Here is a 57,671-nt window from a genome sequence, read left to right as displayed (position 1 = left end):
AGGTCGAACTCACTAACGAGCCGCAATGGCAGCGCATGTATGCCGATCTGGAGCGCGAACTTTGTACGCGCGTGCTGTTCGGCTCGGTGCGTATCACCGAGGAAGCGCTGGCGCAGTACTTCGACGTGAGCCGCACCGTGGCGCGCGGCGTCATGGCGCGCATGCATAGCGTGGGCGCGCTGTCGCAGGACCGCAATGGACACTGGATTGCCGAACAGGTGACCGAGGCGCGTATTGGGCATCTCTTCGAAATGCGCCGTTTGCTCGAACCGACCGCGCTGGTGCATGCCGCGCCGCTTGTTTCGCGCGAATTTCTCGAAGGCGTGCGCGAGCGGCTCATCGGCGCGATCGAGGCCACGCATCGCGGCGGCGCCGAAATGGACATGGCGGAAACAGACCTGCATATCGACCTGCTCGCGCATTGCCCGAACAAGGAGATCGTGTTTGCGCTGCAGCGTACGCATGTGCTGTTCGTGCCGACGCGCTATTTGAGCGACCCGTATCTGCAGATTCCCGATCAGCTCATCAGCGATGCCTTCACGGAGCATCTGCGCATCATCGACGACATTCTCGCCGGCAAGCCCGAACGCGCGGCGCAGACCTTACAGGAGCACATCGGCGAAGCGGATACACGGTGGATGCTGCGCTTCGAGATCATCCGGCGCTTGAGGCAGCCCGATCTTCCGCCGTATCTTTCGTCGCTCGGCAGCGTCTGATTCCTGTTCACGCGCGGCCGGCTTCTTCGATCGCCTGCATCAAAAGACGCACGCCGGGAGACAGAGGCGCGTCGCGCCGCGTGACCAGTTCGTAAGGCTCGCTACGCGACGACAATGCAAGCGGCAAGGTGCAGACGATGCCATGCGCCGTGCAAAAGCGCGCGACATCCACGGACACCAGCGCCACTAGCGACGGGTTTTTCTGTAGCAGAGAAAGCGTCGCGAACGCCGACGTGGTTTCGAGCAGATGCGCGGGAAAACGCAGGCCTGCATCGTGAAACTCGCGTTCGAGCAAGAGGCGCATGGGCATGTTCGCGCGATACACGACCCACCGGTGCTTCGCCAGATCCTTCAAGGCCACGCGCTTTCTCTTCGCCAAGGGATGCTCCGTATTGGCGATGACCGCGAGCGTCTCGTCCTGCACGATCGCGCTGTCGTAGAGATACGGCGTCTGACTCACGCTCGTGCGGCACACGGCGAGATCGAGCCGGCCGGATCGATCAGATTCAGCAACGTCGCGCTCGTATCTTCCACGATTTCCACCGACATCTCCGGCTGACGCGTGGCGACTTCGGTGATCGCATCGGTCACGAGCGGCACCGCGCCCATGATGACGCCGACCGCCACGCGCCCGCCGTATCCACGCATGATGCCGACGATCTCTTCACGCAGATGCGCCAAGTCCGTATGAATGAGCCGCGCATAGCGGATCACACAATGGCCGATCGCGTTGGGTTCGAGCCCGCGATTGGTCCGCACGAATAGCGGCGCGCCGAAGGTGGTTTCGATTTCATGGAGCGCCTTGCTCGCGCCCGGTTGCGTGAGCGCGAGTTGCCTTGCCGCGCCGAGCAGCGAGCCGCGTTCTTCGAGCGCGATGAGAAGCCGCAACTGTTTGACATGCAGGCGGGAGATAATCGAGTCGATGCTGGGCGTCATGGCCGCAAGGGTTGAGTAAAAGTTATAGCGGTATCAATTGTCGTCAGTATCGCCGCGAAGTTCTCCGACGTATACTCGACCACCACCGCGGCGCGCTTCGCTCCATATAACCTTTCCTCAGTCACCATGTCCCTCATCAACTACATCACGCAGATTCAGTTCGACTTCGGCGCGTTGCGCCTGCTTGCGGGAGAGTGCGAACGCTTCGGCATCAAACGCCCGCTGATCGTGACCGATGCAGGCATTCGCGCAGCCGGTCTGCTCGATAAAGTCGTCGATGCGCTGGGCGCGCAAACGCCCGCGCCGGTATTCGACGCGACGCCGCCCAATCCGAACGAAGCGGCCGTGCGCGCGGCGGTGGCGATGTATCGCGAGAACGACTGCGACGGCGTGATCGCGGCAGGCGGCGGTTCGTCCATCGATCTGGCGAAGGGCGTGGCCGTCTGCGCAACCCACGAAGGTCCGCTGCAAAGTTTCGCGGTGATCGAAGGCGGCCTTGCGCGCATCACGGCGGCGACCGCGCCGGTCATCGCCATTCCGACGACGGCGGGCACCGGCAGCGAAGTGGGTCGCGGCGCGATCCTGATTCTCGACGATGGCCGCAAGGTCGGCGTGATCTCGCCTTATGTCGTGCCAAAAGTCGCCATCTGTGACCCCGAACTCACGCTGGGCCTACCGCCGCTAATGACCGCCGCCACCGGCATGGACGCCGTGGCACACTGTCTCGAAACCTTCATGGCGCCGGTGTTCAACGCACCCGCCGACGGTATCGCGCTCGACGGCTTGTGGCGCGCGTGGCGGCATATCGAACGCGCGACGCGCAATCCCGTTGACCGCGTGGCGCGCTGGAACATGATGAGCGCGTCGATGCAGGGCGCGCTTGCGTTCCAGAAGGGTCTCGGCTGTGTGCACAGCCTGTCGCACTCGCTCGGCGGCATCAACCCGAAGCTGCATCACGGCACGCTAAACGCCATTTTCTTGCCGGCGGTCATCGCGTTCAACAGCAGCGCGCCAACCATGCAGGAAGAGAGCAAGCTTTCGCGCATCGCGCAGGCAATGGGCCTCGCATCCGGCGATGAGGTCGGCGAGGCCATCCGCGCGATGACCGCGACGCTCGGACTGCCGCGCGGTTTGTCCGATCTCGGCGTGACGCGCGAATTGTTCCCGCGCATCATCGCGGGCGCGCTAAAGGACCACAGTCATAAGACGAATCCGCGCGAGGCATCGACGGAAGACTACACGGCTATTCTCGAGGCATCCCTGTAATTCGGGCCGGAAGGCAAGACAAGCGACGGCGGCCTATTTGCGGCATTGCAACACGACCCTTACGGGAAAACCCTAGGTTCTGTTACAATGATTGGCAAATTTTGGGGAACTTGTCATGGGCCGCCGCTTCGTTGTCGTAGAAAAGATCGCTTTTACCCTTCTCACCATGTCCGCCGTGCTGGACGCGAGCTATATCACCTGGGAATGCCACCCTAATTTCCGTGAGAACGTTACGGAAATCGTCAAGATGAGTTCAGACCTCTCGTTGGCGAACCCCGGCGGCGACGCCACGCCGCTCGTTCCCATGGCGTTCAATTAAGTTTCACGTCGCCGCGCTCGCCTTCTTCGAGCGCGGCAGTCGCATACCCGCTATACGGCCCGCCGTCGCACGGCGCGCGCACCTTGTCTTATGCTGGCGGCTCCTCAAGCCGTTTCCGCCGCCACGCATGTCCGCCGCCATCCAAACCAACGCCAGTTTCGGCGATCAAATCACGAGCTTTGCCCGCAGCATCGGGCAAATCGTCCTGCAGCGCAATGCCGCGACGGGCGTCTGCATCTTCGTCGCGCTGCTGTGCGCAAATCCCCGGCTCGCGTGCGGTCTGCTTATCGGCGCGTTGACGGGCAACGTCATTACCGTCATCACGCAAGACGCGGATTCACCCGCCATGCGCGACGATCTCTACGGTTTCAACGGCGCATTGGCCGCGCTCGCGGCGTTCACGTTTATCGGCGATGCATCGCAGGCGGCGGCTGTGGCCATTGTCGCGGCGATGGCCGCGACGCTCATCGCCCCCGCGCTCGCCGGCAAACTCATGCGCTTTGGCTTGCCGATCTTCTCCAGCCCGGCGATCATCGTGACCTGGTGCTGGCTGCCGTTTCTGGCCGGGCGCGGCGATACAGGCGCGATTCCGCCCGTCGCGACGGGCTTCGTTTCCATGCTGGAGGCGGCTTTCGCGGGCCTCGCGCCGATTGTCTTCGCGACCGGCGCGCTGGCCGGTGCGCTCATCGCAATCGGGCTGTTTGCCGCCGGGCCGTCGCGTGCGGCGTGGGCGCTCGCGGGCAGCGTACTCGGCGCGTTTCTGCACGCACTCGGCGGCGCAAGCGATGCCGTCGCGCTCTCCGGTGCATGCGGTTTCAATGCGGCGCTCGCGGCGCTGGCCGCCGCGCCGCTCGGCGGCCGCTATGCGCTGCTGGCGATCGTCGCATCGGTGTTGTTCGAGCGCGTGATCGATTGCCTGGGCGTCGCCGCGTTGACCGCGCCTTTCGTGCTGGCGTCGTGGACGGTGCTTTGCATGGCGCGCCGTCTCGAGGCGCATACGGACAAGTCGCATCGCATGCAGGCAGCGCCCGCTCTCGTCGATAAAGGAGACTCACATGTCGTTCACCCACACGCCTGAGCGCCGCATCGCGGAAAGCGGACCGCGTTCGGCGGCCGAAGCGGCGACGCGCGCCGATCTGGCGGCGGCGTATCGGCTCGTCGCGCTCAACGGCTGGGACGATGTCGTCTATACGCACATCTCGGCAAGCGTTCCCGGCGAGCCCGGCCGCTTCCTGATCAATCCGTTTGGGCTTTCCTTCGACGAAGTCACGGCGTCGAATCTCGTCAAGATCGATATCGATGGCAACGTGATCGGCGCGAGCGCGCATCCCGTGAACGCGACCGGCTTCGCGCTGCATGGCGCGGTGCACGCCGCCCGTGCCGATGCCGTTTGCGTGATGCATCTTCACGTGCGCGAAGCGATCGCCGTGTCCGCGCAACCGCACGGTTTGCTGCCCGGCTCGCAACATGCCATGCGCTTTCACGGGCACCTGGCGTACCACGATTACGAAGGCCTCGCGTTTTCGCCGGCGGAAGGCGAGCGGCTGGTTGCGAGTCTCGGCGCGCATCGCGCTATGCTCTTGCGCAATCACGGGCCGCTTACGCTTGGGCGCACCATCGCCGAGGCTTACGTGCTGATGGATATGCTCGTGAAGGCGTGCGATATTCAGCTGCGCGCGCTGGCGGGCGTGGGCAAGATGATCGTGCCGAATCCGGATGTCGTCGCGCGCACGGCCGCACAATTGCACGATGACGATGCGATCGAAGGCGCACTCGAATGGCCTGCGCTGCTGCGCAAGCTCGAGCGCATCGACCCGTCGTATCGGGAATGAAGGTTCAACTCAAAGGAGATCGACGGCATGCCGACATTCAATATTCAACTGTTCGAAGGCCGCACGGCGGAGGAGAAGCGCAAGTTCGTCGAGGCGATCACGCGTACGACTTGCGAGACGCTCGGCTGCGAGCCGGGCTCCGTGGATATCATTCTGACGGATGTGAAGCGCGAGAACTGGGCGACGGCGGGGAAGCTCTGGTCGGAGCAGTAGTTGTGGGTTTATGTGGCTGACGTTTCGGCTGTCTGCCGCTTTTGGATGGATCGCCGGATCTCAATTCTTTCACCGGATCCGAGCGCGATGCGCGCATCATACGACGGGCGACGCCTCTTCAGCGGCAAGCGCGGCCTTCACCGCAGGGCGTGCGCCGATCCGGTCCACAAAGCGTGCGAGCGACTTCCAGCGCTCGATGTCTATTGAGAAGTGCGGCAGCCACGACAGTATCGTGTATAGGTAGGCGTCCGCCACACCGAAGTCGCCGACCTGTGCGGCGGCCTTCGAGACAGATCGCGCATCCGCCACGGCCACCAGCAAACGCCAATGCATCAAGTTCATCATGATCGGATGGGCTTAAGGGGAAATCGCGGGCGAGCGCTTCGGGGCGCCATGCGTCGATAACATCGACCGCTTTTGAACAAGGTCTGACGCCGATGAATGCAACCTAAGTACCTTCAGCCGAACTCTCGTTGCGTAAGTGACTAATCGACGAAGGACCGCCAAGCGGCCCTTCATCCAAAGCAACTCAAGCCGTCTGCTTGGCTGCCAGCCGGAACTTATGCAACAACGGTTCCGTATACCCGCTAGGCTGCGTACGACCCTCGAACACCAGCGCGCACGCCGCCTTGAACGCATACGAACTGTCGAATGCCGGCGCCATCGGACGATAATGCGGGTCTGCTTCGTTCTGCTGGTCCACCACGGCGGCCATGCGTTCCAGCGTTTGTCTCACCTGCTCTTCCGTGACGATGCCATGCCGCAGCCAATTCGCAATGTGCTGGCTCGAAATGCGCAGGGTGGCGCGGTCTTCCATCAGGCCGACATCGTGAATGTCCGGCACCTTCGAACAGCCCACGCCCTGATCGACCCAGCGCACCACATAACCGAGAATGCCCTGTGCGTTGTTCTCGATCTCGCTCTTGATGTCGTCTTCCGACCAGCTCGGCTTGTCGACCACCGGAATGGTCAGCAGGCCATCCAGCAGTTCGTTCTTCACGCCGTCGTAGTCGATGCTCTCCATGTCCTGCTGAACGTGCTGCACATCGACCTGATGGTAATGCAGCGCATGCAGCGTGGCCGCCGTGGGCGAAGGCACCCACGCCGTGTTCGCGCCCGCCTTCGGGTGCGCGATTTTCTGCTGCAGCATGGCGTGCATGAGATCGGGCATCGCCCACATGCCCTTGCCGATCTGCGCGCGGCCGCGCAAGCCGGTGTTCAACCCGACGAGCACGTTGTTGCGCTCGTATGCGCCAATCCATGCGGACGACTTCATGTCGCCCTTGCGCATCATCGGGCCGGCTTCCATCGACGAATGCATTTCGTCGCCGGTGCGATCCAGAAAGCCCGTGTTGATGAACGCGACGCGCGCGCCCGCCGCCGCGATACATGCCTTGAGGTTCACGCTGGTGCGGCGTTCCTCGTCCATGATCCCCATCTTGATGGTATGACGCGGCAAGCCGAGCAGGTCCTCGACGCGCGTGAAAAGCTCGTCCGAAAACGCCACTTCGGCGGGACCGTGCATCTTCGGCTTGACGATATAGATGGAGCCAGTGCGCGAGTTGATCTTGTTCTTGAGGTCGTGCAGCGCGCCGAGCGTGGTCATCACCGCGTCGAGAATGCCTTCGGGAATCTCGTTACCGTCGCGATCGAGCACGGCGGGGTTGGTCATCAGGTGCCCGACGTTGCGGATGAAGAGGAGCGAGCGGCCATGCAGCTTGAGCGTCGAGCCGTCGGGCGCGGTGTATTCGCGGTCGGGGTTCAGGCTGCGCGTGAAGCTCTTGCCGTTCTTCGTCACCTGCTCGGCGAGATTGCCCTGCATGAGACCGAGCCAGTTGCGATAGAGCGCGGTCTTGTCGGCGGCATCGACGGCGGCCACCGAATCTTCGCAATCGATGATCGTGCTCACCGCCGCTTCCATCAGCAGGTCCTTGACATGCGCGCCATCCGTCTTGCCGATGGGATGATCGGCGTCGATCTGAATCTCGACATGCAGGTCGTTATGCTTGAGGAGGATGGCGTGGGGCGCGCTGGCATCGCCCTGAAAGCCCGCGAACTGTTCCGGGTTCGCGAGGCGGCTCTTGTCGTCCTTCAGCGTGACGACGAGCTTGCCCTGTTCGATGCTGTACTTCGTGGCGTCGGCATGGGAGCCGTGCGCGAGGGGCGCATTGTCGTCGAGAAAGGCGCGTGCATAGGCGATTACTTTCGCGCCGCGCTTAGGATTGAACTCGGCCGTGCGCTCGGCGCCGTCGCTTTCGTCGATGGCATCGGTGCCATACAGCGCGTCATACAGACTGCCCCAGCGTGCGTTCGCGGCGTTGAGCGCATAGCGCAGATTCGACAGCGGCACGACGAGTTGCGGACCGGCCTGTTCGGCGATTTCGCGATCGACATTGGCGGTCGTTGCGCGCACGCTGGCAGGCGCGGGCACGATATAGCCAATCTCTTCCAGAAACTTGCGATACGCGCGCAGGTCGCGCACCGGGCCAGGATTGCCGCGATGCCAGTTGTCGAGTTCGGTCTGCAGGCGGTCGCGCTCGGCGAGCAACGCGCGGTTCTTCGGTGCGAGATCGTGCACCAGGGCGTCGAAGCCTTTCCAGAAGGAAGCAGTATCGACGTCCGTGCCGGGAATGGCTTCTTCTTCGACGAACTTGGCGAGACTCGTGGCGACCTTGAGGCCGTGTTGTTGGGTCATGTCGGTCATGGGCACTCCGGCTGAACGATGCTTCAGGGGTTTTTGGGCGGGCTGGGCAATATGGTAGCGCGGATTGACGGCGGGTCGCTGTTCGAAACGGCAAGCGTGGGCGCTGTGGGCTTCATACGGAACGCCTTCCGGTGCGTACGCAACGGCGCCGGAAGACGATTGGCCCGCGCATCAGTGCAGCGTTGGAAGATTGCCGCCGCAGCACTGCTTGTACTTGCGGCCGCTGCCGCACGGGCACGGGTCGTTGCGTCCGACTTTCGGCTCCAGCCGCTTCAATGGCATGGGAGAGAGACCGGCTGCCCGCGCCTTTCGCTGCGGCTCGAAGAACCGGTAGATCGTGCTCAGGTTCTCGCACATCTGGCCGATCAGTCCATCGCGCGTTTCGTTTTCGATGGAAAGCGACTGCAAGGTGCGGTTGTCGTCGTGTTCGTGATGCAAGGCCAGCACGGGAGCCAGCAAACGCGCGCGCGTGTCGTCCCTGAGCAGGCTGCTCCAGCTTTCGGCACGCATGCCGACGCCACGGATGAAGCCATGCGCCCAGTCGTTCGCGTTCGCCACGCCGCTCTCGTCTTCTTCGAGCACAGGCTCGTAATGATGCGAACTATCGAGCGTACGCGCCAGTTCGCCCACGACGACATTCCAGTGGCGTATCAGCAATCCGGTGATTTCGGTTGCCTGCCGTTCGCTATCGAACTCGAAATCGGTGTTCCAGATTTCAGGAAACCATTCGCTGGACTTGATGAGGTCCGGGCAACACGCCAGGGCAGCGAAGAAGCCATCGACCATTTCGACGTTCATCGCGTTCGGACCAACGGATGCGAGGAAGTCGTCGAGTTGGTTGAGTTCGTCGTCGGAAAGATTGTCGGGGCGGATCGAGGGCACGTTTGAAGATTGGACGTTTAGAGTTTTCGGGCAGGAGTCACTTCATCGATTGTACGGCCTGCTTGTTCTCCTCCGATCGAAGGCCAAGGAAAAGGCCCGGTCTCGAAAGACCGGGCCATCACCGTGCATCGACTCACACAGCCGCTTCCAGCAAGTCCTCGATCATCACCGGCAGCTTTCTCACCCGCACGCCGGTTGCGTGATAGACCGCGCCCGTGATCGCCGCCGCGATCCCGGCAAGCCCGATCTCCGCGATCCCGCGTGCGCCAAGTTCGTTGAAGATGGTGTCCGGATGATCGAGGAAGGTGACGTCGAGCTTCGGCGTATCCGCGTTGGTGGCGACGACATAATCCGCGAAATTGCTGTTGATCGGCGCGCCGCTGCGCTCGTCGTAGATCGTATGCTCGAAGAGCGCCATGCCGACGCCCATCACCACCGCGCCTTCCACCTGATTGCGTCCCGCGCGCGGATTGAGAATCTTGCCGCCGTCGATCACCGTCACCACGCGGCTCACGCGCAAGCGCGCCGTCGCCGCGTCCCAGGTCACTTCGGCGAAATGCGCGCCGTACGAGTGAATCGACCACTTCTTCTTGAGTGGATCGTCGAAGCCGCCTTTTGCGCTGCCGCTCCCCGATGCCGCATGCATGTTCGACAACTCGAGGATCCGCGTATAAGGCACGCCGCTTTCCGCCGATTCGTTCTTGCGATGCACGCGTGCGCCACTCAACGCGAGATCGTCCGGCTTCGCGCCCGCGAACGGCGATCCTTCCGCCTGCGATGCACGTGTGAGCACGATCTTCACCGCCGCGCGCACGGCATCCGACACCGCCGGAATCACGGATGCCGTCGCCGCCGAGCCGCCGGAAATGGGGCCGATGGGCAAGGCCGTATCGCCGAGACCGACTTCGATCTTGCGTAGCGCAATGCCCGTGTGCTCGGCCACCAGCTGCGCGAGGATCGTGTACGTGCCGGTGCCGATATCCTGCGTGCCGCACGCAACCCGCGCCGTGCCGTCCGCGCGCAGATCGACCGCCGCTTCCGCCGAGAAGCGCAAGCCAGGCCAACTGCATGCGCCGACGCCCCAACCGAGCGTCAAGCCATCGCGCTTCATGGACCCGACCTCGGGCGTGCGTTTCGCCCAGCCGAATTTCTCCGCGCCAGTCTTGAGACATTCGACGAGATGCCGTGACGAGAACGGCAAGCCGCTGCTTTCATCGACGGTGGGTTCGTTACGCAGCCGCAATTCCACCGGATCGATCTTCAAGGCGACCGCGAGTTCATCCATCGCCGATTCGAGTGCGTAGAGACCGGGCACCGCGCCTGGACCGCGCATCGACGTGGGCGAACCGACGTTGCGCTTCGCGACGCCGCCCGTCACGCGCAAATTGGCCGTGCTGTACATCTGCGGCGTGGCTTCGCCGCAGTCTTCGGCGTATTCGTCGGCGAGCGCGGCGTGGTTCAGAAAATCATGCCGCAGCGACACGAGCTTGCCGTCTTGCGTGGCCGCGAGCCGCACGCGCTGTTGCGTCGTCGGCCGATGTCCCACGTTCTGGAACATCATCTTGCGGCTCAGCACGAGCTTGACCGGATGCCCGGTCTGCTTCGTCGCGACCGCCGCGAGCAGGGAATGCGGCCACATCCACAGCTTGCCGCCGAAACCCGAGCCGAGGTAGCGCGAGATCACGCGCACATTCTCTTTCGGCACGCCGAGCATCTGCACGAGCGTGCCGCGATGGTTCGACACCGCCTGGCTCGTCTCGTAGAACGTGTAGCTGTCGCCGTTCCAATGCGCGATGGTCGAATGCAGTTCGATCGGATTGTGCGTCTCGACGGGCGTCACGTAGGTCTCGTCGATTTTCACGGGCGCTTCGTCGAAAGCACTCGCGGCATCGCCGCGCTCGCTCGCGACCTTCGGCTCTTCGGCGGCGGTCAGGGCCGTGCTGACGTCGTGCGGCGTGACGTCGTAGCTCACCTTGATCGCGGCCGCCGCCGCGCTCGCTGTTTCGAAGGTTTCGGCAATCACGCACGCGACGTATTGGCCGTAATAGCGGATCACGTCGTCTTCGAAGGGCGGACGTTGTTCATCGGTATAACCTTCTTCGAACGAATTGCCGGGAATGCGATACAACTTGCCGATATTGCCGCGATGCAGAATCAGCTTCACGCCGGGCATGGCCTGCGCGGCCGCGAATTCGAGCGATGTGATCCTGCCGCTCGCGATGGTGCTGCCAACCGGCACGGCAACCAGCATGCCGGGCAGATCGACGTCTGAGGTGTAAGTCGCGCGGCCGCAAACCTTCAGCGGTCCGTCTATACGCGACTGGGGTCGTCCAATGAAGGACGACGTGGTGTCGGGTGCGGTGGACATGGGCGGGTTCCTCGGTCGGTGTCAGGATGCCTGGGTGGCAAGTTTCAACGCCTGCACGATGCAGCGCTTCGCCAGTTCCACCTTGAAGCCGTTTTCGCTTTGCGGCTTCGCATCGGCGAGGGCGGCATCGGCGGCGCGGCGAAAACTCGCTTCGTCGGGCGTGGCGTCTTGCAAAACCTGTTCGGCTTCGCGCGAGCGCCACGGTTTCGTCGCCACGCCGCCGAGTCCCACGCGCACATGCGCGATGCGCCCGTCCTTCACACCGACGACAATCGCCGCCGACGCCAGCGCGAATTCATACGACGCCCGGTCGCGCAACTTCAGGTACACCGAACGCGCGCCTGCCACCGGCGCGGGCAGGCTGACGTGCGTGACGAGATCGCCGGCTTCGAGTACGTTCTCGCGCTCGGGCGTGTCGCCGGGCAGGACGTAGAACGCGTCGATGGGAATCGCGCGCTGGCCCTTCGCGCCTTCGACGTGGATGGTCGCTTCGAGCGCGGCGAGCGCCACGTTCATGTCCGACGGATTGCTCGCAATGCACGTGTCGCTCGTGCCGAGAATCGCCTGCGTGCGATTGAAGCCATGAATCGCGGAACAGCCGCTGCCAGGCTCGCGCTTGTTGCAGGGCGAAGTCGTATCGCGGAAATAGACGCAGCGCGTGCGTTGCAGCAGATTGCCGGCCGTCGTCGCCATGTTGCGCAACTGGACGGACGCGCCCGCGAGCACCGCCTGCGACAACACCGGATAGCGCTCCTTGATGAGCGGATGGTGCGCGAGGTCCGAATTGCGCGCGGTCGCGCCGATGCGCATGCCGCCGTCATCGGTGGCATCGATATGATCGAGCGGCAGACGGCTGATATCGATAATCCGCAAGGGCTTTTCGACATTGAGCTTCATCAGGTCGAGCAGCGTCGTGCCGCCCGCGAGAAAGCGCACTTCGGCGCCTTGCTGCGCGGTATGCGCCGACGCGCCCGCCGCAATCGCGTCGCGCAAGTCGCGCGCGCGGGAAAGCGTGAACATTTCCATGGCGCTCTCCTTAAGCCTTGTTGCCGCGCACGGACTGGATCGCCATGACGATGTTCTGATACGCGCCGCAGCGGCACAGGTTGCCGCTCATCGCTTCGCGCACGTCGTCGTCGCTCGTGCCGACGGGTTCGTCGAGCAGCGCCACCGCCGACATGAGTTGACCGGCCGTACAGTAGCCGCACTGATAGCCGTCGCATTCCACGAATGCGGCCTGCAGCGGATGCATGTCCTCGACTTCGCCGATGCCTTCGATGGTCGTCACGGCGTCGCCGTCGTGCGCGGCGGCAAGACACAGGCACGCGTTCACGCGGCGGCCGTTCACATGCACCGTGCATGCGCCGCACTGACCGTGATCGCAGCCCTTCTTCGTGCCGGTGAGATGCAGATGTTCGCGCAACGCATCAAGCAGCGTCGTGCGCGGATCGAGCGAAAGCGCGTGGCTCTGGCCGTTGACGGTGAGATTGAAGCTGACGCTAGCGTCGCCGGTTCTTGCTGGCGGCGGCGCGAGCACGTCGGCGGTGGCTTGCGCGGCCTGCATTTGCATTTGCGGCTGCGAGACGACGTCGGCGCCAGGGACGCGCGTCGCGGCGCGCTTGGCCCTGTCTCGTTCGTTCGTGGATTGGGGGACTGGATGTTGCATCGAGCGTTCTCCTGGGTATGACAGCAGTGCCTGGAAGTGCAACGGGATGCGGCGAGAGTGTGTCGATGCGCGCTCGTGAAAGCGGCGCAAGATGGCGACGCGGCGAGGGTCTGCGCGATGCGGCAGGACGTTCGAACAGCGCGTACGCGAGCGGCGAAGCAGGAACGATGACGCCAGGACGACACTCAGCCAGTATAGGCAGCGGTCCGGTCATTACAGAAGGAGCACGTGAAGGCCGGCCGCGCTTGAGTTTCGAAAGCGTTGGCCGCACGAAGCGTGCCCGAAGGCACACGCGTGCTATTCGGTTGAACGATTCTGCGAGAGGCCCGGCGCTGGCTGGCGTCGGCGACAGCAAAACGCGGTGAACTGGCTCGAATGGAATTGCCCGATTCGATGCGCGCCAGCCTTCAATGAGGCATGAAGATACGCGCGATCACGGAGAGGCCAAATGCGCCGGCCGTGCAAAACACAACCAGCAGTACGACGATCACGAGCAGGCGCACGATCAATTGCATTGCGTCGGTCCAAAAAAATTGGCCGCTTACGCGGCCAGAAGGAGGGGTGGATCGGTCAGATTAGAGCTTAGGGGCGCATTCTTAAGCCTGACTTAAGCGGCTTTACTGGCCTCGCGCGGCCTTGAGCGGCTTGAGGCGTGCGCCGGTCTGGCTGCGATCCGCATGCGTGGACGTCTCCGGCAAGTGCGTCCGCGTGGCGTGCCATGAAGATACCCGAAATGAGCGGGCGCTGATCGGGTTCGTGGCCGCGCTTGGCACTGAGCACCGGCACTTAGCGCAGCGCGTCGCTGTAGCGGTCGCGCAGCGGCAGGATGGTCGCAAGCGCGACCGCGCTGCCGAACATCACGTAATAGCAGATGGAGAGCGCGTCGCCGGTGGTCATCGTCAGCCATTGCACGATGGCGGGTGCAAAGCCGCCGAAGATCATTACCGCGACGTTGTAGCTCACCGAAATGCCCGTCGAACGCACGCTCGATGGCAGCAACTCCGAGATGAACGCCGGATAGCAGCCCTGGTAGATGCCGAGATACATCATGAGCACCGCCTGGCAGGCGATCAGCATCGGCAGGCTCGGATGCGCGGTCAGCACCGCGAAGATCGGATACGCCGTGACGAGCGACAGCACGAGCGCGCCCGTCATCAGCTTCTTGCGGCCCACGCGGTCGGACAGCTTGCCGGAAATTGGGCAGCAGACGAGATACACCAGCGCGCCGATGCTCGAACTGATGAGACCGTCGGTGAGCGCGAGATGCAGTACGCGCGTTGCATGCGTCGGCAGATACAGCAGAAAGATGTATGTGCCGATGGTGCCGAAAACCGTCAGCCCAAAGCCCGCGAGCACGGGCATCCAGTGCTTGGTGGCGGTATCGCGGATAGGCCGCGCCGAGAGCTCGTTCTTTTGCGCTTTTTCGACGAACACTGGCGATTCATCGAGCTTCGAGCGCAAATAGAGCCCCACGGGCACGATCATCAGTCCGAGCACGAACGGCACGCGCCAGCCCCAGCTAGTGAGATGTTCCGGCGAAAGCGTGCGTGTAAGCACCGCGCCGAAGAGCGAGCCGCACAGACTCGCAGCCGCTTGCGCGACCATCTGGAAACTGCCGAAATAACCGCGCCGGTTCGAGGGCGCGTATTCGACGAGAAACGCCGTCGCGCAGCCGACTTCGCCGCCGGCGGAAAAGCCTTGTATCAGGCGGCCGAGCAGCATGAGCAGGGGCGCGGCCACGCCGATTGCCGCATAAGTCGGCGCGAAGGCGATGATCGCGATACCGACCGCCATCAACGAAATGGTCAGCGTGAGCGCGGACTTGCGCCCGACGCGATCGGCGACGGCGCCAAGCACGATGCCGCCGAGCGGCCGCGTAAGAAAACCCACGCCGAACGTCGCCCAAGTGGCAAGCAGCGAGATGGTCGGATTGGTTGCCGGAAAATACAGCTTCGCGATGATGACGGCGAAAAAGCCGTAGACCATGAAGTCGAACCATTCGAGCGCATTGCCAATGGTCGAGACGACGATGGCGCGCCGGCCCGACATATTGGACGTGGCGCTTTGTTCGGCCGCATGTGAAGCGGGAAAGGCGGTACTCATCAAGTGTGCTCCGATGGTGGGTCTTCGGGTGCGCACGGGAGAACGCCTGCGCGCCTCTGCAACAACAGAACATTACGCCTTGACGGACTAAGAAAATAAATAATTTACGACGGGTTTTCGTAAGCTTTGAGAAAGGAAAGGGCGCGCCGAATTCTTTTTGCTTGATGTGTTTGCGGTCCGGCAACCATCGACGATCTCTTTTCTTACGCACTTCTACCAAATGTTTCACACCTGCTCAAAGATGAGGCGTTTCCGGCTTGCTTAGCAACCCTCAGGACTTTAAATTCAAAGCATGCGATTTTGTCGCGCGATCACTTGAACCGCGCGCGCCTTTTTGTCGGAAACGACGATACGGTTTTGTTCGGGTCATGGTGGCCTGGATTTTTGTCTGGAGCAAAGCATGCAACAACGCAGTTCTTGTTTCGTTCGACTCGTTTCCACATCCATCGCGATGAGCGCGCTTCTTCTTGGCGCGCCTTTCGCTCATGCCAACGACAAGGCTCAGTCAGGCGCGGCTGCGGCAGTGAACGCCAGCCCGGCTATTGGCGATGCGGCTGTCGTCGAGGCAACGGCCAAGATCACACATGTCTTCGCCGATACCAACAGCGTGGAGATTCAGGGCGCGCGAGGTGACAAAGAGGTCATCGCTGTCGATCCGTCGATTGCGGATGTGAAGAAGCTGAAAGTGGGCGATGAATTGCACATTCAGTACCGTGGCGCGGTGTTGATGTCCGCGGACAAGGTCGATCCGAAAGGCGTGCGTTCGCGGGTGAGCGCGAGCCAGACATCGCCGGCATCGGAGGGCGTGGTGGTGTCGACGTCGGGCGTGCAGGTGGTGGCCGTGGTGCAGAAGATCGATCCGCAGACGCGTGAAGTCACGCTTGCGGGTCCGAAGCGGGTGGTGACCATGAAGGTATCGCCGGATGTTTCGCTCGACAAGCTCAAGGTTGGCGACAGCGTGCTTGCCACGTACATGGCCGCAACCGCGGTGGACGTGACGCGCAACGGAGAGATTGTGAAGTAACCAGCGTCGTCGCAGATCCAGGGTGACTCGAGTTTCAGTCACCCTCCTTTTATTTGCGTGCGGGTTTGAAATTTAGAAACTCAGTATCTCTTATTATCGTGACGAAACCGCGCGATACAATCTCTTCCATGAAACACGCACCACGGCCCGCCCGATGAAAGCAAGCTTCAAACTAGTTCTCTTCGTTGTTTCGCTGATATCGTTTGCCGGGGCGTGCCAGGCGCAGCAGGCACAACAAGCACCGCAGACCGCTCAAGCGCCGCACGCGCTTACCCGCGAGCAGCAGGCGCAACTCGACAAGCAAGATCAGGATATCGCGCAAGTGGCGTCGACTATCGTGAAGATGGTCGATGAAAACAAGGCGGGCGATATCTGGGATCTTTCCTCGCCGCTGGCCCGGAAAGTCATTACGCGCGACGACTTCGTGAAGAAGGTTACGAATGATCGCGCCGCGCTCGGTGCGGCCGGCATGCGTATGCCGATGGGTGTCAGGCACCTTCGTTTCGATGGCACGGGCAACATGCCTGCGGGCTCGTACATCACCGTCACGTTCGATACGCAATTCAGTCAGGCGCAGAAGTCGTCACGCGAGATCGTCACTTTCATTCTCGATCCGGACAACAGTTGGCGCTTCGCGGGGTATTCGGTACGTTGACCGGGCGGCTGGCTCACATATTCGTGTAGGAGGCGCACCAGCCTTTGCCTGCCACGAGTTTGTCGCCGAAAAGTGTGCAGCCGCCCCATGCATCGGTGGATTTGCCTTGAAAGAGCGAGCAGTTGCCGCACGACTGCTCGGCTGCGAAGTTGGGGTACTTCGTCCTATCCACTTTCGCGGCGTCTTCTTTGTAGCCGACTGCCGCGGCCGCGGGATCGGTCTCGTTTAGATGCGCGGCTGCGGCATCGGCGCGAATGAGCCAGAGAGAGGCGCTTGCTCCGGCGCTCATCACGACGAATTTTCGGCGGGTCAGTTTCATTTTGTTTGAGTGGACGCGGCACACGTAAGAATTTTCAGCACGATACGCCCAATGCGTTGCAGGCAGCTTTCAACGCGACTGCAATTCGAACGACCGGTCGGATCACGGGCTCATTTTCTTTGCATTGTCTCTTAACGCGAGCGCAACGCCAGGTATTTCACTCGACGCTAAACCTTTGCGCGTTCGTGCCGTAAATCAGGCCAGAAGGGTTCGCAAACGTATCAATGCGCGGTTGCAAACGCCGCGATTTTTTGCAAGGAGAACGACTGTGAGTGAAGCTGAATGGATGATGGCCGGTTTTTACGTTGCCGCACTCGTTTGCGGAAGCTTGTTCATGAGCACGCTGGCGCGGCGCGGTTTGAAACGGCTTGAGGCGCGGGGGCATTGAGGGAACGAAGCCACGACGAGAGGCGACGCGCCCGACGTAACCAAGCGTCCGGCGCCGCCTCAATCAATCCAATCAATGAAACAACTTCCCCGCCTGCGTCAACGTGTTCGTCACCCCCCACGCGAGCGGAATCAGCACATACAGCCAAAACACCAGCATCAAGCCCTTGTTCGCGGGCGCACCTGCTTGTCGATCATCCATCGTCTCTCTCCTCTTAGCCAGCAGTTCTCATGTGATGGCTTTCATCCACCCGCTTCACGAGCAGGTTGCAGATAAAGCCGATCACGAGCAGCACTGCCATGATGTGCAGCGTCATCGTGTAGGCATCTGCTTTCGCGACACCATGCGCCACTTCGTACGCGCGGATGTAGTTGACAAGCACCGGTCCCGCAATGCCCGCCGCCGCCCACGCGGTCAAGAGCCGTCCGTGAATGCCGCCGACGAAGGCCGTGCCGAACATGTCCGCGAGATACGCCGGAATGGTCGCGAATCCGCCGCCGTACATCGACAGGATCACGCCGTAAGCCGCGACGAAAAGCGCGATGTTCCCTGACTGCGCGAACTGCGGCACGAGAAAGTACAGCACGGCGCCGAGCGCGAAGAACACGAAGTACGTGTTCTTGCGCCCGAGCCAGTCCGACGCCGACGCCCACACGAAACGCCCGCCCATGTTGAAGAGCGACAGCAAGCCAACGAAGCCCGCCGCAGCGCCCGCCGTGATCGATGTCTTGAAGCTTTCCTGAATCATCACCGAAGCCTGCCCGAGCACGCCGATGCCCGCCGTCACGTTCAGGAACAGCACGAGCCACAGCAGATAAAACTGCGGCGTCTTGAGCGCTTGATCGATATGCACGTGGCTCTTCGTGATCATCTTGTTCGACGTCGCGGGCGGGATCCAGCCTGCCGGTTTCCAGTCGGCGGGCGGGACGCGAATGGCGAGCGCGCCGATGGTCATCGAGATGAAATACAGCACGCCGAGCACGACGAAGGTCTCGGTCACGCCGACGCTCGTCGCGCTCTTGAAGTGGTTCATCAAGGCGACCGAGCCGGGCGCCGCGATCATCGCGCCGCCGCCGAAGCCCATGATCGCCATGCCCGTTGCCATGCCGCGCCGGTCCGGAAACCAGCGGATCAACGTCGATACCGGCGATACATAACCCAGCCCCAGCCCGATTCCGCCGATCACGCCATAGCCGAGATACAGCAGCCAGATCTGATGCAGCGACACGCCGAGCGCAGACACGAGAAAACCGCCGCCGAAGCAGCAAGCGGCCGTGAACATGGTGCGGCGCGGACCGACCTTTTCGAGCCACTTGCCCGCGAATGCCGCCGACAGTCCCAGGAACACGATGGCCAGTGAAAAGATCCAGCCGAGTGTCGTGAGCGACCAGTCATCGGGCGCGGTCTGCGAAATGCCGATCACACGCGTGAGCGGCGCGTTGAACACCGAGAACGCGTAAGCCTGGCCAATACACAAGTGGACCGCGAGCGCGGCGGGCGGCACCATCCAGCGTGAGAAGCCGGGCCGCGCGATGGTCGCTTCCTTCGAAAAAAAACCATGTGGGCCGTGCGGCGCAGGCCTTGGATTGATCGTACTGTTCATTGTGGTCTCCTTTGCGCGTATCGATAAGCCATGTACGCGCTTCTGCTTTTACTTGAATTCACCCCACGCAAAATGTGCTCCAAGGCTTATGGAAACATTCAGTAAGGATGGACGTGACGTTAGACAAGAGCGATGCGCTTGGCAATATGAATCCGCGTGCCACAAGCGTTTGTCCTGACTCGGGTTGTGCCGCATCGCTACAGGGCACGAAAAGTGTTCCGAAAATGGACAACGCGCTACGCGACCCGCCACGCGCTTCATCAAGCGCCATAAGCGTCGTTAGTCGTATACCCCGAATGGCACGGAACTCGCAGAAGTAAGCCGCCGGCGACAGCTATCGACATTGCGCCGGCCAACCATGTCGACATGCGAGGAGCACACAGATGAACCATGCGGAGATGCAGTTCCTGAGTACCGATTACCCGTACAAGAAGCAGTATGGAAACTTCATCGGCGGCAAGTGGACGCCGCCCGCGGGGGGAGAGTATTTCGACAATATTTCGCCGATCACGGGTGAGGCCTTCACCTCGATTCCCCGATCGCGCGAAGCCGATATCGAAGCAGCTCTCGACGCTGCCCATGCCGCCAAGACCGCATGGGGCAAGACTTCGGCGACCGAGCGCGCGAACCTGCTCCTGAAGATCGCGGATCGCATGGAAGCGAATCTGCAGCGTATCGCGGTGGCGGAAAGCATCGATAACGGCAAGCCGTTGCGTGAGACCATGGCGGCCGACATCCCGCTCGCCATCGATCACTTCCGCTATTTCGCGAGCGCCGTGCGCGCGCAGGAAGGCTCGATCTCGCAGATCGACGACGACACAGTCGCCTATCACTTCCACGAGCCGCTAGGCGTGGTCGGGCAGATCATTCCGTGGAACTTCCCCATTCTGATGGCCGTGTGGAAGCTCGCGCCCGCGCTCGCAGCGGGCAATTGCGTCGTGCTCAAGCCCGCCGAGCAGACGCCGGCATCTATCCTCGTTCTGCTCGAACTGATCGAAGACCTGCTGCCGCCGGGCATCGTCAACGTGGTGAACGGCTTCGGGCTGGAAGCGGGCAAGCCGCTCGCATCGAACAAGCGCATCTCGAAGATTGCGTTCACGGGCGAGACGACCACGGGCCGGCTCATCATGCAATACGCGAGTCAGAATCTGATTCCGGTGACGCTGGAACTGGGCGGCAAGAGCCCGAACATTTTCTTCGCCGATGTCCTCAACGCCGACGACAGTTTCTTCGACAAGGCGCTCGAAGGCTTCGCCATGTTCGCGCTGAATCAGGGCGAAGTGTGTACGTGCCCGTCGCGCGTGTTGATCGAGGAATCGATCTACGACCGCTTCATCGAACGTGCCCTCAAGCGCGTGGAAGCGATCACGCAAGGCCATCCGCTCGACAGCAAGACGATGATCGGCGCGCAGGCATCGCAGGAACAGCTCGAAAAGATTCTCTCGTATATCGATCTGGGCAAGCAGGAAGGCGCCGAATGCCTGACTGGCGGCGAGCGTAACGCGCTGGGCGGCGAGCTCGAAAAAGGCTACTACATCAAGCCGACCGTGTTCCGTGGTCACAACAAGATGCGCATCTTCCAGGAGGAAATCTTCGGGCCGGTGGTCTCGGTGACGACTTTCAAGAACGAAGAGGAAGCGCTCGAAATCGCCAACGACACGCTGTACGGTCTCGGCGCGGGCGTGTGGACGCGCGATGGCACGCGTGCGTATCGCTTTGGCCGTGGCATACAGGCGGGACGCGTGTGGACCAACTGCTATCACGCGTATCCGGCGCACGCGGCGTTCGGCGGCTACAAGCAATCGGGTATCGGACGCGAGAATCACAAGATGATGCTCGATCACTATCAGCAGACGAAGAACCTGCTCGTCAGCTATAGCGACAAGCCGCTCGGCTTCTTCTGATCCATCGGCTGTAAAACGGGGCCGCCGCTCACGCGGCGGTTCCGCTTCGAACGAATAACGGGGACATCATGAGCGAACAGGTAATAGAGCGCGTGATCGCGACGCCCGCGGCCATCGAACTGATCGGCAAGCTCAAGGCGGAACACGGCGAGATTCTGTTTCATCAGTCCGGCGGATGCTGCGACGGCAGCGCACCGATGTGCTTTCCCACCAACGAGTTCATGGTCGGCGGCTCGGACGTAAAGCTCGGCGAGATTGGCGGCGTGCCGTTCTACATGAGCGAATCGCAGTTCGAGTACTGGCAGCACACCCAGTTGATCATCGATTGCGTGCCGGGCAACGGCGGCATGTTTTCGCTGGAACGGCCTTCGGGTCTGCGCTTTCTCACGCGCTCCCGGCTTTACGACGATGCGGAAAACGCGTGGCTCGAACAGCATCCCGTGGAGCACGCGGGCTGAGCGTTACTCGTTGCTCCAGCGCGCCGGACGTTTTTCGATAAACGCCTGCGTGCCTTCGAGCGCGTCGCCGTCCATCATGTTGCAGGCCATCGTCTCGGATGCAAGCGCGTACGCGTCTTCGATACCCGTCTCGATCTGCCGGTAAAACAGCCGCTTTCCCGCCGCAACCGCCGCGCGTGGCTTCTTCGCGATGCTCTTTGCAAGCGCGCCTACCGCTTCATCGAGCGCATCCGGTGAGGCAACCCGATTCACGAGCCCGCGTTCCAGAGCCGTGTGCGCGTCGATGAAATCGCCCGTCACGAGCATTTCGAACGCTTCCTTGCGCGACACGTTGCGCGACAACGCCACGCTCGGCGTCGCGCAGAATAGCCCCAGATTCACGCCCGATACCGCGAAGCGCGCCTCGCTCGATGCCACCGCGAGATCGCACATTGCAACGAGCTGACAACCCGCCGCCGTTGCAATGCCGTGCACGCGCGCGATTACCGGCTGCGGCATTTGCTGAATGGTCAGCATCATGCGCGAGCAGCGCTCGAAAAGCGCTCGGTAGTAATCGAGCGACGGCGCCGCGCGCATCTCCTTCAAGTCGTGCCCGGCGCAGAACGCACGGCCCGCGCCGCCAAGCACGACCACGCGCGCCTGCGATTGCGCGATGTCCTGCAACTCGCGTTCGAGTGCATCGAGCATGGCTTCGGAAAGCGCGTTGAACGCTTCGGGCCGGTTCAGCGTGAGCCTGACCGCGCCTTCGACGCCGTAGGCATCGGGTTCGGACGTCACGAGCGCTTCGTTCATCGCGTTGTCTCCATCAAACGTCGATTGCCGCAACCGAGCCCGCGCGCTTGCGCAACTCGAACTTCTGTATCTTGCCGGTCGATGTCTTCGGCAACTCGCAGAATTCGATGGCGCGCGGCACCTTGAAGCCCGCCAGATGCTTCCTGCAATGCGCGATCAGTTCTTCCGCGCCGACCTCGGCGCCCGCCTTCAATTCGACGAACGCGCAAGGCGTTTCACCCCAGCGCGCATCGGGCTTCGCAACGACGGCGGCCGCCAGCACCGCCGGATGCCGGTACAACACGTCTTCCACTTCGATGCTCGATATGTTCTCGCCGCCGGAGATGATGATGTCCTTGCTGCGGTCCTTGATACGCACGTAGCCATCCGGATAAGCGACCGCCAGATCGCCCGTATGGAACCAGCCGCCGCGAAACGCTTCCTCGGTGGCGGGCACGTTCTTCAGATAACCCTTCATCGCGATGTTGCCGCGAAACATGATCTCGCCGATGGTCTCGCCATCCGCGGGAACGGGCTCCATGGTGAGGGAGTCGCGCACGCTCACCGCATCCTGCAAGTGGTAGCGCACGCCTTGCCGTGCATTGAGCCGCGCACGCTCGCCGATGTCGAGTTCGCTCCACTCAGCCTGCCGCGCGCAGACGGTCGCGGGACCGTAGACTTCGGTGAGCCCGTAGACATGCGTGAGTTCGAAGCCCAGGCGCTCCATGCCTTCGATCATCGCGGCGGGCGGCGCGGCCCCCGCGACCATGGCGTGGACCTTGTGCGCGATGCCCGTCTTCAGTTCGTCGGGCGCATTCACGAGCAGGTTCTGCACGATCGGCGCGCCGCAATAATGCGTGACGCCTTCGCGGCGAATGAGATCGAAGACCGTCTTTGCATCGATACGGCGCAGACACACGTTCACGCCCGCGCGCGCCGCGACCGTCCACGGAAAACACCAGCCGTTGCAATGGAACATGGGCAGCGTCCACAAGTACACCGCGTGCTTCGGCATGTCCCATTCGAGGATATTGCTGAGCGCGTTGGTGTAGGCGCCGCGATGGTGATAGACCACGCCCTTCGGATTGCCCGTCGTGCCCGAGGTGTAATTCAGGCAGATGGCGTTCCATTCGTCCGATGGCGGCGACCATTCGCAGGCGGGGTCGCCGCTTGCCAGCAGGCTGTCGTAATCGATCTCGCCGATGCTTTCTCCCGCGCCGGTGTACTGCGGATCGTTCACGTCGATGACGAGCACGGGTTGCGGCACGCTTTTCAGCGCCTCGCGCATCACGCCGGAAAACTCGCGATCGACGATCACTGCTTTTGCCTCGCCATGCGTGAGCATGAAGGCAAGCGTCGCTGCATCGAGCCGCGTGTTCAGCGTGTTGAGCACGGCGCCCGTCATTGGCACGCCAAAGTGCGCTTCGACCATTTCGGGCGTGTTCGGCAGCATGGCGGCGACCGTATCGCCCAAGCCGATGCCACGCGAACTCAGCGCCGATGCAAGCCGCCGCGTGCGCGCGTAAGTCTCGCTCCAGTTGCGGCGCACGTCGCCATGCACGACGGCCGGCCGCGTCGGATACACCGTCGCGGCGCGCTCGATGAACATCAGCGGCGTGAGCACCGCGTAGTTGGCGGCGGTCTTGGGAAGCCCTTCGTCGTAGTGGCCGGCTGTCATGGTCGTCTCCTCCGTGGCGGCGTGCTGTTTTATTCTGCTCGAGGCTCCCAATATTACATGTGCCTTAATTGTCGTCGAGCTTGATCTCGAAGCCGCGCTTCACGCCTTCGCGCGCGAATAGCGTGTCGTACCAGCGCTTGACGTTCGGATAGTCGTCGAGGGAAACCTGATGACGCTCGTGCCGCCACGCCCAGCCAAGAATGGCGAAATCCGCCACCGACAACGCGCCCGCGACGAATTCTACTTGCGCGAGCCGCCTGTCGAGCACGCCGTAGAGCCGGCGCGTTTCGTCCGAATAGCGTTTGAGGCCATAGCGCCGGTCGGCTTCCGCTTCCACGGCGCGAAAATGATGCACTTGTCCCGGCATGGGTCCGAAGCCGCCCATTTGCCACATGAGCCATTCGAGCACCGGTACGCGATCGCGCAGACTCGCGGGCAAGAACCGGCCCGTCTTCTCGCCGAGGTAAAGCAGAATCGCGCCGGATTCGAACACGCTGATCGGCTGTCCGTCCGGGCCGTCGGGATCGATAATCGCCGGAATCCGGTTGTTCGGGCTGATGCGCAAAAAAGCCGGCGCGTGTTGCTCGCCCTTCGAGATGTTCACCGTTTTCACGGAGTAGGGCAGTTGCATTTCTTCCAGCGCGACGCTGATCTTGCGTCCGTTGGGCGTATTCCAGGTATGCAGTTCGATAGTCATGTCGATGCTTCAATGCCGGGTGGAAGTTCAGGTCAGCGGCGCCGAGACATGGCGCCGGAAGCCGTCGCGCGAAGCCTGTTGTCCATACCAGCGTTCGAGCTCCGGCAGCGTCGGACGCGCAAGTTCCGCGATTCCGAACCAGCGCCGCGCATACGCCGCGATGACGATATCCGCGAGTGTGAAGGTACTGCCTTCGAAATACTCGCGCCCTTCGAGATGCGCGTCGACCATGCGCCAGAGTTTCTCGACTTCGCGCGCGGCGGTATCGAGTTGGGCGGGGTCGCGCTCGGCTGCGGGCGTGCGCACATAGCCCCAGAAAACGGGCCGCTCGGCGGGTTGCAGCGTGGAAAGCGCCCAGTCCAGCCAGCGGTCCACGCTCGCTCGCACCTTCGGGTCCGCCGGATAGAGCGCCTGATTCTGCCCGTACTGCATCGCGAGATAGCGAATGATGGAATTCGATTCCCACAACACGAAGTCGTCGTCGACCAGCGTGGGGACGCGGCCGGTCGGATTCATCGCGAGATAGTCGGGTTCGTTGTTGCGCCCGAATTGCAGCCCCGCGTCGATGCGCTCGTAAGCGAGCCCGAGTTCGTCGCAGCACCAGAGCACTTTGTGTACGTTGACCGAGTTGGCCCGGCCCCATATTGTCAGCATGAGATGTCGTCTCCGTTGTCACAGCGTTCTTTTTTGCAAGCATAACGGTTAAGCGACGCGCCCGCGCTGTGCGGGCGCAAGCCGCGTGACGACGGTTTGTAGGTTACCCATGCGCGCGGGCCGCTGGCTGCGTCGCTTAGAATCGATGTCTTGTCGCCGTCGAACTCTTCACGGAGCCTTTTTTGAAGCCGAATTCGCTGTCGCCGGGGCTCATGCTCATCCACGGCAACCGCTCCGAGCGGCTGCGCGATCTGCTCGTCGAGTGGATGAAGCGCTATCCGCTCGCCCCGCTGGAAAACGAGATTATCCTCGTGCAAAGCAACGGTATCGCGCAGTGGCTCAAGCTGGCGCTCGCCGCGCATGTCGATGCCGCGAGCGGCGAGGGCGGTTGCGGTATCGCCGCCGCGCTCGATATCAGCCTGCCTTCGCGCTTCATTTGGCAAGCGTATCGCGCGGTGCTGGGCGCGGACGCGGTCGCGGAAGTCTCGCCGTTCGACAAGGCGCGCGTCGTCTGGCGGCTCATGCGCGTGGTGCCCGCGCTCGTCGGGCGCGAGGAATTCGAACCGCTGCGGCGCTTCATCCGTCATGACGACGATCGCCGCAAGCGCTTTCAACTGGCCGAGCGCATTGCCGATCTGTTCGATCAGTATCAGATGTATCGCGCGGACTGGCTCGCGAAGTGGGCCTCGGGCGAGGATGTCGTGATCGACGCGCGCGGGCAGGCGCATGCGCTACCCGCCGAACAGCGCTGGCAGGCGGCGCTCTGGCGCGCGCTGCTAGGCGATGTCGAACAAAGCCCGCAGGACAATCCCAACGAAATCTCGTCGCTCGGCGGCCGCGCGGCGGTCCACGAGGCCTTCATGCAGCGCGCATCGAGCTGGCCGGAAGGCAAGCGGCCGGCGGGCCTGCCGCGCCGCATCGTGGTGTTCGGCATATCGAGTCTGCCGCGTCAGTCCTTGGAAGCGCTGGCGGCGTTGTCGCGCTGGTCGCAGGTGCTCATGTGCGTGCCGAATCCGTGCGCGCATTACTGGGCCGACATCGTGCCCGACAAGGAGTTGCTGCGCGCCTCGCACGCGCGGCAGACGCGTCGCGAAGGCGCGCCCGCCGAATTGCAGCCGGAACAGTTGCATCTGCATGCGCATCCGCTGCTTGCGTCGTGGGGCAAGCAGGGACGCGACTTCATCGGCTTGCTGGACGAATTCGACAGCGCCGAGGCGCGCGAGAGCTATAGCCCGCAATTCGCGAGTATCGGGCAGCGTATCGATCTCTTCGAAGAGCGCGAAGCCGACACCATGCTGCAGCAGTTGCAGGACGATATCCGCGACCTTCGGCCGGTGCGGGAAAGCCGCGACCACTGGCCCGAAGTAGACCCGGAGTTCGATACGTCGATACGCTTTCATATCGCGCATAGCCCGCAGCGCGAGGTCGAGATCCTGCACGATCAGTTGCTCGCCGCGTTCAATGCGGACCCGCAATTGAGGCCGCGCGACATCATCGTGATGGTGCCGGATATCGAAACCTACGCGCCGCATATTCAGGCGGTGTTCGGTCTCTTCGAGCGCAGCGATCCGCGCTACATTCCATTCAGCGTGGCCGATCGCGGACAGCGCGCCGCCGATCCGCTGCTCGGCGCGCTCGAGGCGTTGCTCGGCCTGCCGCAATCGCGCTTCGCGGTGAGCGATCTGCTCGATCTGCTCGACGTGCCCGCGTTGCGCCGCCGGTTCGGCATGGAGGAAAGCGATTTGCCGCGTCTGCGTTCGTGGATTCGCGGCGCCAACGTGCGCTGGGGTCTGCATGCCGAACAGCGCGCGAGTCTCGGCTTGCCGCGCGATCAGGCAAGCGCCGCGCCGCATACGTGGGCGTTCGGGTTGCGCCGCATGCTGCTCGGCTACGCCGTCGGTAGCGATGCGCAAGCGTGGAACGACATCGAACCGTTCGGCGAAGTCGGCGGCCTTGATGCCGCGTTGCTCGGGCCGCTCGTGCGCCTTCTGGATGCGCTCGATCACACCTGGCGCAGTCTGCGCGAGCCGGCCACCGTGCCTGTCTGGTGCGAACGCCTGCGCGCGCTGCGCGTCGCGTTCTTCGAGAGCGACGACGCCGAAGACGCCTACACGTTCGCGCGTCTCGACAACGTGCTGCAGGACTGGCTCGACACCTGCAACGAAGCGGGCCTCGACGATGAATTGCCGCTTTCCGTCGTCGGCGACTACTGGCTTTCGCAACTCGACCAGGGCGCGCTGTCGCAGCGCTTCTTCGCGGGTGCGGTGACCTTCGCGACCCTCATGCCGATGCGCGCCATTCCGTTCCGTCACGTCTGCCTGCTCGGCATGAACGACGGCGACTATCCGCGCGCGCGCGTGCCGATGGACTTCGACCTGATGCGCGGCTACTACCGGCCGGGCGACCGCTCGCGTCGCGAGGACGACCGTTATCTGCTGCTCGAAGCGGTGTTGTCGGCGCGCGACCATCTGTATGTTTCGTGGGTCGGGCGCAGCATCAACGACAACAGCGAGCGGCCGCCCTCGGTGCTGATCGGGCAACTGCGCGATCATCTGGCGCAAGGCTGGCGTCTCTTCGACGAAGACGCATCGCTCGTGAATGCGCTGACCGTGGAGCATCGCCTGCAACCGTTCAGCGCGGATTACTTCAACGCGGACGACGAGGCATCGCCGCTCTTTACCTATGCGGCCGAATGGCGGGCGTCGAGCCGACCGGGGCACGCCCAATCCGATGACACGCCGCTTGCAACGCTCGCGCCGCTCGTGCGCGAAGAGCCGCTCACGCTGCGCGAACTCGCCGACTTTCTGAAGAATCCGGTGCGCCAGTTCTTCCGGCAACGTCTGCGCGTGTCGTTCGAAGTGGAGCAGATGGCGAGCGAGGACGACGAGCCTTTCGAGCTCGATGCGCTCGCCATCTGGAAGCTTCAGGACGAACTGATCCGCGCGCAGGCATCGATATTGAACGAAACGGGCGCGTTGCAAGAAGGCGCGCTGGAAGAAGCCCGCGAAACCCGCATGGCGATGATCCGCCGCCGTGGCGACCTGGCGACGGGCGGCTTCGGCGACATCGCGAGCGGCAAGCTGCTCGAACCGATGGACAAGCTCTTCGAAGCGTGGCGCAAGGAGGTCGAGCGCTGGCCGGTGGCTATGGAGCGCGATCGCGAAGTGCGCTTCACGATCGAAGGCGCGACGCAGACGCTCGCGCTCGCGGATTGGCTCGGCAACTGGCGCGCCGACGCCGATGGCCGCGAGGCACGCCTCATCATGGAAACGCGCGAACTCGTTTCGGGCAAGGCGTATAGGTATGCAAGGCTCACGGGCGCATGGGTGGAACACCTCGCGGCGAATCTCGACGGACACGAGGTAACGACCGTGATCGTCAGCAAGAAGGGCGTCGTCGAATTCGCGCCGCTCGAAGCGAGCGTGGCGCGGCGGCATATGACCACGCTTCTGCAGGTCTGGGAGCGCGGCATGACGCGGCCGCTGCCGTTCGCGCTGGAATCCGCGCTCGAGTGGCTTTTCAAACATCGCATCGAGCCCGCCGAAGCGCACGGCGCCGCGCGCCGCAAGTACGAAGGCGACGACTACAACAAGGGCGAAGTGCAGAAAAATGCCTCGCTGCTGCGTGCGTATCCCCACTTCGCCGCGCTCGCGGCAAGCGGCGAATTCGTGGAACTGGCGGAGCATCTGCTCGACCCGCTCGTCTCCACCGTGGTCAAGAAAGAGAAGGCTGCCAAGGCATGAACGCATTCGATTCGCAGACCGTCCAGCCGCTCGATCCACTGCGTTTTCCGCTTGCGGGGCGCAGTCTGATCGAGGCGAGCGCGGGCACGGGCAAGACTTTCACCATCGCCATGCTGTATGTGCGGCTCGTGCTCGGCCACGATCCCGGCAACGACGCGGCGCGCCCGCTCACGCCGCCCGAGATCCTCGTCGTCACCTTCACCGATGCCGCGACCAAGGAACTGCGCGACCGTATCCGCGCGCGGCTGACCGAAGCGGCGCGCTACTTCCAGCAAGACGCAAACGAGATCGAAGCGCTCGACTTTGGCGACGAAGACCTGCTGCACGCATTGCGCGAAGAATACGAGCCCGAAGCGTGGCCTGCCTGCGCGCGGCGGCTCCAACTCGCGGCCGAATGGATGGACGAGGCGGCGGTGTCGACCATTCACGCGTGGTGCAACCGCATGCTGCGCGAGCATGCGTTCGATAGCGACAGCCTCTTCGACCAGACGCTCGAAACCGATCAAAGCGATCTGCTGGCGCAAGTCGTACGCGATTACTGGCGCACGTTTTTAGCGCCGCTCGACGAACGCCGCGCGGAAACGGTGGCCACGTGGGTATCCGGTCCGCGCGAGTTGCAAAAGACGCTGCGCAATCTCATTGACCTAGCCGAGCGTTTGCCCGATGCGCAAGCTCCCGCCGATGTGCTCGATGCACGCGCCTTGCGTCTCGCGCAGATCAAGGAGCCGTGGAAGACGTGGCCCGAGATCATGGGCGAGTTGATCGATCAGGCGCGGCTTGCCAAGCGGTTCAAGCCGCGCAGTTACGGCAAAAGCGATTGCGACCGCTGGCTCAGGACGCTCGTCGAATGGGCGCACGACCCGCACGCGCTCATGCCCGATCTGACGAGCACCGCGTGGTCACGGCTGACGCCCACCGCGCTCGCGGAGCATTGCGAAGGCGAGCCGCCGTCGCATGAAGCCTTCGAAGCCATGCTGACCTTGCAGGCCGATCTCATCGCACTCGAAGCGAGCCGCACCGAGATTCTCACGCACGCGGCGCGTTGGGTCGCGGAACGCTTTGCGGGCGAACAGGCACGGCGCGCGCAAATGGGCTTCGACGATCTGCTCGCGCGGCTCGATGCCGCGTTGCATGGCGCGAACGGCGCGCGTCTAGCCGAAGTCATTCGTCATCAGTTTCCGGTCGCGCTGATCGACGAGTTCCAGGATACCGATCCCGTCCAGTACCGTATCTTCGATGCCGTCTATCACGCGCAAGACGCGGGACAGGCGCTCATCATGATCGGCGACCCGAAGCAGGCCATCTACGCTTTCCGCGGCGCGGACATCTACACGTACCTCGCCGCGCGCCGTGCGCCGGGCACGCAACTCTTCACGCTCGCGAAGAACTTCCGCTCGACGGCCGCCATGGTCGATGCCGCCAACCATTGCTTCGACATGGCCGAAGCGCGCGCGGATGGCGAAGGCGCGTTCCTGTTTCGCAGCGGCGACGACAACCCGGTGCCGTTCATCAACGTGAGCGCGCAAGGCCGCGACGATGCGTTCGTCATCGATGGCGAAACGCCACGCGCGCTCACCGTCTGGTGCCTGCCGCCCAGCGACGACGGCAAGCCGACGAGCAAGACCGCCTACATTCAGCGGATGGCGCCGGGCTGCGCAAGCGAAATCGTGCGTTTGCTCAACCTTGGGCAGCGCGGCGAAGCGGGCTTCGAGGGATCGCGTGGCCGCCGTTCGCTCTCTCCCGCCGATCTCGCCGTGCTCGTCAACAACCGCACCGAAGCCGAAGCCATCCGGCGGGAGTTGCGCGCGCGCGGCGTGCGTTCGGTGTATCTGTCGGACAAGGACTCGGTATTCGCGAGTGACCAGGCGGGCGAACTCGTGCATTGGCTTGCCGCCTGCGCGGAACCGGAAGACGGACGGCTCGTGCGCGCCGCGCTTTCCACGCCGACGCTCGGACTCGACTTCGGCGAACTCGACGCGCTCTTCAGCAACGAAACGCAATGGGAAGCGTGCGTGCTGCAATTTCGCGGCTATCGCGAAAGCTGGCGGCGTCAGGGCGTCTTGCCGATGCTGCGGCGCCTTCTCAACGACTTCGACGTGCCCGCGCGTCTTTTCGAACTGCAAGCCGGCAACGGCGAGCGCGTGCTGACCGACCTGCTGCATCTGGCCGAACTGCTGCAACAGGCAAGCGTGCTGATCGAAGGCGAGCACGGGTTGATCCGGCATCTGGTGGAAGAACACGAGGCGGCGCTCGAAGGCAGCGGCGGCGATGCGCGCCAGATGCGTCTGGAAAGCGACGGCGATCTCGTCAAGGTGGTGACCATCCACAAATCGAAGGGGCTGGAGTATCCGCTCGTGTTTCTGCCTTTTGCGTGCGCGCATCGTGCGGTGACGCCGAAGGATCTACCCTTGAAATGGCACGATGAAACCGGCGAGCTCAACGTTACGCTCGACGGCGACGAAGACATCCTCGTCAAGGCCGACGACGAACGCCTCGGGGAAGACCTGCGCAAGTTATACGTGGCGCTGACGCGCGCGCGCTATGCGACGTGGATCGGCATGGCGCCGCTCGAAGCGCTCGAACGCAGCGCCATCGGTTATTTGACGGGCGGGCGGGAGCCTGTCGTCCCGGCCGAATTATTCGACCGGCTGAGCGATGTGTTCGGGGCATCGGCGAATATCGCGGTTTTGCCCGCGCCCGAGGCTCGCGCCGAGCGCCTTGCCGCGCGTGCCGAAACCGCGCTCGCCAGCGACGCCCGCAAGTCGGTGCGCGTGGTGCGCGAAGCCTGGTGGATTGCGAGCTATTCGAGTCTCAAGACGTCGAGCGGCACGCATGCCGCGCCGGATACGCCGGTCGAAGACGTCTTCATCGAAACGCGCGATGCGCAAAGCGAAGCGTCGCAGGAAGAAGACGCCGATGCACCGCGCGCGGTGTCATCGTCCGGACGCACGCTGCATGACTTTCCGCGTGGCTCCGAGCAAGGCAGCTTCTTGCACGACTTGCTGGAATGGGCCGCGCAACAAGGCTTCCAACACACCGCCGACGACCCCGCCGCGTTACGCGAACTCGTCGCGCGGCGCTGCGCCGTGCGTGGCTGGGAGCGCTGGATCGCGCCGCTCACCGCGTGGATCTTGAAGATCGTATCGACGCGTTTCGTCGTGAAGGCCGCGCACGGCATGCGGGCGACTGCCATTGCGCTGGCGGACCTCGACACGTCGCTCGCCGAAATGGAGTTCTGGTTCGAGGCGCGGCACGTCGACACGACCGCCGTCGACCGGCTCGTGTGCGCGCATACGGCCGGCGGCGCCGCGCGGCCCACGCTCGAACACGCGCAACTCAACGGCATGCTGAAGGGCTTCATGGACCTCGTGTTCGAGCACGAAGGGCGCTATTACGTGGCGGACTATAAGTCGAACTGGCTCGGTTCGGACGATTCGGCCTACACGACCGAGCGCATTCGCGCGCAGATGCTGCGCTCGCGGTACGACCTGCAGTTCGTGCTTTACACGCTTGCGTTGCATCGGCTGCTCAAGGCGCGTCAGCCGGATTACGACTACGACGAGCATATCGGCGGCGCGGTTTATCTCTTCGTGCGCGGCCTCGACGCCCCGACTCAAGGTCTCTACGCCGAACGTCCGCCACGCGCGCTGATCGAGCAACTCGACGCGTTGTTCATGGGCGAGGCCCGCGCTGTCATCGCAGAAACGGAGTGGGAATGAGCCTTTTGCCGTCCGGCACGCAAGCCGAATTTTCCTTCGAAGAGAGCGAACCCACGCAATCCGTCTTCGATACGACCGAAGACACCGCGCATCTGCTCGATGCCTGGGTAAAGCGTGGATGGCTGCGTGAAGTCGATGCCGCATTCGCCCGTTTCCTCGCCCGCGAAGCCGCCGACGCGCACGGTCTGCTGATCCTCGCGGCGGCTTTGGCGAGCCATCAACTCGGACGCGGACACGCCTGCCTCGATCTCGTCGCGACGCTGGCCGATCCCGGCTTCGTGCTCTCGTTGCCGCCCGATGGCCATCTCGACCCGGACGCGAGCGACGACGAGGAAAAAGACCTGCTGCCATCCAAAGTGCTCGAAGGCGTGACACTCGCGCGCTGGCAGGAAGCGCTGACGCATGCCGCGCTCGTCGGCCATGGCGCGGGTGCGACGCCGCTCGTGTTCACCGGCACGCGGCTTTATCTGCGGCGCTACTGGCGCTACGAACAGGACGTGTGCCGCGCCATTCGGAAACGGCTCGATGCCTCCGCGAACGCGCCCGATGCAGCCGCGTTGCGCGCCGCGCTCGACACGCTGTTTTCCTCCGCATCGGCGGCGACCGACTGGCAGAAGATCGCCTGCGCGCTCGCCGCCAAAAGCGCCTTCAGCATCGTGACGGGCGGGCCGGGCACGGGCAAGACCACGACCGTCGTCAAGCTACTGGCGTTATTGCAGGCACAGGCGCTTGCCACGGGCGGCGACGCGCGCGCGTTGCGCATTCGCCTCGCCGCACCAACGGGGAAGGCCGCCGCGCGTCTGAACGAATCGATCGCGGGCGCGGTCGCGCGACTGCCGCTCGATGCCTTCGCGAACGGCGCCGACATCCGCGCGGCGATCCCCGTCGCCGTGACCACGTTGCATCGCTTGCTCGGAACGGTGCCGGATTCGCGGCGCTTTCGGCATCATGCGGAGAATTTGCTGTCGCTCGATGTCCTCGTGATCGACGAAGCCTCCATGGTCGATCTGGAGATGATGAACGCCGTGCTCGCCGCGCTGCCGCCGGACGCGCGCCTGATCCTGCTCGGCGACAAGGACCAGCTTGCGTCCGTCGAAGCGGGCGCGGTACTCGGCGAATTGTGCAGACGCGCATCGAAGGCGCATTACACGCCCGCAACGCAAGCGTGGATCGAAGCGGCGACGGGCGAGCATTTAGACGGCGAATACATCGATGCGAACGGCAGCGCGCTCGACCAGTCCATCGCGATGCTGCGGGTGAGTCATCGCTTCTCGGCGGCGAGCGGTATCGGGCAACTCGCCGATGCGGTCAACAAGGGCGATGCGCTCGAAGTCCAGAAAGTCTGGTCGCATGGCCACGACGATCTCGCCTTCGTCGAATGTCCGCCGGATAGCGACGCGGTGCTGAAGGCGCTCGCCGTGGAAGGCACGGCGGGGCACGCCAGCGAAGTATCGGAGCGTCAGGGTTATCGGCATTATCTGCAAACGATGCGCGAGCGGCAGCCCGCCCACGACGCCGCCGCCGCCGCCTTCGACGCATGGGCGCGCGCGGTGCTTCACGCTCACGACGCGTTTCAGTTGCTGTGCGCGCTGCGTCGCGGCGCGTGGGGCGTGGAAGGGCTGAACAAGCGCATTGCACGCATGCTGCACGAGGAAGGCTTGATTGCCGCGAACGCGGAGTGGTATCTCGGCCGCCCGGTGCTCGTGACGCGCAACGATTACGAGCTTGGGCTCATGAACGGCGATATCGGCATCACGCTTGCCTTGCCGGTGCACGATGGCACCTGGAGCCTGCGCGTAGCCTTCGCCGCGGGCGATGGCAGCGAACGCATTCGCTGGGTGCTGCCAAGCCGTCTGCAAGCCGTGGAGACCGTCTTCGCGCTCACGGTGCACAAGTCGCAAGGCTCCGAGTTCACGCATGCGGCGCTCGTGCTGCCCGAGCGCTTGAGCCCCGTGCTGACGCGCGAGCTGGTCTATACCGGCATTACTCGGGCGCGGCGTTTTCTCACGATCGCGAGCGCGGGCGGCAAGAGTGTCGTCGAGAGCGCGGTGCAGGCGCGCGTGCTGCGGGCGAGCGGCTTGTCGGCGGGCTTCGGGACGCAGGCATCGGATTAGGCGGCCGCTGCTTTCGCTATGCGCACAGGCACCGACTTGTACGATGGTGTGCCGCTTTCCTTGTCGATGTAGTCGAGCGGCACCAGCACGTTCGCCTCGGGATAATAAGCCCCGATGGAGCCGCGAGCGATCTTGTACGCGATGACCGTGAAGCCCGCGAGCTTCTGCGTGCCATCGTTGGCATGGCCAGGCAGGGCCGTTTCGACATCGACGACATCTCCATGTTCGAGTTGCTGCACGGCCATGTCCGCTTCGTTCATGAAGATCACATCGCGACGGCCGAACACGCCGCGATAGCGGTCGTCGAGTCCGTAGATCGTCGTGTTGTATTGGTCGTGGCTGCGCAAGGTCGTGAGCTTGAGCACGTCGTCGGCTTCGAGCGCGTTCTCTTCGTTCAGTCCGCCAAACGTGATGAACTCCGCTTTGCCCGATGGCGTCGTCCACACGCGTTCAGTCGGCGGCAAGGGCAGGCGGAAACCGCCCGGTATGCGAATCCGCTCGTTGAAGCGCTCGAAGCCTGAGAATACGGCTTCGATGCCATCGCGGATGCGGTCGTAGTCGGCAATCATGTCGAGCCAGCGCACTTTGCTATGCAAGAGCGTCGCCTGCGCAATGCCCGCGATGATCGCAGGCTCCGAGCGCAACGAAGGCGACGCGGGCGGCAGCTTGCCGCGCGAGGCATGCACCATCGACATCGAATCCTCGACGGTCACGGCTTGCGCGCCGCTCGCCTGCTCGTCCATCTCCGTGCGCCCGAGACAAGGGAAGATGAACGATTCCTTGCCCGTGAGAAGGTGATTGCGATTGAGCTTGGTGTTTATGTGCACGGCGAGATCGAGCTTGCGCATGGCGGCGAAGCATTTGGTCGAGTCGGGCAGAGCGACCGAGAAATTGCCGCCCAGACAAAACAGCGCCTTCGATTTGCCATCGAGAATGGCCTGAATGGCGCGCACGGCGTCGTGCCCATGCGCCTTGGGCGGCACGAAGCCGTAAGTCGCTTCCATGCGCGTGAGCATGTCGGCGGGCGGCTTTTCAGTGATGCCGACCGTGCGATTGCCCTGCACGTTCGAATGTCCGCGCAACGGACAGATGCCCGCGCCCGGCTTGCCGAAGTTGCCGCGCATGAACAGCAGATTGGCGATCTGATGCACGTTGGCCGTGCCCTTGCTGTGCTGCGTAATTCCCATGCCATACGTGACGATGGTCGCGTTCGACTTCACGTAGGCGCGCGCGACGAGTTCGAGTTCGTCGCGCGTGAGGCCGCTGGCTTTCTCGATATCGGCCCATTCGGTGGCGTGCAGATCGGCGACGAAGGCTTCGTAGCCGTTCGTGTGGCCTTGGATGAACTCATGGTCGATGACGGTGCCATCGGCATCGACGGCGTCGTCGAGCGCGATGATCGCCTTCTGAATGCCCTTGAGCGCCGCCGCATCTCCGCCCACTTTCACCTGATAGTACGAAGAGGCGATGTTCGTCGAACGCATGGTGGCCATTTCGACGGCGTCTTGAGGATCGGCGAAACGTTCCAGCGCGCGCTCGCGCAACGGATTGAACACGATGATGGGCACGCCGCGCCGCGCCATTTCCCACAGCGTACCCATCATGCGAGGATGGTTCGTGCCGGGATTGTGTCCCATCGCGATGAGCAGTTCGCAATGATCGAAGTCTTCGAGCGAGACCGTTCCCTTGCCGATGCCGATCGATTGCGGCAAGCCGACGCTCGTCGCTTCGTGGCACATGTTCGAGCAGTCGGGGAAGTTGTTGCTGCCATATTCGCGTGCGAAAAGCTGATACAGAAAGGTGGCTTCGTTCGATGCGCGCCCCGACGTGTAGAACTCGGCTTCATCCGGCGAGGCGAGCGAACGCATGACTTCGCCGATGCGCTTGAACGCGGCGTCCCATTCGATGGCCTCGTATTTGTCCGTGGTCTTGTTGTAGGCCATCGGATGCGTCAGGCGGCCTTCGTTTTCGAGGTCGTAGTCGGACCATTCGAGCAAAGACGTGACGGTGTGTCTGGCAAGAATTCAGGCGGGACGCGCTTCTTGGTGGCTTCCCAAGTCACGGCCTTGGCGCCGTTCTCGCAGAACTGGAATGTCGAGCGATGCTCCTTATCCGGCCACGCGCAGCCGGGGCAGTCGAAGCCGTCGGGCTGATTGGTGCGCAAGAGCGTGAGCGGCGCCTTGAAGGCGTCCATTTGCTGCCGCACGGCGCGCGCGGTGGCGTTGAGCGCGCCCCAGCCGCCTGCCGGGCTGTCGTAGAGCTCGATGCCTTGCACTTTCCGATGATCTGCCATGACGACTCCCGGACGTTGATAGCGTTGCTGCCATGACGTGAGCGTCGCATCTGAAGCGGGGGAGGTCGTGCAGGATCGAACGGTTTTAGCGGATAGGCACGGCGACGTTATCGCCAGCGCGGGTCGTCCAGCACCAGGCGTACTTCGCGTGCAAGATCGGCCTGACGATAAGGCTTGTGGATGACCTTGAAGCGCACGCCATTTGCATCGGCGATATCCTCGATGGTTTCGGCGTAGCCCGTCGCCACCAGTACACGCAGTTCGGGCTTCAGACGCTTGGCTTCGCGCGCGAGTCCCGCGCCGGTCAAGGCACCCGGCATCACGAAGTCCGTGAAGAGCAAATCGAATGCTTCGTCGGATGCGAGAATGGCGAGCGCGTCCGCTGCGTTGAGCGCGAGCTTCGTCGAATAGCCCATTTCGTCGAGCATGGCTTGCGCGACTTCGCCCACGTCGCGCCGGTCATCCACGATCAGTACTTTCTCGGTTCCTCTTTGGCTGATCACGTGCGAGGTGTCTTGCGACGCCTCCTCGGCCACATCCACCGAGGGGAAATAGAACGTGAGCGTCGAGCCGACGCCGTAGTCGGACGATATGGTGAGCGCGCCGCCTGTCTGACGCGCGAACGAAGCCACCATGCTCAAGCCAAGCCCCGTGCCCTTGCCACGGCCCTTGGTGGTAAAGAACGGCGTCAGCACCTTGCCGGCGACTTCCGGCGTCATGCCCGTGCCGTTGTCGGTGATGGATAGCGTGACGTAGCGTCCTTCGGGTAGATCGACGAGGCCTGTTGAATTGGCCTTCGTCAGTTCGAAGTTATCCGTGCGCAGGAGCACTTGCGCGTCGGTTTGGCCGCTCAATGCGTCGCGCGCATTCAGGATGATATTGAGCATGGCCATTTCGAGTTGCCCGACGTCCAGTTGGCAATTGCGCAAGTCACTGGCAAATTCCGTGCGGATTGAAATGGTGTCGCCGAGCGTGTGACGCGCGAGTTCCAGCAAGTCGTCGCAGATGCCGTTCAGGTTCACCGTGCGCCCGACCAGCACCTGCTTGCGCGCGAACAACAGCATTTGCTGCGTGAGCGACGACGCCGTTTTGACCGCGCCGCGAATCTTGGCGATGTTCTTCAGGATGGTTTCGTCGCGTGCATCGGTCTTGACGCTGAGGTCGAGCAGATCGACATAACCGACCATGACTTGCAGCAGGTTATTGAAATCGTGCGCCACGCCGCCGGCCAGTTGACCGAGCGCTTCCATTTTCCGCGCCTGATGCAGACCTTCTTCGGCTTCGTGCCTGCGGCTCACATCGACCTGGGACGCGAAGAAGTACACGAGTTCGTTCTCTTCGGTGAAGATGGGCGCAATGAAAAGCTCGTTCCAAAATGTCGTCTTGTCCTTTCGATAATTCAGGATTTCGGCGGCAAACTCTCTGCCTTCTTTCAGCGCGACGCGGAGATCGGCAAGCGCCGTCAGGTCGGTGTCCGGACCTTGTAGAAACCTGCAATTGCGGCCGTAGATCTCGGCGTCGGTGTAACCCGTGAGCTTGCGAAAGGCATCGTTGGCAAAAATGATCGGGTAGTCGGGAAGGCGCGCGTCCGCCACCAGCATGGGCGTGCGCGTGGTGGTGGCGGCCGCGAAGAACAGATCGTCCCGGCGCGGGTCGAGTCCTCGGTTTTGTTCGACGAAAGGTCGTGGGCCATGTATGGGTGAGTGCATGATCGCTGCTCGCAGAACGTTTCCGCAGACACGCAGTTTGCGCGCTCTGCGCCGGCTGCGAGTGATTATTTGCACGAGCTGGTTGAGCACCGGGGGCGAATGATGGTTCGATACGCCATCGAAGCCTCACCGCCACGAAGACAAAGCTGCCGCCAAGCGGTTTGCGCTCGATTTTCGGCTTGGTCCGTGCTTTACGCTTGGCAACGCTCAAGCGCCGCGCGATTCGCGACATCGAGCGCCCGCGTTTCAATGCGCGCCTCTCGTGCTCTACCACGTCGTATTTTAGATAGCCGGCTTGTCTGCCTGATCCTTGTCCTCCGGGCTGTCCGTGACATCCAGATCGTCGAGCACCGAGTCGATCTTCTCACTGTCGCCGTTATCCAGTTTTTCCTGGACTTCGTCGTCAGTCAGCGAATCGGTTTTATCGGCGGGGTGCTGCTCTGCATTACCCGAAGGCATGGGTTTGTAGTTCATGTCGTCCCTTGATTCCAGTTGAAGGTCTGTTGCAAGCGCAATGGCAAGGCGCCCGAGGTATTCGCAATAAAGCCAAAAAGCACCCGCGACGGGCCTGCCACGGGCGGCGCGCAATGGCGGGTCTGTCGACTCTCTGCCCGGCGAAATCACCGCGTCAGGAGACATCCCCTGACCACGACCCTCGGTGATCCTTAACAATCAGCATGAATCGTTCCGAATGTCAAAAAAGGCGGTTTCGATGGGGAACGCGTAGGACTTGCGGTAGGGCTTGCGTGGCTTGCAGGCCAAGCGGTAGACGAGCGGGGGAGGTTCGTTCGATTGCCAGCACGGACTGCGACAGCACCCGTGGAGACGCGCACAGGAAGTACCGGTAGACGGAGGATGGTTTGCCTGGGAAGGCGTTTGGAACTGGCAAAACGACTCAGGTGTCGAGTCATGCGCCCCGCGGCTTGCACGCCGAAGCGAAGCGAAAGTGAAATACTCCTACGGACCCAGCGTCACATGCACCAGACACGGCAGATACTTTTCGCTGCCCGGATGCATGCGGATCAAGTTGTCCGCGAGCCTCGGCCAGCCACGCGGCGCGCGGTATTCGAGCAAGCTCACCGATTCGATGCCCGGTGACCACGCGCGCAGACAAGCTTCGATGTCGTTGGTATCGATGCCCCACGGCATTGGCGGTAAGCGGTAGTACGGTGTTTTCATCACACCCCACATGGTCAGCGACGAAAACCATTGCGGTATGACATCGAAGATCATCTGGGCTTTGGGAAAGCGCGCGGCGATATCGTTGAACAGGCGCTTCACCGCCGCCGGGTCGAGGTACATCAGCAAGCCTTGAGCGACGACCAGCACATCGCCGTCCGAATCGATCTCTTTTGCCCACAGCGGATCGAGCGCGCTCGCCGCAATGTGACGAAAGCGCTTCGATGGCTGCAAAAAATTCTCCCGAAACGCGATGGCAGCGGGAAGGTCGACGGTGAGCCACTTCATGCGGCCGTTATCGACACGGTGTGCCTGAGTTTCAAGGCCTTCGCCCAGCGAAGCGACAACGCCATTCGGATGATCTTCGAGCCAGCGCAAGACCAGATGATCGATTTCGGCGGCGCGTGCCGCGAACGAGCCGTCCGGGACACCGAAGCGTCCCGCGAAGTCATAATCGATCGCAGCGCAGATTCTGGAACTCTCGGGATCGGACAACACGGGGTTCGGCCGTCTGGCCTCGCACGCGCGGTCATACAGCGTCCACAGCATCGTTTCCGATACGCCCTGAAGGTTCACCACGATATCTGCCTTCGCTTCGCCGTTTTTCGACTGGCGCGCGGCGGCACGTCGGCGCCGTAACGGGACAGTCGCGGTGCTCACAAGGCACCTAGCCGTTTGGCATTGGCTGTCGCGCGGTCGTGAATGGGAGCAAGCGTTTCCTGGATCACGTGCGTGGCCGAATTGGCCAGACGCAGCGGATTGATCGGCGCATTATTGACGACGCCAAGCAAAACGGCCTGCCGCTCCAGCCATTGTGACGCAGTCTGGCTGGATGCCAGCGCGATAGTCGCGGAGGAGGCTTCCCAGATGAGCCGCGTCGTGTCGGCGGCGAGCGTGATGGCGAGGCTGAGACAGCCGGAGCCGAGCGCTTGCAACGCTTCCGTCGCGGCTTCTTTCTTTTCGGTGCTCATCAGGCTGAATTCGGTTTGATCGCGCTCGCTTGGCAGCGGTCCCGCCATTGCCATGCGGACCGTGCGATGTCCCACCACCTGCGAGGTCGCGCGGAACATCTCGCTTGCGTCGGAGAGCGTTTCGAACCAGCTGGTCGAGAGGTCGCGAAAGGGGGAAGCGGACGTAGATGCGGCCATGTAGGCGCTCCTTTGATAGTGGAAACTAGGCGGATGGCCTACTGACGATTGTCGATTGTCGACTGCAACTTGACGATGCGAGCGCGGCTAGTGGAACCGCGAGCAATGCACAGGCCCATGATAGGCCGATAAATGTTGCGACGCAACATAAAAGCACATGTCGCTGCTATTAGTCGAGCAATGCGTTGTCTACATGAAAAGAACGGTCAGTCATAAGCGACGATCAGCTAGTTTTTCAACGCAGTTCACTGCGTGCGTTCCTGCGAAGCACATCGGCGGGTACGCCAAAGGTCCGCAAGAACGCGCGACGCATGCGTTCGCGGTCGGCGAAGCCGGTTTCATCGGCGACCACGTTGATCGTGTGACGCCCTTGCTCGATCATGAATCTCGCGGCTTCCAGCCGAATCTGTTCAACGGCCTTGGCCGGCGACTGACCCGTTTCGGCCATGAACGCTCGGCTGAATTGCCTCGGGCTAAGGTTCGCCACCGCCGCGAGTTCCTCGACCGTGAGTGGATTGCGCAGATTGCGGCGAATGTGCGCGACCACCAACTCGATACGATCGGACCTAGGCGTCATCTCGAGCAACGCGGAATGCTGCTTCTGCCCGCCGAGCCGACGCTGATGCATCACGAGAAGCCGGGCGACGAGCTTCGCGGCATCCGGGCCGAGGTCATTGTCGATCAGCGCCAGAATGAGATCGATGCCGGCGGTCATGCCGGCCGAGGTCCAGACCGGGCCATCGTTGATGAAGATCCGGTCCTCGTCCGTCGTCACGTCCGGAAAACGCGCCCTGAATTCGGGTGCATGCGCCCAGTGCATGGTCGCGCGCCGTCCGTCCAACAGTCCCGCTTCGGCGAGCACGAAAGCGCCGCTGCAAATGGAAGCAATCCGTCTCGATGCCCTGGCCGCCGCTTGCACGAACGCGATCAGATTCGCATCGAATGAAGGCATTTTGAGTTCGGTGATCGACCCGACGATGACAGTGTCGAAAGCCGGGTCGTCGAAAGCCTCCGTCGAAAGCGCCATGCCACCCGACGACTCGGTCAAGCCACCGTGTTCGGACAACAGACGAATGTCGTAGTACGGGCCGGTCGGCGGAAGGTTCGCCAGTTCGAACGCCGTCAAGGCCGCAAGACTCATCATCTGAAACCTTTGCGGCACGATGAAACCGATCCGATGCATGGTTAGTCCCGCCGTGTGATGTCCTGAATGGTGGCAACTACGACATGGATCGTAACGGCGCGGAACGTTAAGGTACAAGCGATTTCCGCATCCGCTCGCATCGAGTGAGACGACGAACATTGCGTCGCAAATCGCCCGGGCCGCAGCCGAGCAGATAGTGGCGGTCCCTTAAAGCCGCGAAGGCTTGGTCTAAAAGTATGTCTCGAGCGGGCGCCGCGCACCGAATACAACCATCGGGCTATTTGCCCTGATCGCCAGGAGAAAGGACATGGACTTCAACCAACTCATCGCGGAACGTAACGCGCACTTCGTTCAAACGCGGTTCGAGCCTGAACTGAAGATGCTGCCGTCGCTGGGGACGATTGTCGTTGGCTGTGTGGATCCGCGTGTCGATCCTGCCGCCGTGCTTGGGCTGGAACAAGGCGAAGCGGCGGTAATCCGCAACGTGGGCGGGCGTCTCAATCGATCATTGCTCGAAACGCTGGCCGTGCTGAGCGTCGTGGCGCGTGCGGCCGGACGCCCGAATGGCGGGCGCAACCTCGTGCTGCTTCAGCATACGGATTGCGGAATCATCGGATGCCATCGGCATGCGCCTGCGCTGCTTGCGCAGTATCTCGACGTCGAGCCTTCCGCGCTCGATGCCCTTGCCATTACCGAGCCCTACCAGGCAGTCGCGCTGGACGTCGCGGCGCTCAAGGCCAATACGACGTTGCCGGATGATCTAGTGGTGTCGGGTTTGGTCTATGACGTAAAGACCGGTCGTGTCGAAACGGTTGTTCCGCCGGCGCCGTTGCGTGAAGCGGCTGCCTGATTGACCGGTGCCGCGAGCGCCCTGGCATGCTGCCTTGCCGGACAACTTCCGGGCAAGGCAGCATGTCTTTAAGCGATTTTGGTAACGGCTTACTTTCCGATTCCAAGCAAATCGATCTCGAACGTGAGATCGCTGTTCGGCGGAATCGAGCCTATACCGCGTTCGCCGTAAGCGGTCGCTGCCGGGCACGTCAGCTTGGCCTTGCCGCCGACTTTCATCTTCTGCACGCCTTGCGTCCAGCAGGGAATCACGCGACCGAGCGGGAAGCTGGCCGGGCCGCCGTGCTTGTCCGACGCGTCGAATTCGGTACCGTTCGCGAGCGTGCCGCGATAGTTCACGCGCACGACGTCGTCGGCGGTAGGTTGCGGTCCCGTTCCTTGCTTGATGTGTTCGACGACGACACCCGACGGCAACTTGTCGACCGGGTTTGCAGCGAATGCAGTCGATGCAAGAGTCGAAGCAGCAAGCAAAGCAATGACGAATTTCATGCGAGATCCTCGTTTGTCAAAACCTGATTATATCGGGCGCGTTCCCTCGTCCCGAGTCGGCACGCGGCGTTTCAGCTTGGCGGCATCGGCTGACATTCCACTTGATACCAACGATCCACCTGACGTTGCGCCGCTTGCAGATCGTCGGGGTAATACGGATCGAAAAACATGGACGGGTGATAGCCCGCCGTTTCCAGCGCCGCCAATTCGCTGCGATTACGCTCGGATGTGATCGGCGCATTGTTCTTGAGCGCGGTCAGATCGCGGCACTGTGCAGGGCTAAGATGCGTCGTGCCGTTCTGCATGCTGGTGGCGCAACCGGTGAGCAGGATGGCCGTCGCGCAAATCAGAGGCCGGAATCTCGGCAAGTGCTTCATGTCATGTCTCCAGTGAAGTCCAGTTCTCAAGCGCTGCGTGCCAGCCAACGTTACACCGTGCGGGCCATCATAGCGAATCCAGATTCGCCTTCAGCGCACGCGCTTTCGTGGCTATGGCCGCGCGTTCTTCCTCGGGCATCCGGCTCAACTGCTTATAGATCATCGTAAGCCGATGATTACGCCCGAGCGTCGCCTCGTTGCGCGCGAGAAAGTCCCAGTAGAGCGCGTTGAAGGGACAAGCGTCTTCTCCGTTGCGGCCTTTTCTGTCGTATGCGCAGCCTTTACAGTAGTCGCTCATGCGGTCGATGTACGCGGCGCTCGAAACATAAGGTTTGCTCGCCATCAAGCCGCCGTCGGCAAACTGGCTCATGCCTAGCGTGTTGGGTAACTCGACCCATTCGAAGGCATCGATATAAACGCCGAGATACCACGCACAGACTTCGGGGACGGAGAGACCCGCGAGCAACGCAAAATTGCCGATGATCATCAGCCGTTGAATATGATGCGCGTGCGCCTCTTCGAGCGACTGGCCGACCGCATGCTTCAGGCAACGCATGCGAGTGTCGCCGGACCAGAACCACTGCGGCAGCGCGCGCTTGTGACGGAACACGTTCTTGCTTGCGTAGCGCGGCATCTGCGCCCAGTACACGCCGCGAATGTATTCGCGCCAGCCGATGATCTGCCGAATGAAGCCTTCCACCGAAGGCAATTCGGCACGGTGCGCGCGATACGCCTCTTCAGCCGCTTCGACCACTTCGCGCGGGTTGAGCATCTTCGTGTTGAGCGCGAACGAAAGCTGCGAGTGGAAGAGACGCGGCTCGTGCGTGCTCATTGCGTCCTGCCATGCGCCGAAGTTCGGCAAGGCTTCCTCGATGAAGCGCGCGAGATGCTGGAGCGCTTCTGCACGATCGAGCGGCCAGCGAATACGCGCGGCCTGCGGATTGCCGAAGCTGTTCACGCCTGCGGCGACGATATCGCGCCATAGCTTCGAATGGTCATGTACCGGCCGAGGGTCTTCGGGCGGCGGCGGTTCGCCATGCCATGCGCGGCGATTGTCGTGATCGTAATTCCACTGGCCGCCTGCTGGCCGATGCTCCGTTTCCATCAGCACGCCATGCTGGGTACGCATATGCCGATAGAACCGCTCCATCAGCCATTGTCCCTTGCCGTGGGTGTCGAAGAACTGCTTCGTTTCGTGGCGCCCGGTGAAGAAGTGTTCGCTGTCGACCATTTGCGTGGCGATCGGCAGCGCCTTCGCATACGCGTCGAGCTGATGATCGAGCCGCCATTCGTCGGGTGCCTGATACTCGAAGCGATCGATTGCCTGCGACGCAATCAACGCGTCCAGATTCGCGGGAACGGAGTGCTCGTTGGCCGTATCGTCGATCTTCAGATAGTGAACGCGATGTCCAGCCTCACGCAAACCGTCCGCGAAACGGCGCATCGCCGCGAAGATGGCGATGATCTTTTGCGCGTGATGCAGCACGTAATCCGTCTCCTGACGCACCTCCATCATGACGTAATGCACGGTGGCGTCGGGCTCGACGAACCAGCTATGCGCGGGGTTCAACTGATCGCCGAGAATCAGGCGCAAGGTAGTCATGGCGATGGCGTGGAGATTTTGGCGCCAATCTCCTCATGCCAGCAATCCAGACGCCCGGCGTGCGTCGCAGCCCGGATTGCCGCTTTGGCAACGCGAATACGCCTGCGTGTGGACGTTTTGTCGAGTCTTTCCGCGCGAGAACGTCGCCTCGGTCAATGCCCCATCGCCTTGACGGCCAGATAGTGGAACGGGTAAGTAATGAGCGCGGTACCCGCCACACCCACGCACCAGAGCAGCACGAACCAGAGAAAGCGTCGGAGTGCCGGGCTCGGTTTCATAAGCGTCATCCTCCGCGCGAGATTAGTGATAAGCCGAGCCGGGCTTCACTTTGCCCCGGAACACCCAGTAGCCCACCGTCGTATAAGCCAGAATGATCGGGATGATGATGACCGCACCCACGAGCGTGAACGCCTGACTCGTTTCCGGCGATGCCGCCTCCCATAAGGTCACGCTGCCCGGCAACGCATAAGGCCACACGCTCAAGAGCAGCCCGATATAGCCCAGGAACACGAGCAGCAGCGCGATAGCGAGCGGACCGGCCTCTGACTCGCGTTTGATCGCGAAGTACATGGCGACCGCCGTCAGCACCACCGCGACCGGCACCAAATACAGCCAAAGATGAAACGACGAATGAAACCAGCGTTCGGCGATGCGCGCATCGGTGAGCGGCGTCCACACGGATACGACCGCGATGAACGCAAGCAGCACGGCCGTGAGCGGAAGGATGAGCGCGCGCATGCGTCGTTGCAGATCGCCATCCGTCTTGAGGACGAGATAACCCGCGCCCAGCAGCGCATAAGTGCATGTGAGACCAAGCCCTGTGAGAAACGGAAAAGGTGCGATCCAGAAGAACGGGTCGCCCGAGAATGCATTCTGGCTCACGGGTATGCCGTGCAGATAGGCACCCAGAATCACGCCCTGAAAAAAGCTCGCGCCAGCCGAGCCGCAGATGAAGAACAGGTTCCAGATATTTTTCGTGCGCGTTGCCTTGGCGCGCACTTCGAAGCTCACGCCCCGAAAGATCAGACACACCAGCATGAAGATGATCGGCAGGTAAAGCCCCGACAGCGCGATCGAATACGCAAGCGGAAAGGCCGCGAACAACGCGGCGCCGCCGAGCACGAGCCAGGTTTCGTTGCCATCCCATATCGGTGCGATGCTGTGCATCATCAGGTCGCGTTCGGCTTCGTCGGGAAAGAACGGGAAGATCATGCCGACGCCGAGGTCGAAGCCATCGAGCGCCACGTAGATGAAGATGCCTGCGGCGATGATCGCAGCCCAAACGATTGTCAGATCCATGTCGTCACCTCACGTGATTTGGCGTGCCGCACGGTTAGCGCGAGACGGCGGAGAAGGGGCGGCGGCCCGTGGCTTCGGTGGGATCGCGCGTGGCGTCGGCAGGCAGCGGCGGCGTTCCTTGCGGCCCCTGGCCGATCATGCGGAAGATGTAGTAGAGCCCGATGCCGAAGACGAGGCAATACACCAGCACGAACAGCAGCAGGGAAAGCCCGGCGGAAGCCTGTGTGATGGGCGAGACTGCATCGGAGGTGCGCAACACGCCATAGACCACCCAGGGCTGGCGGCCCGCTTCCGTCGTGATCCATCCGGCGAGCAGCGAGATGAAACCAGTCGGGCCCATCAGGACGGCGGTCCACTGGAACCAGCGCGCTTCGAATAAGCGTCCGCCGCGTCTGAGCAGATTACCCGTCACGGCGACGAGAATCATCAGCATGCCGAGACCGGCCATCACGCGGAAGGTCCAGAAGATCAGCGACGAATTCGGCCGGTCCGCTTTGGGAAAGTCCTTGAGCCCGCGAATTTCGCCATCCCAGCTATGCGTGAGAATCAAGCTGCCGAGATGCGGGATCTGGATCGCATGACGCGTGACTTCCGCGTTCATATCGGGAAAGCCGATCAGATTGAGCGCCGTGCCGCCTTTCTCGGTTTGCCAAAGGCCTTCTATCGCCGCGATCTTCGCAGGCTGATAGCGCCGCGTGTTGAGACCGTGCTGGTCGCCCACGAGCGCCTGAACCGGCGCGAGCACTAGCAGCAGCCAGAGCGCCATCGACACCATGGTTCGCGTTTCCGCGTCGCGCCTGCCGCGCAGCAGATGCCATGCGCCCGTTGCCAGAACCACGAGCGCGGCGACGATGAACGCCGCAAGCGTCATATGCGCGAGCCGATACGGGAACGACGGGTTGAACACGATGGCGAACCAGTCGACCGGAACCACGTGTCCGTTCTCGATCCTAAAGCCTTGCGGCGTCTGCATCCAGCTATTGGACGAGAGAATCCAGAACGTGGAGATCAGCGTGCCGATCGCCACCATAATTGTCGCGCCGAAATGCGCTTTCGGGCCGACCTTCTCCCAGCCGAACAGCATGATGCCGAGAAAGCCCGCTTCGAGAAAGAAGGCGGTCATGACTTCATAGGTGAGCAAGGGACCGGTGATGGGTCCGGCAAAGCGTGCGAAGCCCGACCAGTTGGTGCCGAACTCATAGGCCATGACCACGCCCGACACCACGCCCATGCCGAAGCCCACGGCGAAGATGCGCGACCAGTAGAGACAAAGCACCTTGTAATGCGGCTTGCCGGTCTTGAGGTAGCAGCCTTCGAGCACGGCGATGAAACTCGCAAGCCCGATGCTCAATGCCGGGAAGATGATGTGAAACGAGACCGTGAAGGCGAACTGAAGGCGCGAAAGGTCGAGAGCGTCGAGATTCATCGGAGCATCCACCAAGGCTGCGCGCTAGCCCGGCGGACCTTGGCGCGGTTCATCGAACCGTGATCCGCGCATGGCGAATCACGGGCCACGTCATCGGGCCGGGGCGTTCGCTTCTTGGAAACGCCTGACGGGCCGGTGTCAATCTGACGACATCATGGCTTCTGCAAACACCTTCGGCATTTATACGTATGTATAGCGAAAGGGCGACATGCCGCTGGCGCGCGGGCGGGAAGACAAATAGCGTGCGAATCTGAAATGCGCGGGTTCGTCGGAGCAAGACGGCGCGCCAGCCTCATGGATGCCGCTTATAGATGCATCCACGCTTTGCATATTCTTCCGACGGTAATAAGCGCATGACGATACGGCCTTTCTCCAAGCGCGATCAAATGACTAGACTCGAAGGTTTTCACGCGTCCAGCCAAGTCGATTATGCCTCGCCAGATCCGGTTCAATGCCTTCATGATGAATTGCGTGGGGCATCTCGCGCCCGGTCAGTGGACAGCGCCTGCAGACGATTCAGTCGGCTATCTCGACACCCGCTATTGGGTCGAGCTTGCAAAGGTGCTGGAAGAGGGCTGTTTCGACGGCCTCTTTCTCGGCGATGTCACCGGCATCTACGATGTCTACGGCGACAGTCCCGCCGCCGCGTTGCGCACCGCCGCCCAGGTGCCGATGAACGACCCCGTGCCGCTGATTCCCTTGATGGCGCACGCGACCAAGCACTTGGGCTTCGGCGTGACGGTATCGGTGGCTTATGAAGCGCCGTATCTGCTGGCGCGGCGCTTCACCACGCTCGATCAGTTGAGCCGGGGACGCGTCGCATGGAATGTGGTGACGTCGTATCTGCAAAGCGGCGCGTTGAGTCTCGGGCAGACGGAACTGCGCGCCCATGACGAACGCTACGATCGCGCCGATGAGTTTCTCGAAGTCTGCTACAAACTTTGGGAAGGAAGCTGGCAAGAAGGCGCATTGCGGCGCGATGCCGAACGCGGCATCTACGCCGACCCCGCGCGCGTGCGCAAGATCACACACAAGGGCCGCTACTTCGAAAGCGAAGGTATTTTCCAGTGCGAGCCTTCGCCGCAGCGCACGCCGCTTCTGTTCCAGGCAGGCGGATCGACGCGCGGCACGGCATTCGCGGCCAAGCATGCGGAATGCATCTTTCTTGGCGCGCCCACGCGCAATGGCTTGCGCAAGTCGGCGCAGTCCATCCGCACCGCGCTCGCGGAGGCGGGCCGCGCACCGGACAGCGCATTGCTGTTCGCCATGCTGACCGTGATCGTCGATGAAACCGCCGAACGCGCGCAGGCACGCTATGCCGCGTATCAGGCGCGCGCGAGTTACGAAGGTGCCCTGGCGTTGTTATCCGGCTGGACGGGCATCGATCTTTCGCGCTATAAGCCCGACGATACCCTCGCTTACGTCGATACCGATGCCGGCCAGTCCGCACTTGCATCGTTCAGCAAGCTGGACCCGGAACGCGTGTGGACCGTGCGCGATGCGGTGGAATTCGTGACGATCGGCGGACGCGGCGCGGTCGTGGTCGGCGATGCGGCTCAGGTTGCCGACGAATTGCAGGCGCTCGTGGAAGAAACGGATATCGACGGCTTCAATCTCGCGTGGGTAGAGTCGCCGCGCACGTTCCACGATATCGTCCAATATCTCGTGCCCGAGCTGCAAAGGCGCGGTGCATACAAGACCGAATATGCAGAAGGCACCCTGCGCGAGAAGCTGTTTGGCAACGGCGCCTATCTGCAGGCGCCGCACGTCGGCGCGAGCTATCGATAAATGCCGCTAGTCCCTTAGCGCCCCAGCGAATATGAATCCACGAAATTGTTCGTGGCGCGGCACCCGGTTCGCATCGGACAATCGAAGGTCCGACTTTTCCCGGAGTGTCACCCATGAGCGGCGAAGCCCCGCGCCAGTTGCATCTGAACATCAATGCGCTTCATTCCGGCTTCGTGCCTTCCGCATGGCGTCTGGCCGACGCCGATCCGCGCGCCTTCGTCGATATCGATCATTACGTGCGTCTCGCGCAGATCGCGGAGCGTGGCTGTCTCGACGCGATCTTCCTCGCCGATAGCGCCGCGATCACCGACCAACTCGACATGCGCCCGATCACGGCGCTCGAACCCACGCTGCTGCTCGCGAGCGTCGCGGCCGCGACGAAGCATATCGGGCTGATCGCGACGGCATCCACGAGTTACAACGAGCCGTTCAACCTTGCGCGGCGCTTCGCCACGCTCGATCTGATCAGCGGCGGCCGCGCGGGCTGGAACATGGTAACGACGGCCGATCTGCCTTCGGCACGCAACTTCGGGCTGGAAGCCGTCCCGGATCACGCCGAACGCTATGCGCGTGCGGAAGAGTTCGCCACGCTCGTGAAGACGTTGTGGAATAGCTGGGAGGACGATGCGCTCGTTGCCGACAAAGGGACCGGCCAGTTCGTCGATCTCGGCAAGCTGCATCCCGCCGCGCATCGCGGACGCTTCTTCGCGGTGCAAGGCGCGCTCAATCTGCCGCGCTCGAAGCAAGGGCATCCGGTGCTCGTGCAGGCGGGCGCATCCGGCGACGGGCGCGATCTCGCGGCGCGTCATGCGGAAGCGGTGTTCTCGGCGTCGCAATCATTCGACGAATCGAAGGCGTATCGCGAGGATCTGAACGTGCGTGCGGCGCGCTACGGACGCGGGCCGCATGCGGTGAAAGTGCTCGCGGGTCTCACGACGATCATCGGCGCGACGCAGGCCGAAGCCATCCGCCGTCGCGATGAACTCGTCGATCTCATTCCATGGCGCTACAGCCTGAACCGGATTGCCGGCACGCTCGGCATTCCGGCCGATTCGCTCTCGCTCGACGAGCATCTTCCCGAGAATCTCACGCTGCCCAACAACGGCAACGGTAATCACACGTTCTTCCACGCGACCATCGCGCAGGCGCGCGCGCATGGCTATACGGTGCGCGAACTCATCCGCGCGTTGGCGGGCGGCGGGGGGCATCGCGTGATCGTCGGCACGCCCGAACAGGTTGCCGAGGACATCGCGCACTGGTTCGAAGACGGCGCCGCCGATGGCTTCAACCTCATGCCCGACGCGTTGCCGGGCGGGCTCGAAGCCTTCGTCGATGGCGTCGTGCCCATTCTGCAAAAGCGCGGAATCTTCCGACGCGCTTACGAAGGGACTACCTTGCGCGGGCATCTCGGGCTCGATGTGCCGGCGGGGTATCGAGTGGAAGAGGCGGTTTAGGCGAGTTAAACAGCGCTCAGACGATCGACGCCCGGTCATGCCGGGCGTCGTCGCTTACATCACACGCGCATTACTTCTGCGGCGCGCCGTCCCATGCCGGCAAGGTCGCACCGTGATACACCTTCAGGATCGTCGCGGCGACGTTGGCCTGCTGATAACTCGTCTGCAGCGTCTTGACCCACGGCGCCTGCGCATCTTTCGCGTTCACCGCCAGAAAGTTGCGATACGGATTGCCCGGCACTTTCTCCTGCGCAATGCGTTCCTGCGGAATCTGGATGCCCGCTTTGATGGCCCAGTCGGTGTTCACCACGGCAGCGTCCACGTCGCCGATCGCGCGGCCGACGATACCCGCATCGAGTTCCTTGATCTGCACGTGCTTCGGATTGTCGGCAATGTCACGCGCCGTCGGCAGCAACCCGACGTTGTCGCGCAGCTTGATGACGCCGTTCGCCTGCAGCAGCAAGAGCGCACGGCCTTCATTGCTCGGATCATTCGGCACGGCTATGGTTGCGTTCTGCGGCAGCGCGGCGACCGACTTCACCTTGCGCGAATAGAGGCCGATAGGCTGCACGTAAGTGAAGCCGACCGGCACGATGTCGTAATGGCGCGCCTGAATCTGCGCATCGAGATAAGGCTTGTGCTGGAACGAGTTGGCGTCGAGATCGTGTTGCGCGAGCGCTTCGTTCGGCTGGGTGTAATCCGCGAAAGTGGTGACCTTCACCGTCAGGCCCTGTTTGGCTGCGTTGGCCGCTACCGTGCGCCAGACATCCTCGTCCTCGCCCGACATGATGCCCACGCGCACCGTCTGATTCGCCGCGAACAACGGTGCGGCGCTCATCACGCCGCATGCAAGCAGCAGGGAAAACAGCGCGGTTTTTATCGGCGACTTTATTTTCATGGGGCAAAAGCTGATAAGTTGGGAGAGACGTGATGCTAGAGGCGGCAGCGCCTCGCGACAAATAATATCGAGCGCTATCGATATAGCGCCTTTTCGTTTGCCGTCACGGGCGGTTTGAGCGCTATATAAGGCATGCAGGCGGTGTATTGCTTTGCAGAAAACCTTGTTTGTGAAAGCGTTGCGGGCGGCCTAGATTTGATTCATTCACCATTTGAAGGGGATGAGCCATGCCGCAGTTCCTGTCGCACTATCTCCAAGCCATCTACGCGCCCGCCGGACGCATGCGTGAGCGCTGGCAATTGCGGTCGCTGGAACGTGCGCGCGCCGCATGCGGCTGCAATGCCACGAGCGTAATCGAGCTGCCCGACGACGAAAGCACGCGCGCCGACCGGCTCGAACACATCGCGCTCTATGCGCGCGCGGGCTACTTCAACATGGGCTATACGGTCGATCTATTTCAGTCGCCCGCCGATCTTCCGCCGCACTGAATCCGCATTCGCATCGACGCGCCACGATTCCGGCGCGTCGGTTCATCGTCGATCCAAGCAACGTTTGCATGCCTGAAGTAACGTAAGCGCTGACCTGGACTCGAACCGATTTTCACATGACCCTTTCCCGACAACTGCATCTCGGCGCATTCATGCGGCCGGTGAGCCTGCATACCGGCGCGTGGCGTTTTCCCGGCGCGTATGCGGATGCCAACTTCAATTTCCGCCATCTCAAGCAGTTCGTGCAAAAGCTTGAGAGCGCCTGTTTCGACGCATTCTTCATGGCCGACCACCTCGCCGTGCTCAACATGCCCGTGGACGCGCTCAAACGCAGCCACACCGCGACATCCTTCGAGCCGTTCACGCTGCTTTCCGCGCTGGCTTCGGTGACGGAGAAGATCGGGCTGGTCGCGACGGCATCGACGACATTCGACGAGCCGTATCACATCGCGCGGCGCTTTGCCTCGCTCGATCACTTGAGCGACGGACGCGCCGGATGGAACCTCGTGACCACGTCGAACCCGGATGCCGCATTGAACTTCGGCCGCGAGGATCACATGGAGCACGACGAGCGCTATCGCCGCGCGCGCGAGTTCTACGATGTCGTCACGGGCCTGTGGGACAGCTGGGCCGACGACGCGTTCGTGCGCGATACCGAAAGCGGCCTCTTCTTCGATCCCGCCAAACTTCACGTGCTCGGTCACAAGGGCGAATATCTGTCGGTGCGCGGCCCGTTGAACATCGCGCGGCCGGTGCAAGGCTGGCCGATCGTCGTGCAGGCCGGATCATCGGAAGCGGGCAAGCAGCTTGCGGCTGAAACCGCCGACGCGGTCTTCACCTCGCAACCGAATCTGGCCGCGGGCAAGCGTTTTTTTGCGGATGTAAAGAGCCGGCTCGATGCACTCGGCCGCCCGCGCGAGCACCTGAAGATTCTTCCCGGCGCGTTCGTCGTGGTGGGCGACTCGCGCGAGGAAGCGCGCGAGAAGCGCGCATTGCTCGATACCTTCGTGCATTACGAAAGCGGTATCGCTTCGCTTTCCATCGCGCTCGGCCACGATGTCTCCTCGTTCGATCCCGATGGTCCCTTGCCCGAGATTCCCGAGACCAATGCGAGCAAGAGCGCGCGCGAACGCGTGGTCGAAATGGCGCGCACGGAAGGGCTGACCATCCGGCAACTGGCGCAACGCGCGGGCGGCTTTTCGGGCTTGCAGATGATCGGCACGGCAGCCGATATCGCCGATGAAATGGAGCAGTGGCTCGCCGAGGAAGGCAGCGACGGCTTCAACGTGATGTTCCCGTATCTGCCCGCGGGTCTCGACGATTTCGTCGACAAGGTCGTGCCGGAATTGCAACGGCGTGGCATTTTCCGGCGCGCGTATGAAGGCAACACGTTGCGCGAGCACTTCGGTTTGCCAAGACCCGGCAATCGCTTTTTCCCCGCGAATAACGCATAAGCTTATTCGCACACACGCATCCACCGCCTTATATGCGCCGTGCGCCTAGCCGCGTCACGGCGTATTCATTTGCAAATGACATTTGCTTGGTTCCGCTTTTGGCGCGCGTCTCGCATAGTAGGGATTGATGGCTATAGACGTCTTTTCGGAAGACGTTCTGGCGCCTGTCTGCCTCGGCTTTACGACCCTATCCCAAGGAACTCCGCATGTCCGATCGTTCTCTCTCGCTGTCGCGCCGGCGTGCGCTCGCGCAACTGGCCGCCGTCAGCGCAGGCGCCTTCGCGTCGAGCCGCCTCTTTGCCGCCGATGCAGGCAAGACCTTGCGCATCGGCTATCAGAAGTACGGCAACTTCGTGGTGTTGAAGGCACGCGGCACGCTCGACAAGCGGCTTGCGGCGCAAGGCGTCACCGTGCAATGGCTCGAATTTCCCGCTGGTCCGCAATTGCTCGAAGGGCTCAACGCGGGCGCGGTGGATATCGGCACCGTCGGTGAAACGCCGCCGATCTTCGCGCAAGCCGCGGGCGTCGATTTCGTCTATGTCGGCAACGAGCCATCCGCGCCGCGCGCCGAAGCCATTGTCGTGCCGAAGGATTCGCCCATTCAAACGGTGGCCGAGTTGCGCGGCAAGAAAGTCGTGCTGAACAAAGGCTCCAACGTTCACTATCTGCTCGTGGAAGCGCTCAAGAAGGCGGGTTTGGCCTACACGGATATCCAGCCCATCTATCTTGCCCCCGCCGATGCGCGCGCCGCCTTCGTGCAAGGCAGCGTCGATGCATGGGCAATCTGGGACCCGTATCTCGCCGCCGCCGAGAAGCAGGCGAACGCACGTCAAATCACCGATGGCACGAACCTCGTGCGCAACATCCAGTACTACCTCGCCACGCGCAAGTTCGCCACCGCGCAACCGCAACTCGTGCGTGCCGTGCTCGAAGAACTGGATCTGGTCGATCGCTGGGCGCGCGACAACATCCCTGCCGTCGCCACGCAACTCGCGCCCCTCGTCGGTCTCGATGCGGGCATTCTCGAAGTCGCGCTGAAACGGACGGCTTACGGCGTGCAGAGCGTCGCGCCTGCAACGCTCGAATATCAGCAGCAGATCGCCGACGTTTTCAGCAACCTCAAGCTCATTCCGAAGAAGCTCGACGTCACCGAAGCGCGCTGGAACGTCGCGTAATTCTCAGTAAATTCGGGTTAGCAGTTTCGCGCACATTCTTAGCGCGAATCGATGGTTGGGCAAGCGTCGCCGCGTCGCTAGACTGACCCGAGCGTCGGGCTGTTTCGCAAAGCCGCATGCCCGTCTTCACGACACAACGAATTCGAAAGGCAGACCTCCCGATGAATGTTTTCTGGTTCATTCCAACTCATGGCGACAGTCGTTATCTCGGCACGTCGCAAGGCGCGCGTGCCGCTAATTACGACTACTTCCGCCAGATCGCGGTCGCCGCCGACACGCTCGGCTACGAAGGCGTGCTCTTGCCGACGGGCCGTTCTTGCGAGGACGCCTGGGTCGTGGCTTCGAGCCTGATTCCCGCCACCAAGCGCCTCAAGTTTCTCGTCGCGATCCGGCCGGGCTTGAGTACGCCGGGGCTCTCGGCGCGCATGGCATCGACGTTCGACCGGCTTTCCAACGGGCGCTTGCTCATCAACGTGGTGACGGGCGGCGACCCGACCGAACTCGCGGGCGATGGCGTCTTCGAAAGCCACGACACGCGCTACGAAATCACCGACGAGTTCCTGAGCATCTGGCGCGGTCTGCTCGAAAAGTCTCACGACAGCGGCAGTATCGATTTCGACGGCAAGCATCTGCGTTCGCAAGGCGGCAAGGTGCTGTATCCGCCGGTGCAGAAGGCGCATCCGCCGCTATGGTTCGGTGGGTCGTCGCCGGCTGCGCACGAGATCGCGGCCAAGCATATCGACACTTATCTCACGTGGGGCGAGCCGCCCGCCGAAGTCGAGAAAAAGCTCGCGGACATCCGCAAGCGCGCTGCCGCCGAAGGCCGCAGCATCAAGTTCGGCATTCGCCTTCATGTGATCGTGCGTGAAACCGAAAAGGAAGCCTGGGCCGACGCGGACCGCCTCATCAGCAAGCTCGACGATGAAACCATTCAGCGCGCGCAAGCATCGTTCGCGAAAATGGATTCGGAAGGACAGCGCCGCATGGCCGCGTTGCATGGCGGCAATCGCGATAAGCTCGAGGTGTATCCGCATTTGTGGGCCGGCGTCGGCCTCGTGCGCGGCGGCGCGGGCACGGCGCTCGTCGGCAATCCGGAACAGGTCGCCGGTCTCATGAAGCAGTACGCGGAACTCGGTATCGATACCTTCATTCTCTCGGGCTATCCGCATCTGGAAGAGTCGTATCGGTTCGCCGAACTCGTGTTCCCGCTCTTGCCGCGCCAGCAAAAAGAAGCGGCGAACGGGCCGCTCTCGGGGCCGTTCGGCGAAGTGATCGGCACGTCCGAACTGCCGAAGGTCGCGCAAAGCTGAGTATCGTCATGGCAAATCAATCTGCTCGAACGGCTTTGAGCGGCATCGGTGCAAAGGCGCTGCCCTGGATCGTGCCGCTGCTGATTCTCGTCGCATGGGAAGCGGCGGCGCGCACGGGCGGTCTCTCTTCGCGCGTGCTGCCCGAACCGCTCGCCGTGGTGAAGGCGGCGTGGGCGCTCATCTTGTCCGGCGACATGTGGGCCAACGTGAAGGTCAGTGCGTGGCGTGCACTCGCGGGCTTTGCGATGGGCGGCGCCACCGGCTTCGTGCTCGGCCTGGCCACGGGGCTTTTCAAGCCTGCGGAAGTTGCGCTCGATTCGACTGTGCAGATGATCCGCAACATCCCTGCACTCGCGATGATTCCGTTGCTGATCCTGTGGTTCGGCATTGGCGAGGAAGCGAAACTCGTGCTGGTTGCGCTCGGCGTGTTCTTTCCCATCTACGTGAACACGTATCACGGCATTCGTTCGGTGGATCGCGATCTCATCGAGATGGCGCGCAGCTACGGGCTGTCGGGCATGGCGTTGTATCGGCATGTGATCTTGCCGGGCGCGTTGCCTTCCATACTCGTCGGCGTGCGCTTCGCATTCGGGCTGATGTGGGTAATGCTGATCGTCGCCGAGACCATTTCGGCGCAATCGGGCATCGGCTATATGACGATGAACGCCCGCGAATTTTTGCAGACCGATGTGGTGCTCGTCGGCATTCTGCTCTACGCGCTGCTCGGCAAGCTCGCCGACATGGCGGCAAGGGCCATCGAGCGCGTCACGCTACGCTGGCATCCGACTTATCAGACCAAGGCGCGCACATGAGCACGGTGAATCCCACTCTCGAACGTGGCGTTATCGCGCGTCAT

General features: G+C 62.5%; 47 protein-coding genes and 2 pseudogenes (1 of these 49 running past the window's edge). 21 read left to right on the top strand and 28 right to left on the bottom strand.

Translation table 11 applies throughout. The features are described from left to right. Positions 1–716 carry the 3' portion of a GntR family transcriptional regulator gene (locus P9292_RS04715; RefSeq protein ID WP_244830962.1) on the top strand. The gene continues 304 nt to the left of window position 1, outside the view, so the window shows 716 of its 1,020 coding nt (coding positions 305–1,020); the start codon falls outside the window, past its left edge; its stop codon occupies positions 714–716. A 7-nt stretch (positions 717–723) separates the two neighbouring features. Here P9292_RS04715 and P9292_RS04710 read toward each other — a convergent pair. Continuing rightward, positions 724–1,652, bottom strand: a pseudogene (locus tag P9292_RS04710) (LysR family transcriptional regulator). Between the two features lie 126 nt (positions 1,653–1,778). On the opposite strand from P9292_RS04710, the gene P9292_RS04705 reads away from it, so the two are divergent. From P9292_RS04705 to P9292_RS04685, 5 genes are all read left to right on the top strand, one after another. Beyond that, positions 1,779–2,918: an iron-containing alcohol dehydrogenase gene (locus tag P9292_RS04705; protein ID WP_309958201.1), complete on the top strand. Its 1,140-nt coding sequence runs from the start codon at positions 1,779–1,781 to the stop codon at positions 2,916–2,918. Positions 2,919–3,033: 115 nt separating this feature from the next. After that, positions 3,034–3,237 carry a hypothetical protein gene (locus P9292_RS04700; RefSeq protein WP_309958199.1) on the top strand — a complete coding sequence of 68 codons (204 nt, stop codon included), beginning with the start codon at positions 3,034–3,036 and terminating at the stop codon, positions 3,235–3,237. Between the two features lie 127 nt (positions 3,238–3,364). After that, the gene (locus P9292_RS04695) at positions 3,365–4,315 is read left to right on the top strand and encodes an urea transporter (RefSeq protein WP_309958197.1); all 951 of its coding nucleotides are present in this window, start codon (positions 3,365–3,367) and stop codon (positions 4,313–4,315) included. Further along, positions 4,293–5,069 (top strand): class II aldolase/adducin family protein, encoded by a 777-nt coding sequence (locus P9292_RS04690; RefSeq protein ID WP_250469192.1) that lies wholly within the window; start codon positions 4,293–4,295, stop codon positions 5,067–5,069. Before P9292_RS04695 ends, P9292_RS04690 begins: the two co-directional genes overlap by 23 nt. A gap of 27 nt (positions 5,070–5,096) precedes the next feature. Continuing rightward, entirely contained in the window at positions 5,097–5,282 is a 186-nt protein-coding gene (locus P9292_RS04685; RefSeq protein ID WP_016347879.1) for a 4-oxalocrotonate tautomerase, read from the top strand. A 96-nt stretch (positions 5,283–5,378) separates the two neighbouring features. Here P9292_RS04685 and P9292_RS04680 read toward each other — a convergent pair whose 3' ends face one another. The 7 genes from P9292_RS04680 to P9292_RS04650 all read right to left on the bottom strand — a co-directional run bounded on the left by P9292_RS04680 (position 5,379) and on the right by P9292_RS04650 (position 15,005). Next, entirely contained in the window at positions 5,379–5,627 is a 249-nt protein-coding gene (locus tag P9292_RS04680; RefSeq protein WP_309846816.1) for a hypothetical protein, read from the bottom strand. A gap of 184 nt (positions 5,628–5,811) precedes the next feature. After that, a complete protein-coding gene (locus P9292_RS04675; protein WP_250510945.1) occupies positions 5,812–7,986 on the bottom strand; it encodes a malate synthase G in 2,175 nt (724 codons plus the stop codon). A 171-nt stretch (positions 7,987–8,157) separates the two neighbouring features. Beyond that, a complete protein-coding gene (locus P9292_RS04670; RefSeq protein WP_250469195.1) occupies positions 8,158–8,868 on the bottom strand; it encodes a UPF0149 family protein in 711 nt (236 codons plus the stop codon). A 133-nt stretch (positions 8,869–9,001) separates the two neighbouring features. Beyond that, complete coding sequence (locus P9292_RS04665) at positions 9,002–11,236, bottom strand: xanthine dehydrogenase family protein molybdopterin-binding subunit (protein ID WP_309958194.1); 2,235 nt, start codon at positions 11,234–11,236, stop codon at positions 9,002–9,004. Positions 11,237–11,257: 21 nt separating this feature from the next. Continuing rightward, a complete protein-coding gene (locus P9292_RS04660) occupies positions 11,258–12,262 on the bottom strand; it encodes a xanthine dehydrogenase family protein subunit M (RefSeq protein WP_309958192.1) in 1,005 nt (334 codons plus the stop codon). A gap of 10 nt (positions 12,263–12,272) precedes the next feature. Continuing rightward, positions 12,273–12,902, bottom strand: coding sequence for a (2Fe-2S)-binding protein (locus P9292_RS04655; protein WP_409015124.1), 630 nt, complete (start codon positions 12,900–12,902; stop codon positions 12,273–12,275). 786 nt (positions 12,903–13,688) lie between these two features. Continuing rightward, entirely contained in the window at positions 13,689–15,005 is a 1,317-nt protein-coding gene (locus P9292_RS04650; protein WP_244830951.1) for an MFS transporter, read from the bottom strand. A 400-nt stretch (positions 15,006–15,405) separates the two neighbouring features. On the opposite strand from P9292_RS04650, the gene P9292_RS04645 reads away from it, so the two are divergent. Further along, positions 15,406–16,029, top strand: a complete 624-nt coding sequence (locus P9292_RS04645) for a copper-binding protein (RefSeq protein ID WP_250510948.1) — start codon at positions 15,406–15,408, stop codon at positions 16,027–16,029. A 154-nt stretch (positions 16,030–16,183) separates the two neighbouring features. Then, complete coding sequence (locus tag P9292_RS04640; RefSeq protein WP_309846833.1) at positions 16,184–16,684, top strand: DUF4019 domain-containing protein; 501 nt, start codon at positions 16,184–16,186, stop codon at positions 16,682–16,684. Positions 16,685–16,697: 13 nt separating this feature from the next. On the opposite strand, the gene P9292_RS04635 is transcribed toward P9292_RS04640, so the two are convergent. The 3 genes from P9292_RS04635 to P9292_RS04625 all read right to left on the bottom strand — a co-directional run bounded on the left by P9292_RS04635 (position 16,698) and on the right by P9292_RS04625 (position 18,994). Then, positions 16,698–17,003 (bottom strand): high-potential iron-sulfur protein, encoded by a 306-nt coding sequence (locus P9292_RS04635; RefSeq protein WP_309958189.1) that lies wholly within the window; start codon positions 17,001–17,003, stop codon positions 16,698–16,700. 460 nt (positions 17,004–17,463) lie between these two features. Beyond that, positions 17,464–17,592 carry an oxalate:formate antiporter gene (locus P9292_RS04630; RefSeq protein ID WP_244830947.1) on the bottom strand — a complete coding sequence of 43 codons (129 nt, stop codon included), beginning with the start codon at positions 17,590–17,592 and terminating at the stop codon, positions 17,464–17,466. Between the two features lie 13 nt (positions 17,593–17,605). Further along, positions 17,606–18,994 carry an OFA family MFS transporter gene (locus P9292_RS04625; protein WP_309958187.1) on the bottom strand — a complete coding sequence of 463 codons (1,389 nt, stop codon included), beginning with the start codon at positions 18,992–18,994 and terminating at the stop codon, positions 17,606–17,608. A 383-nt stretch (positions 18,995–19,377) separates the two neighbouring features. Between P9292_RS04625 and adh the strand changes: the two genes are divergently transcribed. Both adh and P9292_RS04615 read left to right on the top strand, forming a co-directional pair. Continuing rightward, a complete protein-coding gene (adh, locus tag P9292_RS04620) occupies positions 19,378–20,898 on the top strand; it encodes an aldehyde dehydrogenase (protein WP_244830945.1) in 1,521 nt (506 codons plus the stop codon). Positions 20,899–20,966: 68 nt separating this feature from the next. After that, positions 20,967–21,356 carry a DUF779 domain-containing protein gene (locus P9292_RS04615; protein WP_244830944.1) on the top strand — a complete coding sequence of 130 codons (390 nt, stop codon included), beginning with the start codon at positions 20,967–20,969 and terminating at the stop codon, positions 21,354–21,356. Between the two features lie 3 nt (positions 21,357–21,359). On the opposite strand, the gene P9292_RS04610 is transcribed toward P9292_RS04615, so the two are convergent. The 4 genes from P9292_RS04610 to P9292_RS04595 form a co-directional block, all read right to left on the bottom strand. Further along, positions 21,360–22,148: an enoyl-CoA hydratase gene (locus tag P9292_RS04610; RefSeq protein WP_309958185.1), complete on the bottom strand. Its 789-nt coding sequence runs from the start codon at positions 22,146–22,148 to the stop codon at positions 21,360–21,362. Positions 22,149–22,161: 13 nt separating this feature from the next. Then, positions 22,162–23,805 carry an acyl-CoA synthetase gene (locus P9292_RS04605; RefSeq protein WP_309958183.1) on the bottom strand — a complete coding sequence of 548 codons (1,644 nt, stop codon included), beginning with the start codon at positions 23,803–23,805 and terminating at the stop codon, positions 22,162–22,164. Between the two features lie 64 nt (positions 23,806–23,869). After that, on the bottom strand, positions 23,870–24,502 hold the full coding sequence (locus P9292_RS04600) for a glutathione S-transferase family protein (RefSeq protein WP_250469204.1): 633 nt from the start codon (positions 24,500–24,502) through the stop codon (positions 23,870–23,872). Between the two features lie 27 nt (positions 24,503–24,529). After that, positions 24,530–25,156, bottom strand: coding sequence for a glutathione S-transferase family protein (locus tag P9292_RS04595; protein ID WP_309846850.1), 627 nt, complete (start codon positions 25,154–25,156; stop codon positions 24,530–24,532). Positions 25,157–25,338: 182 nt separating this feature from the next. Here P9292_RS04595 and recC point away from each other — a divergent pair, with 182 nt between their 5' ends. The 3 genes from recC to recD are packed head-to-tail and all read left to right on the top strand — an operon-like array spanning position 25,339 to position 34,732. Next, on the top strand, positions 25,339–28,899 hold the full coding sequence (gene recC / locus P9292_RS04590) for an exodeoxyribonuclease V subunit gamma (protein ID WP_309958181.1): 3,561 nt from the start codon (positions 25,339–25,341) through the stop codon (positions 28,897–28,899). Next, the gene (recB, locus tag P9292_RS04585) at positions 28,896–32,618 is read left to right on the top strand and encodes an exodeoxyribonuclease V subunit beta (RefSeq protein WP_309958179.1); all 3,723 of its coding nucleotides are present in this window, start codon (positions 28,896–28,898) and stop codon (positions 32,616–32,618) included. The genes recC and recB overlap by 4 nt, the downstream gene beginning before the upstream one ends. Further along, positions 32,615–34,732 (top strand): exodeoxyribonuclease V subunit alpha, encoded by a 2,118-nt coding sequence (gene recD, locus P9292_RS04580; protein ID WP_309958178.1) that lies wholly within the window; start codon positions 32,615–32,617, stop codon positions 34,730–34,732. The genes recB and recD overlap by 4 nt, the downstream gene beginning before the upstream one ends. On the opposite strand, the pseudogene P9292_RS04575 reads toward recD, so the two are convergent. The 6 genes and pseudogenes from P9292_RS04575 to P9292_RS04550 all read right to left on the bottom strand — a co-directional run bounded on the left by P9292_RS04575 (position 34,729) and on the right by P9292_RS04550 (position 42,244). Beyond that, positions 34,729–37,025 (bottom strand): annotated as a pseudogene (locus tag P9292_RS04575) (FdhF/YdeP family oxidoreductase). The gene recD and the pseudogene P9292_RS04575 overlap by 4 nt on opposite strands. Before the next feature lie 107 nt (positions 37,026–37,132). Further along, entirely contained in the window at positions 37,133–38,734 is a 1,602-nt protein-coding gene (locus tag P9292_RS04570; RefSeq protein ID WP_250494479.1) for a histidine kinase famiy protein, read from the bottom strand. A 282-nt stretch (positions 38,735–39,016) separates the two neighbouring features. After that, positions 39,017–39,406: a hypothetical protein gene (locus P9292_RS04565; protein ID WP_309958176.1), complete on the bottom strand. Its 390-nt coding sequence runs from the start codon at positions 39,404–39,406 to the stop codon at positions 39,017–39,019. Between the two features lie 285 nt (positions 39,407–39,691). Further along, on the bottom strand, positions 39,692–40,573 hold the full coding sequence (locus P9292_RS04560; protein WP_309958174.1) for a class I SAM-dependent methyltransferase: 882 nt from the start codon (positions 40,571–40,573) through the stop codon (positions 39,692–39,694). Then, positions 40,570–41,061, bottom strand: a complete 492-nt coding sequence (locus P9292_RS04555) for a polyhydroxyalkanoate granule-associated phasin (RefSeq protein ID WP_309958172.1) — start codon at positions 41,059–41,061, stop codon at positions 40,570–40,572. Before P9292_RS04555 ends, P9292_RS04560 begins: the two co-directional genes overlap by 4 nt. Positions 41,062–41,296: 235 nt before the next feature. Further along, complete coding sequence (locus P9292_RS04550) at positions 41,297–42,244, bottom strand: GlxA family transcriptional regulator (protein ID WP_309958169.1); 948 nt, start codon at positions 42,242–42,244, stop codon at positions 41,297–41,299. A 268-nt stretch (positions 42,245–42,512) separates the two neighbouring features. Here P9292_RS04550 and P9292_RS04545 point away from each other — a divergent pair, with 268 nt between their 5' ends. Then, positions 42,513–43,055: a carbonic anhydrase gene (locus tag P9292_RS04545; RefSeq protein ID WP_309846868.1), complete on the top strand. Its 543-nt coding sequence runs from the start codon at positions 42,513–42,515 to the stop codon at positions 43,053–43,055. 89 nt (positions 43,056–43,144) lie between these two features. Here P9292_RS04545 and P9292_RS04540 read toward each other — a convergent pair whose 3' ends face one another. The 6 genes from P9292_RS04540 to P9292_RS04515 form a co-directional block, all read right to left on the bottom strand. Beyond that, positions 43,145–43,543 (bottom strand): FKBP-type peptidyl-prolyl cis-trans isomerase, encoded by a 399-nt coding sequence (locus tag P9292_RS04540; protein ID WP_250510961.1) that lies wholly within the window; start codon positions 43,541–43,543, stop codon positions 43,145–43,147. A 71-nt stretch (positions 43,544–43,614) separates the two neighbouring features. Further along, positions 43,615–43,920, bottom strand: coding sequence for a DUF4148 domain-containing protein (locus P9292_RS04535; RefSeq protein WP_244830928.1), 306 nt, complete (start codon positions 43,918–43,920; stop codon positions 43,615–43,617). Positions 43,921–43,987: 67 nt separating this feature from the next. Beyond that, a complete protein-coding gene (locus P9292_RS04530) occupies positions 43,988–45,523 on the bottom strand; it encodes a cryptochrome/photolyase family protein (RefSeq protein WP_309958166.1) in 1,536 nt (511 codons plus the stop codon). 152 nt (positions 45,524–45,675) lie between these two features. After that, the gene (locus tag P9292_RS04525) at positions 45,676–45,801 is read right to left on the bottom strand and encodes a hypothetical protein (protein WP_255784860.1); all 126 of its coding nucleotides are present in this window, start codon (positions 45,799–45,801) and stop codon (positions 45,676–45,678) included. A 22-nt stretch (positions 45,802–45,823) separates the two neighbouring features. After that, entirely contained in the window at positions 45,824–46,822 is a 999-nt protein-coding gene (gene cydB / locus P9292_RS04520) for a cytochrome d ubiquinol oxidase subunit II (RefSeq protein WP_309958164.1), read from the bottom strand. A gap of 34 nt (positions 46,823–46,856) precedes the next feature. Continuing rightward, the gene (locus P9292_RS04515; RefSeq protein ID WP_244830925.1) at positions 46,857–48,248 is read right to left on the bottom strand and encodes a cytochrome ubiquinol oxidase subunit I; all 1,392 of its coding nucleotides are present in this window, start codon (positions 48,246–48,248) and stop codon (positions 46,857–46,859) included. Between the two features lie 429 nt (positions 48,249–48,677). Here P9292_RS04515 and P9292_RS04510 point away from each other — a divergent pair, with 429 nt between their 5' ends. Both P9292_RS04510 and P9292_RS04505 read left to right on the top strand, forming a co-directional pair. Further along, on the top strand, positions 48,678–50,036 hold the full coding sequence (locus tag P9292_RS04510) for an LLM class flavin-dependent oxidoreductase (protein WP_309958161.1): 1,359 nt from the start codon (positions 48,678–48,680) through the stop codon (positions 50,034–50,036). Positions 50,037–50,149: 113 nt separating this feature from the next. Further along, positions 50,150–51,490 (top strand): LLM class flavin-dependent oxidoreductase, encoded by a 1,341-nt coding sequence (locus tag P9292_RS04505; protein ID WP_250510965.1) that lies wholly within the window; start codon positions 50,150–50,152, stop codon positions 51,488–51,490. Between the two features lie 70 nt (positions 51,491–51,560). On the opposite strand, the gene P9292_RS04500 is transcribed toward P9292_RS04505, so the two are convergent. Beyond that, the gene (locus tag P9292_RS04500) at positions 51,561–52,388 is read right to left on the bottom strand and encodes a MetQ/NlpA family lipoprotein (protein ID WP_250469220.1); all 828 of its coding nucleotides are present in this window, start codon (positions 52,386–52,388) and stop codon (positions 51,561–51,563) included. A 227-nt stretch (positions 52,389–52,615) separates the two neighbouring features. Here P9292_RS04500 and P9292_RS04495 point away from each other — a divergent pair, with 227 nt between their 5' ends. From P9292_RS04495 to ssuC, 5 genes are all read left to right on the top strand, one after another. Further along, positions 52,616–52,876, top strand: coding sequence for a hypothetical protein (locus P9292_RS04495; protein ID WP_244830921.1), 261 nt, complete (start codon positions 52,616–52,618; stop codon positions 52,874–52,876). A 116-nt stretch (positions 52,877–52,992) separates the two neighbouring features. Continuing rightward, a complete protein-coding gene (locus P9292_RS04490) occupies positions 52,993–54,330 on the top strand; it encodes an LLM class flavin-dependent oxidoreductase (protein ID WP_250494490.1) in 1,338 nt (445 codons plus the stop codon). A 206-nt stretch (positions 54,331–54,536) separates the two neighbouring features. Next, positions 54,537–55,505, top strand: coding sequence for a sulfonate ABC transporter substrate-binding protein (locus P9292_RS04485; protein WP_309958157.1), 969 nt, complete (start codon positions 54,537–54,539; stop codon positions 55,503–55,505). 161 nt (positions 55,506–55,666) lie between these two features. After that, positions 55,667–56,815 carry an FMNH2-dependent alkanesulfonate monooxygenase gene (gene ssuD, locus P9292_RS04480; RefSeq protein ID WP_244830918.1) on the top strand — a complete coding sequence of 383 codons (1,149 nt, stop codon included), beginning with the start codon at positions 55,667–55,669 and terminating at the stop codon, positions 56,813–56,815. An 8-nt stretch (positions 56,816–56,823) separates the two neighbouring features. Then, positions 56,824–57,627, top strand: coding sequence for an aliphatic sulfonate ABC transporter permease SsuC (gene ssuC, locus P9292_RS04475; protein WP_309958155.1), 804 nt, complete (start codon positions 56,824–56,826; stop codon positions 57,625–57,627). Positions 57,628–57,671 lie beyond the last annotated feature (44 nt).

It is taken from the genome of Caballeronia sp. LZ001 (genome assembly GCF_031450875.1).
Lineage (GTDB): Bacteria > Pseudomonadota > Gammaproteobacteria > Burkholderiales > Burkholderiaceae > Caballeronia.
Note: the sequence above shows the minus strand (reverse complement) of the source record. Positions and strands in the feature narration are given on the sequence as shown.

Coding starts and splice junctions, on each gene's coding strand:
- P9292_RS04705 (WP_309958201.1), top strand. CDS start 1,779: ATGTCCCTCATCAACTACATCACGCAGATTCAGTTCGACTTCGGCGCG.
- P9292_RS04700 (WP_309958199.1), top strand. CDS start 3,034: ATGGGCCGCCGCTTCGTTGTCGTAGAAAAGATCGCTTTTACCCTTCTC.
- P9292_RS04695 (WP_309958197.1), top strand. CDS start 3,365: ATGTCCGCCGCCATCCAAACCAACGCCAGTTTCGGCGATCAAATCACG.
- P9292_RS04690 (WP_250469192.1), top strand. CDS start 4,293: ATGTCGTTCACCCACACGCCTGAGCGCCGCATCGCGGAAAGCGGACCG.
- P9292_RS04685 (WP_016347879.1), top strand. CDS start 5,097: ATGCCGACATTCAATATTCAACTGTTCGAAGGCCGCACGGCGGAGGAG.
- P9292_RS04680 (WP_309846816.1), bottom strand. CDS start 5,627: ATGATGAACTTGATGCATTGGCGTTTGCTGGTGGCCGTGGCGGATGCG.
- P9292_RS04675 (WP_250510945.1), bottom strand. CDS start 7,986: ATGACCGACATGACCCAACAACACGGCCTCAAGGTCGCCACGAGTCTC.
- P9292_RS04665 (WP_309958194.1), bottom strand. CDS start 11,236: ATGTCCACCGCACCCGACACCACGTCGTCCTTCATTGGACGACCCCAG.
- P9292_RS04660 (WP_309958192.1), bottom strand. CDS start 12,262: ATGGAAATGTTCACGCTTTCCCGCGCGCGCGACTTGCGCGACGCGATT.
- P9292_RS04655 (WP_409015124.1), bottom strand. CDS start 12,902: ATGCAACATCCAGTCCCCCAATCCACGAACGAACGAGACAGGGCCAAG.
- P9292_RS04650 (WP_244830951.1), bottom strand. CDS start 15,005: ATGAGTACCGCCTTTCCCGCTTCACATGCGGCCGAACAAAGCGCCACG.
- P9292_RS04645 (WP_250510948.1), top strand. CDS start 15,406: ATGCAACAACGCAGTTCTTGTTTCGTTCGACTCGTTTCCACATCCATC.
- P9292_RS04640 (WP_309846833.1), top strand. CDS start 16,184: ATGAAAGCAAGCTTCAAACTAGTTCTCTTCGTTGTTTCGCTGATATCG.
- P9292_RS04635 (WP_309958189.1), bottom strand. CDS start 17,003: ATGAAACTGACCCGCCGAAAATTCGTCGTGATGAGCGCCGGAGCAAGC.
- P9292_RS04630 (WP_244830947.1), bottom strand. CDS start 17,592: ATGGATGATCGACAAGCAGGTGCGCCCGCGAACAAGGGCTTGATGCTG.
- P9292_RS04625 (WP_309958187.1), bottom strand. CDS start 18,994: ATGAACAGTACGATCAATCCAAGGCCTGCGCCGCACGGCCCACATGGT.
- adh (WP_244830945.1), top strand. CDS start 19,378: ATGAACCATGCGGAGATGCAGTTCCTGAGTACCGATTACCCGTACAAG.
- P9292_RS04615 (WP_244830944.1), top strand. CDS start 20,967: ATGAGCGAACAGGTAATAGAGCGCGTGATCGCGACGCCCGCGGCCATC.
- P9292_RS04610 (WP_309958185.1), bottom strand. CDS start 22,148: ATGAACGAAGCGCTCGTGACGTCCGAACCCGATGCCTACGGCGTCGAA.
- P9292_RS04605 (WP_309958183.1), bottom strand. CDS start 23,805: ATGACAGCCGGCCACTACGACGAAGGGCTTCCCAAGACCGCCGCCAAC.
- P9292_RS04600 (WP_250469204.1), bottom strand. CDS start 24,502: ATGACTATCGAACTGCATACCTGGAATACGCCCAACGGACGCAAGATC.
- P9292_RS04595 (WP_309846850.1), bottom strand. CDS start 25,156: ATGCTGACAATATGGGGCCGGGCCAACTCGGTCAACGTACACAAAGTG.
- recB (WP_309958179.1), top strand. CDS start 28,896: ATGAACGCATTCGATTCGCAGACCGTCCAGCCGCTCGATCCACTGCGT.
- recD (WP_309958178.1), top strand. CDS start 32,615: ATGAGCCTTTTGCCGTCCGGCACGCAAGCCGAATTTTCCTTCGAAGAG.
- P9292_RS04570 (WP_250494479.1), bottom strand. CDS start 38,734: ATGCACTCACCCATACATGGCCCACGACCTTTCGTCGAACAAAACCGA.
- P9292_RS04555 (WP_309958172.1), bottom strand. CDS start 41,061: ATGGCCGCATCTACGTCCGCTTCCCCCTTTCGCGACCTCTCGACCAGC.
- P9292_RS04550 (WP_309958169.1), bottom strand. CDS start 42,244: ATGCATCGGATCGGTTTCATCGTGCCGCAAAGGTTTCAGATGATGAGT.
- P9292_RS04545 (WP_309846868.1), top strand. CDS start 42,513: ATGGACTTCAACCAACTCATCGCGGAACGTAACGCGCACTTCGTTCAA.
- P9292_RS04540 (WP_250510961.1), bottom strand. CDS start 43,543: ATGAAATTCGTCATTGCTTTGCTTGCTGCTTCGACTCTTGCATCGACT.
- P9292_RS04535 (WP_244830928.1), bottom strand. CDS start 43,920: ATGAAGCACTTGCCGAGATTCCGGCCTCTGATTTGCGCGACGGCCATC.
- P9292_RS04530 (WP_309958166.1), bottom strand. CDS start 45,523: ATGACTACCTTGCGCCTGATTCTCGGCGATCAGTTGAACCCCGCGCAT.
- P9292_RS04525 (WP_255784860.1), bottom strand. CDS start 45,801: ATGAAACCGAGCCCGGCACTCCGACGCTTTCTCTGGTTCGTGCTGCTC.
- cydB (WP_309958164.1), bottom strand. CDS start 46,822: ATGGATCTGACAATCGTTTGGGCTGCGATCATCGCCGCAGGCATCTTC.
- P9292_RS04515 (WP_244830925.1), bottom strand. CDS start 48,248: ATGAATCTCGACGCTCTCGACCTTTCGCGCCTTCAGTTCGCCTTCACG.
- P9292_RS04510 (WP_309958161.1), top strand. CDS start 48,678: ATGCCTCGCCAGATCCGGTTCAATGCCTTCATGATGAATTGCGTGGGG.
- P9292_RS04505 (WP_250510965.1), top strand. CDS start 50,150: ATGAGCGGCGAAGCCCCGCGCCAGTTGCATCTGAACATCAATGCGCTT.
- P9292_RS04500 (WP_250469220.1), bottom strand. CDS start 52,388: ATGAAAATAAAGTCGCCGATAAAAACCGCGCTGTTTTCCCTGCTGCTT.
- P9292_RS04495 (WP_244830921.1), top strand. CDS start 52,616: ATGCCGCAGTTCCTGTCGCACTATCTCCAAGCCATCTACGCGCCCGCC.
- P9292_RS04490 (WP_250494490.1), top strand. CDS start 52,993: ATGACCCTTTCCCGACAACTGCATCTCGGCGCATTCATGCGGCCGGTG.
- P9292_RS04485 (WP_309958157.1), top strand. CDS start 54,537: ATGTCCGATCGTTCTCTCTCGCTGTCGCGCCGGCGTGCGCTCGCGCAA.
- ssuD (WP_244830918.1), top strand. CDS start 55,667: ATGAATGTTTTCTGGTTCATTCCAACTCATGGCGACAGTCGTTATCTC.
- ssuC (WP_309958155.1), top strand. CDS start 56,824: ATGGCAAATCAATCTGCTCGAACGGCTTTGAGCGGCATCGGTGCAAAG.